General features: G+C 66.6%; 45 protein-coding genes and 4 tRNA genes (2 of these 49 cut by a window edge). 16 read left to right on the top strand and 33 right to left on the bottom strand.

All coding sequences use genetic code 11. The features are described 5' to 3' along the window. The 3 genes from murA to leuC form a co-directional block, all read right to left on the bottom strand. Window positions 1-95, bottom strand: the start of a protein-coding gene (gene murA / locus FDW83_RS13095; RefSeq protein WP_138138531.1) for a UDP-N-acetylglucosamine 1-carboxyvinyltransferase. 1,231 nt of this gene lie to the left of the window's left edge; 95 of the gene's 1,326 nt are visible here — the first part of the coding sequence; its start codon is at window positions 93-95; its stop codon lies beyond the left edge, outside the window. Between the two features lie 150 nt (window positions 96-245). Beyond that, the gene (leuD, locus tag FDW83_RS13090) at window positions 246-848 is read right to left on the bottom strand and encodes a 3-isopropylmalate dehydratase small subunit (RefSeq protein ID WP_138138530.1); all 603 of its coding nucleotides are present in this window, start codon (window positions 846-848) and stop codon (window positions 246-248) included. Between the two features lie 9 nt (window positions 849-857). Beyond that, entirely contained in the window at window positions 858-2,333 is a 1,476-nt protein-coding gene (gene leuC / locus FDW83_RS13085) for a 3-isopropylmalate dehydratase large subunit (RefSeq protein WP_138138529.1), read from the bottom strand. Window positions 2,334-2,445: 112 nt separating this feature from the next. Here leuC and FDW83_RS13080 point away from each other — a divergent pair, with 112 nt between their 5' ends. Beyond that, complete coding sequence (locus FDW83_RS13080) at window positions 2,446-3,165, top strand: IclR family transcriptional regulator (RefSeq protein ID WP_009356552.1); 720 nt, start codon at window positions 2,446-2,448, stop codon at window positions 3,163-3,165. A gap of 48 nt (window positions 3,166-3,213) precedes the next feature. Here FDW83_RS13080 and FDW83_RS13075 read toward each other — a convergent pair whose 3' ends face one another. From FDW83_RS13075 to ilvD, 18 genes are all read right to left on the bottom strand, one after another. After that, window positions 3,214-4,827, bottom strand: a complete 1,614-nt coding sequence (locus tag FDW83_RS13075; protein WP_138138528.1) for a GTPase — start codon at window positions 4,825-4,827, stop codon at window positions 3,214-3,216. Further along, the gene (locus FDW83_RS13070; RefSeq protein ID WP_138138527.1) at window positions 4,824-6,596 is read right to left on the bottom strand and encodes a dynamin family protein; all 1,773 of its coding nucleotides are present in this window, start codon (window positions 6,594-6,596) and stop codon (window positions 4,824-4,826) included. The genes FDW83_RS13075 and FDW83_RS13070 overlap by 4 nt, the downstream gene beginning before the upstream one ends. Before the next feature lie 92 nt (window positions 6,597-6,688). Further along, window positions 6,689-6,764 (bottom strand) — tRNA-Glu (locus tag FDW83_RS13065). Window positions 6,765-6,892: 128 nt separating this feature from the next. Continuing rightward, window positions 6,893-6,964, bottom strand: a tRNA-Gln gene (locus tag FDW83_RS13060). 67 nt (window positions 6,965-7,031) lie between these two features. After that, the gene (locus FDW83_RS13055; protein WP_138138526.1) at window positions 7,032-7,811 is read right to left on the bottom strand and encodes an HAD family hydrolase; all 780 of its coding nucleotides are present in this window, start codon (window positions 7,809-7,811) and stop codon (window positions 7,032-7,034) included. Continuing rightward, window positions 7,811-9,325 carry a glutamate--tRNA ligase gene (gene gltX / locus FDW83_RS13050; RefSeq protein WP_138138525.1) on the bottom strand — a complete coding sequence of 505 codons (1,515 nt, stop codon included), beginning with the start codon at window positions 9,323-9,325 and terminating at the stop codon, window positions 7,811-7,813. The genes FDW83_RS13055 and gltX overlap by 1 nt, the downstream gene beginning before the upstream one ends. Before the next feature lie 54 nt (window positions 9,326-9,379). After that, window positions 9,380-10,156 carry a fumarylacetoacetate hydrolase family protein gene (locus FDW83_RS13045; protein ID WP_138138524.1) on the bottom strand — a complete coding sequence of 259 codons (777 nt, stop codon included), beginning with the start codon at window positions 10,154-10,156 and terminating at the stop codon, window positions 9,380-9,382. Window positions 10,157-10,192: 36 nt separating this feature from the next. Then, window positions 10,193-10,924 (bottom strand): MBL fold metallo-hydrolase, encoded by a 732-nt coding sequence (locus tag FDW83_RS13040; RefSeq protein ID WP_171027556.1) that lies wholly within the window; start codon window positions 10,922-10,924, stop codon window positions 10,193-10,195. A gap of 77 nt (window positions 10,925-11,001) precedes the next feature. After that, a complete protein-coding gene (locus FDW83_RS13035; RefSeq protein WP_138138523.1) occupies window positions 11,002-12,114 on the bottom strand; it encodes a branched-chain amino acid aminotransferase in 1,113 nt (370 codons plus the stop codon). A 99-nt stretch (window positions 12,115-12,213) separates the two neighbouring features. After that, complete coding sequence (locus FDW83_RS13030) at window positions 12,214-13,266, bottom strand: 3-isopropylmalate dehydrogenase (RefSeq protein ID WP_138138522.1); 1,053 nt, start codon at window positions 13,264-13,266, stop codon at window positions 12,214-12,216. Between the two features lie 71 nt (window positions 13,267-13,337). After that, window positions 13,338-14,897 (bottom strand): methionine--tRNA ligase, encoded by a 1,560-nt coding sequence (metG, locus tag FDW83_RS13025; protein WP_138138521.1) that lies wholly within the window; start codon window positions 14,895-14,897, stop codon window positions 13,338-13,340. Window positions 14,898-14,931: 34 nt separating this feature from the next. Beyond that, the gene (locus FDW83_RS13020) at window positions 14,932-15,687 is read right to left on the bottom strand and encodes an ABC transporter ATP-binding protein (RefSeq protein WP_138138520.1); all 756 of its coding nucleotides are present in this window, start codon (window positions 15,685-15,687) and stop codon (window positions 14,932-14,934) included. Continuing rightward, window positions 15,684-18,479, bottom strand: a complete 2,796-nt coding sequence (locus FDW83_RS13015; RefSeq protein WP_138138519.1) for an ABC transporter permease — start codon at window positions 18,477-18,479, stop codon at window positions 15,684-15,686. Before FDW83_RS13015 ends, FDW83_RS13020 begins: the two co-directional genes overlap by 4 nt. Before the next feature lie 219 nt (window positions 18,480-18,698). After that, window positions 18,699-20,288 carry a phosphoglycerate dehydrogenase gene (gene serA, locus FDW83_RS13010; protein WP_138138518.1) on the bottom strand — a complete coding sequence of 530 codons (1,590 nt, stop codon included), beginning with the start codon at window positions 20,286-20,288 and terminating at the stop codon, window positions 18,699-18,701. Between the two features lie 127 nt (window positions 20,289-20,415). Then, window positions 20,416-21,441: a ketol-acid reductoisomerase gene (gene ilvC, locus FDW83_RS13005; protein ID WP_138138517.1), complete on the bottom strand. Its 1,026-nt coding sequence runs from the start codon at window positions 21,439-21,441 to the stop codon at window positions 20,416-20,418. An 83-nt stretch (window positions 21,442-21,524) separates the two neighbouring features. Then, window positions 21,525-22,037, bottom strand: coding sequence for an acetolactate synthase small subunit (gene ilvN / locus FDW83_RS13000; RefSeq protein WP_138138516.1), 513 nt, complete (start codon window positions 22,035-22,037; stop codon window positions 21,525-21,527). Between the two features lie 2 nt (window positions 22,038-22,039). Then, complete coding sequence (locus FDW83_RS12995) at window positions 22,040-23,947, bottom strand: acetolactate synthase large subunit (RefSeq protein WP_138138515.1); 1,908 nt, start codon at window positions 23,945-23,947, stop codon at window positions 22,040-22,042. Between the two features lie 385 nt (window positions 23,948-24,332). Next, window positions 24,333-26,051 carry a dihydroxy-acid dehydratase gene (gene ilvD, locus FDW83_RS12990; RefSeq protein ID WP_138138514.1) on the bottom strand — a complete coding sequence of 573 codons (1,719 nt, stop codon included), beginning with the start codon at window positions 26,049-26,051 and terminating at the stop codon, window positions 24,333-24,335. 261 nt (window positions 26,052-26,312) lie between these two features. On the opposite strand from ilvD, the gene FDW83_RS12985 reads away from it, so the two are divergent. Together FDW83_RS12985 and FDW83_RS12980 are read left to right on the top strand one after the other, a co-directional pair. Then, window positions 26,313-27,419 (top strand): hypothetical protein, encoded by a 1,107-nt coding sequence (locus tag FDW83_RS12985; protein ID WP_138138513.1) that lies wholly within the window; start codon window positions 26,313-26,315, stop codon window positions 27,417-27,419. 259 nt (window positions 27,420-27,678) lie between these two features. After that, window positions 27,679-27,754 (top strand) — tRNA-Lys (locus tag FDW83_RS12980). A gap of 190 nt (window positions 27,755-27,944) precedes the next feature. On the opposite strand, the gene FDW83_RS12975 is transcribed toward FDW83_RS12980, so the two are convergent. Then, on the bottom strand, window positions 27,945-28,400 hold the full coding sequence (locus FDW83_RS12975; protein ID WP_138138576.1) for a MarR family winged helix-turn-helix transcriptional regulator: 456 nt from the start codon (window positions 28,398-28,400) through the stop codon (window positions 27,945-27,947). A gap of 96 nt (window positions 28,401-28,496) precedes the next feature. On the opposite strand from FDW83_RS12975, the gene bcp reads away from it, so the two are divergent. From bcp to FDW83_RS12935, 8 genes are all read left to right on the top strand, one after another. Further along, complete coding sequence (gene bcp, locus FDW83_RS12970; protein ID WP_138138512.1) at window positions 28,497-28,970, top strand: thioredoxin-dependent thiol peroxidase; 474 nt, start codon at window positions 28,497-28,499, stop codon at window positions 28,968-28,970. Between the two features lie 98 nt (window positions 28,971-29,068). Then, window positions 29,069-29,150, top strand: a tRNA-Leu gene (locus tag FDW83_RS12965). Window positions 29,151-29,406: 256 nt separating this feature from the next. Then, window positions 29,407-30,087 carry a fasciclin domain-containing protein gene (locus FDW83_RS12960; RefSeq protein WP_138138511.1) on the top strand — a complete coding sequence of 227 codons (681 nt, stop codon included), beginning with the start codon at window positions 29,407-29,409 and terminating at the stop codon, window positions 30,085-30,087. Between the two features lie 171 nt (window positions 30,088-30,258). Continuing rightward, a complete protein-coding gene (locus FDW83_RS12955; protein ID WP_240720976.1) occupies window positions 30,259-31,929 on the top strand; it encodes an ABC transporter substrate-binding protein in 1,671 nt (556 codons plus the stop codon). A gap of 79 nt (window positions 31,930-32,008) precedes the next feature. Continuing rightward, window positions 32,009-33,511: a malate:quinone oxidoreductase gene (locus tag FDW83_RS12950; RefSeq protein ID WP_138138510.1), complete on the top strand. Its 1,503-nt coding sequence runs from the start codon at window positions 32,009-32,011 to the stop codon at window positions 33,509-33,511. 70 nt (window positions 33,512-33,581) lie between these two features. Next, window positions 33,582-36,815 (top strand): efflux RND transporter permease subunit, encoded by a 3,234-nt coding sequence (locus FDW83_RS12945; protein WP_138138509.1) that lies wholly within the window; start codon window positions 33,582-33,584, stop codon window positions 36,813-36,815. 113 nt (window positions 36,816-36,928) lie between these two features. Next, complete coding sequence (locus FDW83_RS12940; protein ID WP_138138508.1) at window positions 36,929-38,038, top strand: LLM class flavin-dependent oxidoreductase; 1,110 nt, start codon at window positions 36,929-36,931, stop codon at window positions 38,036-38,038. Next, window positions 38,038-38,499: a MarR family winged helix-turn-helix transcriptional regulator gene (locus FDW83_RS12935; protein WP_138138507.1), complete on the top strand. Its 462-nt coding sequence runs from the start codon at window positions 38,038-38,040 to the stop codon at window positions 38,497-38,499. Before FDW83_RS12940 ends, FDW83_RS12935 begins: the two co-directional genes overlap by 1 nt. A 17-nt stretch (window positions 38,500-38,516) precedes the next feature. Here the strand turns inward: FDW83_RS12935 and FDW83_RS12930 are convergent, their stop codons facing one another. After that, window positions 38,517-39,323 carry a transglutaminase family protein gene (locus FDW83_RS12930; protein WP_138138506.1) on the bottom strand — a complete coding sequence of 269 codons (807 nt, stop codon included), beginning with the start codon at window positions 39,321-39,323 and terminating at the stop codon, window positions 38,517-38,519. 69 nt (window positions 39,324-39,392) lie between these two features. After that, window positions 39,393-40,190 (bottom strand): hypothetical protein, encoded by a 798-nt coding sequence (locus FDW83_RS12925; RefSeq protein ID WP_138138505.1) that lies wholly within the window; start codon window positions 40,188-40,190, stop codon window positions 39,393-39,395. 143 nt (window positions 40,191-40,333) lie between these two features. On the opposite strand from FDW83_RS12925, the gene FDW83_RS12920 reads away from it, so the two are divergent. Then, on the top strand, window positions 40,334-40,993 hold the full coding sequence (locus FDW83_RS12920) for a DUF1684 domain-containing protein (RefSeq protein ID WP_138138504.1): 660 nt from the start codon (window positions 40,334-40,336) through the stop codon (window positions 40,991-40,993). Between the two features lie 41 nt (window positions 40,994-41,034). Here FDW83_RS12920 and FDW83_RS12915 read toward each other — a convergent pair whose 3' ends face one another. From FDW83_RS12915 to FDW83_RS12895, 5 genes are read right to left on the bottom strand one after another with little or no spacing between them, the layout of a single operon-like run. Then, the gene (locus tag FDW83_RS12915) at window positions 41,035-42,192 is read right to left on the bottom strand and encodes a cysteine desulfurase family protein (RefSeq protein WP_138138503.1); all 1,158 of its coding nucleotides are present in this window, start codon (window positions 42,190-42,192) and stop codon (window positions 41,035-41,037) included. Beyond that, window positions 42,179-43,117, bottom strand: a complete 939-nt coding sequence (gene nadC, locus FDW83_RS12910; RefSeq protein WP_138138502.1) for a carboxylating nicotinate-nucleotide diphosphorylase — start codon at window positions 43,115-43,117, stop codon at window positions 42,179-42,181. Before nadC ends, FDW83_RS12915 begins: the two co-directional genes overlap by 14 nt. Next, entirely contained in the window at window positions 43,110-44,948 is a 1,839-nt protein-coding gene (nadB, locus tag FDW83_RS12905; protein ID WP_138138501.1) for an L-aspartate oxidase, read from the bottom strand. The genes nadC and nadB overlap by 8 nt, the downstream gene beginning before the upstream one ends. Next, window positions 44,945-46,252: a quinolinate synthase NadA gene (gene nadA, locus FDW83_RS12900; protein ID WP_138138500.1), complete on the bottom strand. Its 1,308-nt coding sequence runs from the start codon at window positions 46,250-46,252 to the stop codon at window positions 44,945-44,947. Before nadA ends, nadB begins: the two co-directional genes overlap by 4 nt. Next, window positions 46,249-46,959 carry an NUDIX domain-containing protein gene (locus tag FDW83_RS12895; protein WP_138138499.1) on the bottom strand — a complete coding sequence of 237 codons (711 nt, stop codon included), beginning with the start codon at window positions 46,957-46,959 and terminating at the stop codon, window positions 46,249-46,251. The genes nadA and FDW83_RS12895 overlap by 4 nt, the downstream gene beginning before the upstream one ends. A gap of 221 nt (window positions 46,960-47,180) precedes the next feature. Here FDW83_RS12895 and FDW83_RS12890 point away from each other — a divergent pair, with 221 nt between their 5' ends. The 3 genes from FDW83_RS12890 (at window position 47,181) to FDW83_RS12880 (ending at window position 50,185) form a co-directional block, all read left to right on the top strand. After that, window positions 47,181-48,578 carry an amino acid permease gene (locus tag FDW83_RS12890; RefSeq protein ID WP_138138498.1) on the top strand — a complete coding sequence of 466 codons (1,398 nt, stop codon included), beginning with the start codon at window positions 47,181-47,183 and terminating at the stop codon, window positions 48,576-48,578. A 63-nt stretch (window positions 48,579-48,641) separates the two neighbouring features. Next, entirely contained in the window at window positions 48,642-49,469 is an 828-nt protein-coding gene (locus FDW83_RS12885) for an alpha/beta fold hydrolase (RefSeq protein ID WP_138138497.1), read from the top strand. Between the two features lie 68 nt (window positions 49,470-49,537). Next, window positions 49,538-50,185: a phosphoribosyltransferase gene (locus FDW83_RS12880; protein ID WP_138138496.1), complete on the top strand. Its 648-nt coding sequence runs from the start codon at window positions 49,538-49,540 to the stop codon at window positions 50,183-50,185. An 85-nt stretch (window positions 50,186-50,270) separates the two neighbouring features. Here the strand turns inward: FDW83_RS12880 and FDW83_RS12875 are convergent, their stop codons facing one another. Next, window positions 50,271-51,602, bottom strand: a complete 1,332-nt coding sequence (locus tag FDW83_RS12875) for an MFS transporter (RefSeq protein WP_138138495.1) — start codon at window positions 51,600-51,602, stop codon at window positions 50,271-50,273. 242 nt (window positions 51,603-51,844) lie between these two features. Between FDW83_RS12875 and FDW83_RS12870 the strand changes: the two genes are divergently transcribed. Beyond that, complete coding sequence (locus FDW83_RS12870; RefSeq protein WP_138138494.1) at window positions 51,845-52,579, top strand: IclR family transcriptional regulator; 735 nt, start codon at window positions 51,845-51,847, stop codon at window positions 52,577-52,579. Window positions 52,580-52,599: 20 nt separating this feature from the next. Here FDW83_RS12870 and FDW83_RS12865 read toward each other — a convergent pair whose 3' ends face one another. The 3 genes from FDW83_RS12865 to FDW83_RS12855 all read right to left on the bottom strand — a co-directional run. Then, window positions 52,600-53,949, bottom strand: a complete 1,350-nt coding sequence (locus FDW83_RS12865; protein WP_138138493.1) for an MFS transporter — start codon at window positions 53,947-53,949, stop codon at window positions 52,600-52,602. A gap of 114 nt (window positions 53,950-54,063) precedes the next feature. Beyond that, the gene (locus FDW83_RS12860) at window positions 54,064-57,120 is read right to left on the bottom strand and encodes an AAA family ATPase (protein WP_138138492.1); all 3,057 of its coding nucleotides are present in this window, start codon (window positions 57,118-57,120) and stop codon (window positions 54,064-54,066) included. Next, window positions 57,117-57,671: the 3' end of an exonuclease SbcCD subunit D gene (locus FDW83_RS12855; RefSeq protein WP_138138491.1), read on the bottom strand. It continues 621 nt past the right edge of the window; 555 of the gene's 1,176 nt are visible here — the last part of the coding sequence; the start codon falls outside the window, past its right edge; the stop codon is at window positions 57,117-57,119. The genes FDW83_RS12860 and FDW83_RS12855 overlap by 4 nt, the downstream gene beginning before the upstream one ends.

The following is a 57,671-nucleotide window of genomic DNA, read 5'->3' as shown; positions in this document are numbered from 1 at the left end:
GCCACCATCGCCTTGGGAACCAGATTCTTTGCCCCCCGGACGCTGACGCGGCCAGTAAGCGGGACTCCGCCGCGGATTGTCAGAACACTACTCATATACCGGTTTCCTCACGATTACTCGCCCCCATAATCCTTGCAAAGGCTCCAACCCAGCATAGGAGGTCGCGTTACCGAACCGAAATACGCGGGCCCCGCCAGCATGGTGTGGCGGCGCCCGCGTATCAGGGATTGCTGGCTGGGATTGGGCTAGGAAACCTTTGCCGGCAGGGTTTTCGGCTTGAAGGAGGGGCGGGTTGCCTCGTAGGCCGTGATGTCCGCCTCATGCTGCAGGGTGAGACCGATGTCGTCGAGTCCTTCCAGCAGGCGCCAGCGGGTGTAATCGTCGATGGCGAAGGGCGCAACGATGTTGCCGCACACCACGGTCTTGGATTCCAGGTCCACGGTAACCTCGGTGCCGGGGGCGTTCTCGAGTTCCTTCCAGATCAGTTCGATGTCGTCCTGCGCCACCTGGGCGGCCAGCAGTCCCTGCTTGCCGGAGTTGCCGCGGAAGATGTCGGCGAACCGGGAGGAGAGGACCGCCTTGAAGCCGTAGTCCTTGAGGGCCCAGACGGCGTGCTCCCTGGAGGAGCCGGTACCGAAGTCCGGGCCGGCCACAAGGACCGATCCTGCCCGGAAGGGCTCCTGGTTGAGGATGAAGGTAGGATCCTTCCGCCAGGCGGAGAACAGCGCGTCCTCGAAGCCGGTGCGGGTGATCCGCTTGAGGTAGACCGCCGGGATGATCTGGTCCGTGTCAACGTTGCTCTGGCGCAGCGGGACGCCAATGCCGGTGTGCTTGGTGAACTTTTCCATGGGTCTGTCCTAGGCTGCGTCGTTGGTGGGGATGGCGGTTCCGGCGGGTTCAGCCACCGGCTCGGGGGCGGGGCCGAGGTCCGACGGCGAGCTGAGCGTGCCGCGCACGGCCGTCGCTGCCGCCACTACCGGGGACACCAGGTGGGTGCGTCCGCCCTTGCCCTGGCGCCCTTCGAAGTTGCGGTTGGAGGTGGAGGCGCAGCGCTCCCCCGGCTCCAGCTGGTCCGGGTTCATACCCAGGCACATGGAGCAGCCGGCGAACCGCCATTCGGCGCCGAAGTCCTTGAACACCCGGTCCAGGCCCTCGGCCTCGGCCTCCAGGCGGACCCGCGCGGAGCCCGGCACCACCAGCATGCGGACTTTGGGGTCCTTTTCCCGGCCGCGGATGATGTCGGCGGCAGCGCGGAGGTCCTCGATCCGGGAGTTGGTGCAGGAACCCAGGAAGACGGTGTCCACGCGGATGCCCTTCATGGGGGTGCCGGCCTCGAGCCCCATGTACTGCAGGGCACGCTCGGCGGCTGCCTTGGCGTTCTCATCGCCGAAGTCCTCCGGGGACGGGACGGACTCGGACAGCGACACGCCCTGCCCGGGGTTTGTGCCCCAGGTGACGAACGGCTCCAGCGTGTCGGCATCCAGGTCCACCTGGGCATCGAAGGTGGCGTCGTCGTCGGTCTTCAGCGTGTTCCAGTACTCGACGGCGGCGTCCCAGTCCGCGCCTTCGGGGGCGTGCGGGCGGCCCAACATGTACGCGTACGTGGTCTCATCCGGTGCCACCATGCCGGCACGCGCACCGGCTTCGATGGACATGTTGCAGATGGTCATCCGGGCATCCATGGACAGGGCGCGGATCGCCGAACCGCGGTATTCCAGGACGTATCCCTGCCCGCCGCCGGTGCCGATCTTGGCGATGACGGCCAGGATGATGTCCTTGGCGGTCACGCCGGCGCGCAGGGTCCCTTCGACGTTGATGGCCATGGTCTTGAACGGCTTCAGGGACAGCGTCTGGGTGGCCATGACGTGTTCCACCTCGGAGGTTCCGATGCCCATCGCCAGCGCACCGAACGCCCCGTGGGTGGAGGTGTGCGAGTCGCCGCACACCACTGTCATGCCCGGCTGGGTAAGTCCAAGCTGCGGACCCACAACATGCACAATGCCCTGTTCGGCGTCGCCCAGGCTGTGCAGGCGGACGCCAAACTCGGCGCAGTTGTTGCGCAGGGTCTGGATCTGCGTGCGGCTGGTGAGGTCGGCGATAGGCTTGTCGATGTCCAGCGTCGGAGTGTTGTGGTCCTCCGTGGCAATCGTCAGGTCCGGCCGGCGGAGCTTGCGACCGGCAAGGCGCAGGCCTTCGAATGCCTGCGGGGACGTCACTTCGTGGACCAGGTGAAGGTCGATGTAGAGAAGGTCAGGCTGGGCATCGGCTCCGGCACCGTCGCCTTTGCGCACCACGTGCGCGTCCCAGACTTTCTCGGCCAACGTCTTACCCATGGCCATCTCCCTTCACTGCTGTTTGGCTGATGAATCCAACTGAATCAGGACGGCTTACACTGCGCCAGCCGAAAGATTTGCATCTCAGATACTGAGACGGCAATATCATTACATGGACAATTCTAGTGGAGTCGGTGTCATTGATAAAGCTGCCCAGGTGCTTGATGCACTCGAGGCCGGCCCCACGACCCTTGCGCAGCTGGTGGCGGCAACCGGGCTCGCGCGGCCCACTGTCCACCGCCTCGCGCTGGCCCTTGTCCACCACCGCCTGGTCAGCCGGGATATCCAGGGACGCTTTGTCCTGGGCAGCCGCCTCGTGGAGCTGGCATCGGCGGCCGGCGAGGACCGCCTTATTGCCTCCGCAGGGCCGGTCCTGATGCAGCTGCGCGATGCCACCGGTGAGAGCGCCCAGATCTTCCGCCGCCAGGGTGACTGGCGCGTCTGCGTGGCCTCGGCCGAGCGTCCCATCGGCCTGCGCGACACCATTCCAGTGGGCACGCAGCTCTCCATGAAAGCCGGTTCCGCGGCCCAGGTGCTCCTCGCGTGGGAGGACCACGACCGCCTGCTGGAGGGACTGCAGTCCGCCCGCTTCACACCCACCGTCCTGGCAGGCGTACGACGGCGGGGCTGGGGCCAGAGCCTCGGCGAACGCGAGCCGGGGGTCGCCTCCGTCTCTGCACCTGTGCGGGGGCCTTCCGGCCGCGTCATCGCCGCGGTGTCCATTTCCGGCCCTATCGAGCGGCTTACGCGGCAGCCGGGCAGGCTGCACGCGGAAGTGGTGTGCAACGCCGGCCGGATCCTCACCGAGGCGCTGCGCAAGAACAACGACTGACGCGTCCCTCCTTTCAGGCTGAAGGATGGCAGCCCGAAGCAGGCCTGGCTACCCCGCCGCTTTCCTGAGTGCCGTGTTGAAGGCGGCCAGCCTGCTGACTTCCACCTCCACGGGTTCGACGATGAGTTTCCCGGCCACGAAGGCGACAGCAGTGTGCAGGCGCTTGCGTGCCCGCCTGGCCCGTGCACCGGCCGCCCCGGCGGCAATGAAACGGCCTGTCAGTGCGAGGACGATACCCAGCACCACACCCAACAGGAGCATCAGCGTGGGCACCGGCCAGCCTTCCACGCGCGGCACCTCCGGCACCGGCATCTGGAAGTATCCCAGCCCCGCCAGCACGCCCAGCCAGCCCAGCCCTCCCAGCACCGTCAGCAGTGCCAGCCACTGCACCACATTGAACAGGCCCCACCACCACGACTTGCGGTTCGCACCCAGATCCGCCCCGGCAATGGCCTGGTCCAGGGCATCGGGCAGCCGTTCCCGGCCTTCCCGGGCAGCGCTCCTGATAGCAGCACGCCATGGTCCCGGCGCTCCCGCACTGGCGGCATCGGCAAAGGCACGCACGGCTGCGTCCGTCCGGGCCCGCTCGGGTGCACCGGCAACCGGCAGGGAGGTGCGGTTCAACTCCGCGGAAGCATCACTGCGAAGATTCAGGCGGCGCAGGGGGTCGGGGCGGAACCGGGCAAGCCACCGGGTGACGGGCCAGCCGGTGCGGCGCAGCGACTCGAGCCGGTAGGACCGGGACACGGCGCGGACCACCACGGGCACGTTCGCCGCCACTGCGAGTTCATCGGCCAGGCGGTCCTTTGTTGCCGGCCGGACCCCAGCAGCGTCCCCCTCCCCCGAAGCAGCGTGAAGATCCGCCGTGGCCTTGGTGATGTCCGCAGCCAGCCGCTGCGACTGCGCCTTTCGCTGCAGGGCAACCCGGCGTATGTCGGCCCGGAGCGCGTCGATACCGGCACCGGTCACCGCTGACGTGGCCAGCACGCGGACCTTGCCGAGGCCGTCGCGCGAGAGGATGTCCCGCAGGGATTCAAGGACCGGGGCAACGTCGCGTTCCGGGAGCCGGTCCGCCTGGTTGAGGACCACCAGTGTGACGGCCCCATGGGATGCCAGCGGGGCGAGGAATCCGTTGTGGACAGCAGCGTCCGCGTATTTCTGCGGATCCAGGACCCACACCATGACATCAACGAGGCCGACCATCCGCTGGACCACCTTGCGGTTGGCTTCCCTGGTGGAGTCGAAATCAGGCAGGTCCAGCAGGATCAGCCCGGTGTCCTCGTCGGCAAAGCCGTCCACGGGAGCGGCGTGGTGCCGGCTGCGCACGTCCAGCCAGTCGAGGAGGGGCTCACTGCCGTCCACTCCCCATACCCCTGCCAACGGTTCCGATGTTGTGGGACGGCGCGCTGCCGCCGTCGCAATCTCCGCTCCGCTGACGGCGTTGAAAAGCGACGACTTTCCGCTGCCGGTGGCGCCAAAGAAGCCCACCACTGTGTGGTCTGCGGACAGGGAACGGCGCGAGCTGGCGCGTTCAAGGACGCGCACAACGTCCTCGAGTGCCTCGTCCGGAAGGACGCCGTCCCCGAGTTCCCGGGCATCGTTGAGCGCCTGCAGCCGGCCGTCCAGCCGGGAGGACTCCCGGCTTCCGCTGTGCCGGCTCACGCGCTGCCCGCCAGCCGGGCAAGGGCATCGGCATGCGCGGTGAGGGCGCTGTCCGCGATGTCCTGCCTGTCCGGCAGCCGGGACAGGAACTTTTGCTGCTCTTCATCGAGCAGCCGCCGGCAGCGGACCGCGAGGTCTTCACGTGCTTTCTCAGCCATGCGCCGGACCGCATCCTCGCCGAAGACCGCTTCGAGCAGGCGCTGGCCGACGACGGCGGTCCCGCCGGCGACGCCGATCTCCAGGCCGGTCAGTCCCGCAGTCATCGAGAACACCACAATCATCAGCGCAGCTCCCAGGCCGTTGATGCCGAAGGAGAGCCAGCGCGCCTGCGTCCGCTTACCCTGGCCCTCAGTGCGGATGAGCTCCATGAGCGCCTCCTGCCAGGCCCGGATTTCCGCCGCCGCCCGGTCGGCGAAGCCGGCGGAAGCACCGGACAGGTCGTCTGTGCCCAGCAGCCGGCGGCCGGCGGGGTCGGCCCGCCAGCGCTGGTCCGTCTCCTCGGCGGCATTGGCGGCCTCGTCCAGGATCACGGCCTGCAAACCGGTTTCGATGGCCGCCTCCACGCGGACCGCGGGCGGCGGTTCACCCCGGAAGAAAGCCCCAAGCCGGTCCCGGAAGCGTCCCACGTTCTGTTCCAGGCTCCGGAAGAACTCGCCGGTGCCAACGAAGTCCTGCCAGCGCGCCAGCACTTCGCCGCGCAGGAGCGCTCCGTCCCGTGTAGCCTCCATGATGCGTCCGGCGGCATCCCCGTAGGCCGAGACGGCCCCGGCTTCAAGGCCGGCAGCTGCGCGCTGCTGTTCGCGGGCCGCCTGGGCGATCCGGGAGACCCGTTCTGCCAGGGCGCGGACGGCCCCGTTCAACGTCCGGCGGGCCACGTCCGAACGGCCGGCGGTATCGGCAGCGAGGTCCTCCAGCCACACCCGCAGCGGGCGGACCATCCCCTCTGGCAGCATGCCCATGGGATCCAGTGTCGTCTCGGGGATGATGAACAGTTGCGCGCCGCCCAGGCCTTCCCTGTTGAGGAGGGCCCGCAGGTCTTCGCTGACCTCCGCCTCCGCGCCCGGCGGCACCCGGTCCAGCACCACGGCCACCATGATGTCCCGGGCGGCGGCGTTCAGCAGCAGCTTCCAGGGGACTGCGTCGGCGTACCGGTTGGCCGTGGTGACGAAAATCCACAAGTCCGCGGCGGCCAGCAGCTGCCCGGCAAGCTTCCGGTTTTCATCGGAGATGGAGTCGACATCGGGCGCGTCGAGGAGGGCAACACCGCCCGGCACGGCGGGGTCCGCAAGCAGCACCAGCGAGGACATGGCGCCAACATCCGGTTCGGCACCGGCGCGGCTGGACGGGACATTGCCGCCGGCGAGGACGCCGCGGATCCGGCTGAGGCCGGGAAGGACGCGCTGGCCCTCGAACCACGCCGCTTCGGACGGGTTGTGCAGCAGGATGGGCTGGCGGGTGGTGGGGCGGATGGCGCCGGCACGGGTGACGGGATGGCCAACGAGCGCGTTGACGAGGGTGGACTTGCCGGCGCCGGTGGAACCTCCGACGACGGCGAGGAGCGGGGCGTCCAGGCTCCGGTACCTCGGCAGGATGTAGTCATCAAGCTGGCGCACTGCGCTGGCTGCCTCGAGCCGGGCATGCTCCGCATCCGGCAGTGCCAGCGGCAAGGTCACGTCCGCAAGACCGTCCCGCACACCCTCAAGCAGCGCCACGGCGCCCGCGGCAGGCTCCGGCCGGGCGTGGTCATCGTGCTCGTTGCGGGAGGTCACAGGAACATCATGCCAGTTGGGAAGTCCATTCGCCGGAACCGCCGGTCCCGGGAACACAAAATGGCCCCGGGCTGATGCCCGGGACCATTCCTTGGTGACCCCAGCGGGATTCGAACCCGCGTTACCGCCGTGAGAGGGCGGCGTACTAGGCCGCTATACGATGGGGCCGTGTACTTCCTGCCAGCGTTTCCGCTGGTCAAGCTCAGTGATTGTTTCACACACCGTGCTTTGGTTTCAAATCGGCGGACCGTTTGGAACCGTTCTGTCCTGCTGCCGTATTGACCTGCAGACCAGAGCTGGGATACCAGGACTCGAACCTAGAATGACGGTACCAGAAACCGTAGTGTTGCCAATTACACCATATCCCAATGGCACTTTCGGGCGGGTTTTCAGGGCCTTCACCCTGCTCCGTGCCCCTCAGCACGAGAAATTACTCTACCCGAGACTTTCTGCCCGCACAAATCGGCCGGGTGTGATCTGGGTGACCAGCTGGTCCAGGGAAGCGACCATGGCGCCGTCGTACCCCTGTGCGGGCTCCCCTGTGCGGTTGAGCCAAACGCCCAGCAGGCCTGCCGCCGTCGAACCTTCCGCGTCCAGCAGCCGGTTGTCCCCCACGTACAGCGTTTCGGCCGCAGGGGTACCCAGGAGCCGGACGCCCTCAAGGTAAATCGCGGGATTGGGCTTGGGCACCCCAAGGGTGTCCGTGCCCACCAGGTGCGTCACCCGGTCCAGGCCGGCGCCGTCCAGCTTTGCCCGCTGGTAGTCGTGGACGTTGTTGCTGACCGCTCCGTAGGGGATGCCGGCGCTGTCCAGGGCGTCGAGCAGGGGCAGCACGTCCGGGAAGGGCTTGACGTATGCCGGCTGCCTTTGGATGTAGGCGCTGAGCCACTGGTGCGATTCCTCGCCGTCAGCCAGTTCCACGCCAAAGTGCCCAAGAGCCGCGCGGCCGCGGAGCAGCCGTTGTTCGTTGAACGTCAGCTCACCGGCCAGGTACTGGTCGTAGTAATGCGTGGTCTCATGGGTGAAGATGCGGCCGAACCGCTCCCACCCGGCCTTGTCCAAACCGGGCAGGAGATGTTCGCTGACCTCGCGCAGGGCGGTGGTCATCGAGTACTCGAGGTCCACCAGGGTGTCGTCGATGTCGAAGAGGACGCCCCGTACGGTGCCGAAAGGAGTTTCCAGGACGCCGCCGTGCGCCTTGCCGGGGGCAGTCATCAGCCGCGGAAGGTCCGGAGCCGGCGCAGGGAGGACTCCTTGCCCAGGATCACCATGGATTCGAACAGCGGGGGCGAGATCCGGCGGCCGGAAACTGCCGTGCGGACCGGGCCAAAGGCGAGGCGCGGCTTGATGCCAAGGTCCTCCACCAGTGCCTGCTTCAGCGCGGTCTGGATGTTCTCCGCGGTCCAGTCGTCCACCGGTTCGAGCGCCGCGATGGCAGCATCCAGGACCTCTTCCAGGTTCTGCGGCAGGCCCTTGCGGGCATCATCAGCGATGTCGATGGCGTCGTCGGCCTTGAACAGGAAGGCCAGCATCTCCGGGGCCTCGCCCAGCAGGGTGATGCGCTCCTGGATCAGCGGAGCCGCCTCCGTAAGGATCTCCTCCTCGCGGTCCGTAAGGATTTCGCCCACCAGGTCCGCAGCGCGCAGGTAGGGCGCCAGCCGCTCCCGGAAGTCCTCCGGAGAGAGCATCCGAACGTGCGTTCCGTTGATGGCCTCGGCTTTCTTCAAATCGAAGCGCGCAGGGTTGCCCAGGACGTCATGGATATCGAAGTGCTCCACAAGCTGGTCCACGGTGAAGATGTCCTCGTCCGCGCTCAGGGACCAGCCCAGCAGGGACAGGTAGTTGAGCAGGCCCTCCCGGATGAAGCCCCGCTCACGGTGCAGGAAGAGGCTCGACTCGGGATCGCGCTTGGAAAGCTTCTTGTTGCCCTGTCCCATGACGTAGGGCAGATGCCCGAACTCGGGCATGTACTTAGCCACGCCAACCGCGTGGAGCGCGCGGTACAGCGCAATCTGCCGCGGGGTGGAGCTGAGCAGGTCCTCGCCGCGGAGGACGTGCGTAATCTCCATCAGCGCGTCGTCCACCGGGTTCACCAGGGTGTAAAGCGGTGCACCGTTGGCGCGCACCACGGCAAAGTCGGGGACCGACCCGGCGCGGAAAGTGATTTCGCCGCGTACCAGGTCGTTGAAAGTGATGTCCTCGTCCGGCATGCGGAGGCGGAGTACTGCCTCGCGGCCCTCGGCCTTGTACTGGGCGAGCTGTTCCTCGGTCAGGTGCCGGTCGAAGCCGTCATAGCCGAGCTTGGGGTCCCGCCCGGCCGCGCGGTGGCGGGTTTCGATCTCTTCCGGGGTGGAGTAGGACTCGTAGATGTACCCGCCGTCGCGCAGCCGCTTGATGACGTCCTGGTAGATGTCGCTCCGCTGTGACTGCCGGTATGGTTCGTGCGGCCCGCCGACCTCGACGCCCTCGTCCCAGTCGATGCCCAGCCACTTCAGTGCCTCCAGCAGCTGGTGGTAGCTCTCCTCGCTGTCCCGCGCCGCGTCGGTGTCCTCGATCCGGAACACCAGGGTGCCCTTGGTGTGCCGGGCGTACGCCCAGTTGAACAGGGCTGTCCTGACCAGCCCCACATGCGGGGTGCCGGTGGGCGAGGGGCAGAAGCGGACCCGGACCGGGGTATCGGCGGTCACGGGCGGGATGGCGGCAGCAGGCGGTACAGAAGCGGTAGTCATAGTGGCTTCAACTTTACCGCCTGCCCTGCCCCCTTCCCGGCCCGGTGGACCGGCTTAGCGGCGCACGACGGGGTTGGACAGCCGTCCGATCCCTTCGATCTCCACCTCGATGCGGTCGCCCGGGCTGACCAGGCCAACACCGGCGGGTGTTCCGGTCATGATCACGTCACCGGGGAGCAGGGTGAACGCCTGGGAGACCACGGACACGAGTTCCCGGACTCCCCTGATCATCTGGCTGGTGCTGCCGTCCTGCCGCAGTTCGCCATTCAGGCGGGCCTGGATCTGCAGGTCCTCGGGGTCAAGGTCCGTCTCGATCCACGGCCCCAGCGGAGCGGAGGTGTCAAAGCCCTTGGCGCGGGTCCACTGCAGGTCGGACTTCTGGACGTCCCGCGCGGTGAAATCGTTGCCGCAGGTGTAGCCGAAGATGACGTCATCCACACGGTCCTCCGGTACGTCCTTGCAGATCCGGCCGATTACCACGCACAGTTCCGCCTCGAAAGAGATCTCCTCGGAGAATTCCGGCAGGATCACCGGGTCACCGGGGCCCACGACGGCGGTATTGGGCTTCAGGAACAGGAGCGGCTGCGCGGGCACCTCGTTGCCCAGCTCGTGTGCGTGTTCCACGAAGTTGCGTCCCACGCCTACAACCTTGCTGCGGGGGATGATGGGCGCCAGCAACCGGACATCCTCCAGCTTGTGGCGGACGGAGGTGCGCTCCACTCCATTGAAGAAGGGGTCGCCGTGGATGACAGTGATTTCCTCACTGCCGGGCTCTCCTTCAACAACGCCGTACAGGGGATCAGAATCGACAACAAACCTGGCAATACGCATGGCCCCTACCCTACCGTTCCGCGCAGTGGCGGCCTGTCACCGGCCGGATGCCTGCCCGGCTTCCTTGCGCAGGTAATGGAGCTGGGCGGCGACGGACTGTTCGGCTGCCCGCCGGACGGAAGGTACGACGTCGGAATAGACGGCGTCTGCCACCTCACCGGCGGTTGCGTCCCGGCCCAGCCGGTCGAGAGCAGCACGGATCTGGTCCAGGCGGTCCTGCCGGTGCAGGCGGTAGTCCCTGGCGACGGCCTCGAGCGACGGCAGGACCGGACCGTGCGCGGGCAGGACTGTGGCCGGCCCCAACGCTTGGAGCCTTTCCAGTGTGGCGAGGTAGCTTCCCAGGGTGCCGTCGGGAAAGTCCAGCATGGTGGTGCCCCTGCCCAGGATGGTGTCCCCCGTCAGCACGGAGCCGTAAACGCCGTCACCGGGCAGGTGGAAGCACACGGAATCGGACGTGTGGCCCGGGCTTGCCAGCACAGTGATTTCCACTCCGGCAGCATGGATCACCTCGCCGTCCCGGAGCGGCTGCCCGCCGCCGTGGCAGTGGGCAGGGTCCGCCGCACGGACCGGCGCTCCCGTCAGTTCCTGCAGCCGGGCGGACCCCGCGGTGTGGTCGGCGTGGCGGTGGGTGACGAGGATCAGTTCAACGTCTCCGGAGTCCGCCAGTGCCCGCAGGTGGGGTTCCTCGAGCGGGCCGGGGTCCACCACCGCCACCGAGGGAGTCCCGGGGGCCTGCAGCACGTAGGAGTTGGTCCCGTCCAGGCTCATGGGCCCGGGGTTGGGGGCAAGGATGAACCGGGTCAGGCCGGAACTGCGCTGGAGCAAGGGTGCGGGCGGTATGGCACTCAGGCCAGGCGGGTCAGCCAGCCGTGGGTGTCCGGCACCGTTCCGGTCTGGATGCCCAGCAGCTTCTCGCGGATGGCCATGGTGGTCTCCCCTGCTTTGGCGTCCTCGGAGCCGATGAATTCGGTGGCGTCCTTCAGCACCCCGATGGGGGTGATGACCGCGGCGGTGCCGCAGGCGAAGACTTCGGTGATTTCGCCGGAGGCCACGCCCTCGCGCCACTCGTCAAGGGTGATCTTGCGCTCGGCCACCTCCCGGCCCATGTCCTTGGCCACCTGGATGACGGACATCCGGGTGATGCCTTCCAGGATGGTCCCGGTCAGCGCGGGGGTGACGAGCGAACCGTCCTTCATCACGAAGAACACGTTCATGCCGCCGAGTTCTTCCACAGCATCGTCATTGAAGTGGTCCAGGAACAGCACCTGCTTGCAGCCGTTGGCCTCGGCCTCCTGCTGCGCGATGAGCGAAGCGGCGTAGTTTCCGCCGCACTTGGCGTCACCGGTACCGCCACGGCCTGCCCGAGCGTATTGCCGGGAAATCCAAATGGAAACCGGCTTGAGTTCGCCGCCGAAATAGTTGCCCGCCGGCGAGGCGATCACGCGGAACGAGACCTCGCGGGCGGCACGGACGCCCAGGAAGGCCTCCGTGGCGATCATGAACGGCCGCAGGTAGAGGGCCTCGCCGTCCCCGGACGGCACCCATTCCCTGTCGGCTGCAACGAGCTCGCGGATGGCTCCCAGGAAGTATTCGGCCGGGAGCTCCGGCAGGGCCAGCCTGCGTGCGGATTTGTTGAGGCGGGCGGCGTTGGCTTCGGGACGGAAGGTCCACACCGAACCGTCAGCGTGCCGGTATGCCTTGAGCCCTTCGAAAATTTCCTGGCCGTAGTGGAACACTGCCGCGGAGGGGTCCAGGGTGATCGGGCCATAGGCCTCAATCCGGGGATTGTGCCAGCCGCCGTTGCCGTCCGCATCAACGCTGTAGTCCACGATGGCGGTGTGGTCGGTGAAGTGGTTGCCGAATCCCGGGTTCGCCAGGATGGCTGCACGCTCTTCAGCAGATTTCGGGTTGGCCGAAAGGTGCTGGTTGAATTCGACGCCGTGGGCAGTCTGGGTCATGGTTCCTCCACGATCGGCCACCCCGGGTTCAGCGCTGAACGGCAGGGCAGCATTTGGTAATTCGAGACAAGCTTACGCCCGATGCCGGCAGGCCCGGCGCTACAGGCCTGCTGCGATGGCGTCGCCGACGGCACTGGTGCTGCGTGCGCCGCCGTCGCGCTTTTCCACGTCGGCCACCACTGCCGCTTCAATCCGATTGGCCGCCCGGGTGTAGCCCAAGTGGTCCAGCAGCAGCGCCGCGGAGAGGATGGCTGCCGTGGGGTCTGCCTTGCCCTGGCCGGCGATGTCCGGGGCGGAGCCATGGACCGGTTCGAACATTGATGGCGCGGTCCGGTCCATGTTGATGTTTCCGGACGCCGCCAGGCCGATGCCGCCGGTGACTGCCGCGGCGAGGTCGGTCAGGATGTCGCCGAAGAGGTTGTCCGTGACGATCACGTCGAAGCGGGACGGATCGGTGACCATGAAGATGGTGGCCGCGTCCACGTGCAGGTAGTCGTGGGTGACCTCGGGGAATTCCTTGGCAACGGCTTCGACCGTGCGCTTCCACAAATGGCCGGCGTAGACCAGGACGTTGTGCTTGTGGACCAGGGTCACGTGCTTGCGTTCGCGTGTGCTGGCACGGCGGAAGGCATCGCGCACCACACGCTCCACACCGTGGGCGGTGTTCAGCGAGACTTCCGTGGCCACCTCGTGCGGAGTGCCGGCACGGAGGCTGCCGCCGTTGCCCACATAGGGTCCTTCGGTTCCTTCCCGCACCACAATGAAGTCGATGCTGCCCGGATTGGCCAGCGGGCTGCCCACCGTCCCGTAAAGCCGGGACGGCCGCAAATTTACGTAGTGGTCCAGGCTGAACCGCAGTTTCAGGAGCATTTCGCGCTCGATGATCCCGGACGGGATACGGGTGTCACCCGGCGCCGCGCCCACCGCACCGAAGAGGATGGCATCGCGGGTGCGCAGGTCCGCCAGGACTTCGTCCGGGAGGGTTTCACCGGTTTCGAGCCAGTGCTCGGCTCCGAGCTTGTAGTGCGTCTGCTTGAGCTCCACGCCTTCAGCGGCCACGGCCTTTTCCAGTACTTTGACTGCCTCGGCGATGACCTCAGGGCCAATGCCGTCGCCGGGAATTACTGCAAGATCGATGGAGGATGCGCTCATGCTTTCAGGGTAGCCAAGTCATCCATATGGCGGTCAACGCGTCTCAAATCTTGAACAAGAGCGCCCTGCGCCTACACCTCTGCCGGCTCCTCATACCTGGGGAAGACAGGGGTGGGTGCGGGCAGGGCCGTACCGGCGGCGATCGGCGTCGCGATGGCCTGGAACTGCCGCGCATCCCCCTCGGCCTGGCCCAGCGCCTCCAGCAGCCTGGCCGCGGCATTGGGCATGACCGGCTGGGCGAGGATGGTGACGATCCGCAGCACTTCCAGCGTCACGTAGAGCACGGTGTTCATGCGTTCGACGTCGGTCTTCCGCAGGACCCACGGGGCCTGCTCGGCAAAGTAGGCGTTGGTGTCACCCAGGACGCCCCAGATGGCTTCGAGGGCACGGCTGAATTCCTGCTTGTCGAAGGCCGCCCGGGCGGCTTCGAGGAGTCCCCTGGCCTGCTCAAGGATTGCGGTGTCCGCGGCAGTGAATTCGCCCGGGACGGGAACGGCGCCGGCGCAGTTCTTGGCAACCATCGAGAGGGAGCGCTGGGCCAGGTTCCCAAAGTTGTTGGCGAGGTCGGAGTTCATCCGCCCCACGATCGCCTCATGGTTGTAGCTTCCGTCGGCACCGAAGGGAACCTCACGGAGGAAGAAGAACCTCACCTGGTCCAGGCCGTACTGTTCAACGAAGTCGGCCGGAGCCACCACGTTGCCCAGCGACTTGGACATCTTGACGCCGTTGTTGTGCAGGAAGCCGTGGATCATGACCCGCTTGGGCAGTTCCAGTCCGGCACTCATCAGGAACGCCGGCCAGTAGATGGCGTGGAACCTCGAGATGTCCTTGCCGATGATATGCACGTCGGCGGGCCAGAACTTCCGGAACTTCTCCGAATCGATGTCCGGGTACCCAACACCGGTCAGGTAGTTGGTCAGCGCGTCCACCCACACGTACATCACGTGCTTGTCGTTGCCGGGAACGGGCACTCCCCAGTCGAAGGTGGTGCGGCTGATCGAAAGGTCCTCCAGCCCGCGCCGGACAAAGCTGATGACCTCGTTGAACCGTGACTGCGGTGCCCCGAACTCGGGCTGCGCCTCGTAAAGGGCCAGCAGCTTGTCCTGGTAGGCGGACAGCCTGAAGAAGTAGCTCTCCTCGGCCGTCCAGGTCACTTCGGTGTCCGTCTCTTTCGAGTACCGCACGCCGTCGTCCTTGACCACGGTGTCGTCCTCGCCGTAGAAAGCCTCGTCCCGGACGGAGTACCAGCCCTCGTACTTGGACAGGTAGATGTCGCCGTTCGCTTCCATCTTCTTCCAGATGGCCTGCGATGCCGCGTAATGGTCCGCGTCCGTGGTCCGGATGAAGCGGTCGTAGCTGATCCCCAGGGCCGCGTGCGTCGCCTTGTAGATCTCCGCATTCCGGTCCACCAGTTCCTTGGGGCTGATGCCCTCCTTCTCAGCCGTCTGGGCGATCTTCATCCCGTGCTCATCGGTGCCGGTCAGGAACATCACGTCATAGCCGTCCAGGCGCTTGAAGCGGGCCATGGCATCGGTGGCAATGTACTCGTAGGCGTGGCCGATGTGCGGTACGCCGTTGGGGTAGGTGATGGCCGTGGTGAGGTAGAACGGCGTTTTCTCTGAAGCAGTCACGGGCGGACGGTTACCTTCGGTGCGGAGGGACAGGCTAGATCAGTTCAGTCAGGGTATCGCTGAGCCGGACCAGTTCGTGGTCGTGTGACGCCACCAGGACGGCAATGCCATCGTTCGTGGTGTCCTTCAGGATGCTGATGATGCGGTTGGCGGAGGCACGGTCAAGGCTTGCGGTGGGTTCGTCAACCACCAGGACCCTGGTGCCCAGGATGAGGGCCCGGGCGATCGCGACGCGCTGGCGTTCGCCGCCGGACAGCTGCGCGGGACGGTGCCGCATCCGGCGGCCCAGGCCCACCAGGTCCAGGAGGTCCTTGGCCATGTCCCGGCGCTGCTCCACTTCGCCGTCGGGTACGGCAGGCAGCAGGACGTTTTCGAGGGCGCTCATGCCGTCGATCAGCGCGCCGCCCTGGTCAACGTAGCCAATAAGGGCCCGACGGCGGTCGGCGATTTCGTCATCGCCCATGCTTTCGAGGGAATCGCCTTCCCAGAAGACGCGGCCCGACGTCGGCAGCGTCAGTCCCGCGCCGACGGTCAGGATGCTGGTCTTGCCGGAGCCGCTCCGGCCGGCGACGCAGTGCATTTCGCCGGCGTGCAGCGTCAGGTCGAAGCCCTCCACGACGCTGACCGGCTCGGCGCCGCCCTTGCCTCCGCCGTAGCGGATAGTGATGTCGCTCAGTTCCAGCGGGGTGGCGTGGTCCGCCGCCTTGACGATGGTGTTGGCGCGGGTCTGCAGGGGAACCTCGCCGGAGCCGCTCCTGCGGCTCCGCTGGACATGGGTCGGGTTTGTCATTGGACCACTTTCGTTGAAATCGGTATCCAGCAGAGAACAGCGATGAGGCCTGCTACGCCTGCCCACAGGGCGGCGTAGGGGGCCAGGAGCAGGCCGATGCCGAGGGCGCCCAGCACGCCCAGCGGCAGTGCCACGGTTCCCACCAGGGCATTTTCGAACAATCGGACCTGGCGGAGCATATCCGGGTTCCAGCCCATCGCCTCCAGGATGCCGAGGTACTGGCGCTTGGCCTGCAGCTCGAACCGGCCCGTCACCAGGGTCAGGACCAGGCCGACCACCACGCCGGCGAGGGCCAGCAGGATGCTTGGCAGTGCCACGGCCGCGGCCGCGAGACCGCTGAGTGCGCTGGCTCCGGCGGCGCGGGGGATGTCGATCAGCAGGGCCACCAGTCCGCCAACAGCGGCGCCGAAGACGCCGACGGCGATGGCCAGCGCGAGGGTGTTGAACTTGTTGGTCCCCAACTGCCTGTTGGCGAACGTCAGCGGCGAGTCCACCGGAATCAAACGTTCGTCATGCTGCGGCTCCTGGTCGATGACGTCGCGGTGGCGCAACTGCCGGGCAGCGAAGAGGGCGGCACCCGCGTACAGGACCAGCACTGCAACGCAGACCAGCGCCGTGGAAACGCTCCAGCTGACCAGGCTCAGCACCAGGCCGGCGGCGGCCAGCAGCACGGCTCCGACGCCGAACTCCTCGAGGACCCAGCTGCGGATCCGCCGCTGCGTCCAGCCCATGGCACGGAGGGTGCCCGCTTCGCTCCGGCGCTTGCGGATGTAGCTCACGGTGGACGCGCCGGTGAGCAGGGCGGCACCGCACAGCGTCAGGAACAACAGGGTGACATTGGTGCCGGACAGCGAACCGGTAACGGCTTCCGCAGCGTTCTGCCGGACCCAGGACTGCTGGACGGTGCCCAGGGGGGATTCCTTGCCGGCGTCGTCCTTGGAGTAGCCGGGGACAAAAATGCTGGCATCCTCGCGGGCAGAGCCGGCAACGACAGTGGCTTCCAGCCCCATGGCCCGGATATCGCCGGCGAGCTTCTCAACCTCGGGCTGGGCTTCCTTCCAGCTGCCCGGCGCCTTGGCGCGGACCCGCACGGCGTCGATGACGTCCGCGTTTTCCGTGTAGCCCCGGGCCGCCGCGAGGCCGTAATAGTCGGTGATGGCGCCGGCGGACTGGCTGGCCAGGCCGGTGGCGCTGAGCGACGGCTCGAGCTCCTTGGGATCAACGTCCTTGCCTTCGGCGTCCTCCACCAGCGTGAAGGGGGTGGGGTCGTACCCGCCCAGGGGCAGCTTGTTGACGTCGCCGGCCGCCTCTGCAACCGCCGCCGGGTCGAAGGTTCCGTAGACCATGGGAAGCGGCGCCGCGGCCTGCTCCCCCGCCGCCAGGTTCTCGCGGTAGGAGCGCTCGTCCACGGGTTCGCGCTGGGTCTGGTCCACCGGCGCACCGTTGGCACTCTTCTCCGGCAGGCGGTTGACCGTAACCCACTCGCCGGGAACTGCCGTCTTGCCCACCGCGCCGTTGGCAGCGGCCTCGCCGTCGGTGTACTTCGGCGCCGCGGCAAAGTCCGTGCTCCACTTTGCCGGGGTGTACAGGCCCTGGTTGAAGTTTCCGCCGGCACCCAGGAGGGATGAATGGTCCGTGGAGCCCGGCCAGGACAGCACGAAGGGCTCCTTCGAAACGAACGGCAGGTAATCCTTGCCCAGCGAGCGGGAAACGGTGCCGACGTCCTTGACTACCTTGCCGGCGTCGTTAATTTCCTCGATCTTGACGTTGTACGTCAGGTCCAGCGACGTGCCGGAACGGACGATCAGCGGAATGGCCTGGGAGTCCGCAGTCAGCTGGCCGCTGCGCCTTGCCTGCTGGTACTGGGTCATCATGGGCGCCCAGTACTTGAGCTTCACGCCCAGGAAGTCGGGGCCCTCGTCCAGCTGGTCCAGGCTGATACCGGTGGTGAAGAGGCCCTCGAAGTAGCGTCCAATGGCACCGGCGTCGCGGGCGTCCGCGGGCGGCGCCTTTTCCAGCGGTGCCAGGAAGTCGCCCGCGGAACCCAGCAGGGCCCGTTCGGCGGCGGGGTCCACTGCCACCACGGATTCCGTGACTTCCGGCGCAAGCGGCAGGGACACCGACAGGTTGAAGAGGTTGTGCTCGGAGCCACCCGCAGGCGCCGGGAACTTGATGCCCGTTTCACCCTCGGGAGCAGCGATGCGGATACTGCTGCCGCCGGCCGCCCGCTCCTCAACGAGCTTTGCCTTGCCCAGGCTTCCTTCGGCGGTGGACTTGAACAGCGTCTGCTCGGAAACGCCGTCGGAGCTCACGGCGCTTGCGGTGAGGCGGTATTTCTTTGGCTCGTCGCTGAGTACCGACTCGGCGGCAGGCCACTGCTCCGGGGCGGTGGCACCCGCTGCCTGGTCGGCAGTGGCGGTCCCGGCAAGCCCGGCGTTGTAGCCCAGGTAGTCCATGGCGTCCAGGCGCGGGGACTCCAGGTTCTGCGTCACGCGCGAGACCAGGCTGATGGGTGCGGCCACGGACGTGCCGGAAAGCTTCCTGATCGACTCCAGCTGCTCAAAGCTGATACCGCCGGTGCCCGTGGCGATCTCGGGCTGCAGCAGTGCCCCGGCAGGCGCCTTGGCCTGGACCAGGACGTCGTACAGTCCCCGTGAATTTTCATCCACTGTCCGGTTGAGTGCAGCCTGCGACTGGCTTTGGACGAGGACCGACAAGCACATTGCTGCGATCAAGATGGCCGCGGTCAACAGCAGCACTTTGCTTCTGATGAACCTCTGGACGGCGTTCATGGAACTCCCTGAAACCTGGATTGCGTGCGCACAAACGTGTCCGTTCGCGGCGGGCATGGACGACTACGGACGGATGTGCAAAAAATATTGGCCGGCCTGCCGGCCCGGTCCTGAAACAGGACCAAGCCATTGTAAGCAGACCGGCCAACCATCTGCGGCTGCCGCCGGGACACGCCGGGCGGCAGCCGCGGGTACGGCGTTTCCCTGGAACCCGGGAGGCTAGTCCTCCAGGTCCACTTCGCGGACCATCTCGGCACCGATGCCTGCCTTGATGGCGTCCAGGACCTGCTGGGGCACGGAGCTGTCCACGGTAAGCAGCGCGAGCACCTGGCCGCCCTGGTCGTGGCGGGCCACCTGCATGCCCGCAATGTTGATGTTGTTCATGCCCAGAATGTGGCCGATGGTGCCGATGACACCAGGACGGTCGGTGTAGCCGACCACCACGACGTGCTCGCTGATGGGGATCTCGACCTCGAAGCCGTTGATGCCCACCAGCTTCTGGATCTGCTTGGGGCCGGTCAGGGTGCCGGCCACGGAGATCTGGCTGCCGTCGCTGAGGGCGCCGCGCAGGGTCAGGACGTTGCGGTACGACTCGGTTTCCGGGGTGGTGATCAAGCGGACGTTGATGCCGCGCTGTTCAGCGATCACCGGTGCGTTGACGTACGAGACCTGCTCGGTCACCACATCGGCGAAAATGCCCTTCAGCGCTGCGAGTTCCAGGACCTTGACGTCGAGCGAGGAGATTTCGCCGGCCACCTCGACGTCGAACTGGGTCAGCGAATCGTGGGTCAGGGCGGTAAAGATGCGGCCCAGCTTCTCGATCAGCGGGATGCCCGGGCGGACGTCGGGGGCGATGACGCCACCGGCCACGTTGACGGCATCCGGAACCAGCTCGCCGGCGAGGGCCAGACGGACGGACTTGGCCACGGAGACGCCTGCTTTTTCCTGGGCTTCGTCCGTGGAGGCACCCAGGTGGGGCGTCACGACCACGTTGTCCAGCTTGAAGAACGGAAGGTCGGTGCTGGGCTCCTTGGCGAAGACGTCCACGCCGGCACCGGCAATCTCGCCGTCCTGCAGGGCCGTGAAGAGCGCGTCCTCGTCCACCAGGCCGCCGCGGGCAACGTTGACAACGTAGGCGGTGTTCTTCATCTTCTTGAAGGCGTCGGCGCCCAGCATGCCCACGGTTTCAGGGGTTTTGGGCATGTGGATCGTGATGAAGTCGGACTGGGCCAGGAGCTCGTCCAGGGTGACCAGCTGAACGCCGAGCTGCGCGGCGCGGGCGGAGGTGATGTAGGGATCGTAGGCAAGGATTTTGGTGTCGAAGCCCTTCAGGCGGGCTGCCACCAGGGCACCGATCCGGCCCAGGCCGATGATGCCGATCTTCTTTTCGAACAGTTCAATGCCCGTGTACTTGGAGCGCTTCCATTCGCCGTCCTTGAGGGCGGCGCTGGCCTGCGGGATGTGGCGGGCAAGGCTGAGGATGTGGCCCACGGTGAGTTCCGCGGCGGAGACGATGTTGGAGGTGGGCGCGTTGACAACCATGACGCCGGCCTGGGTGGCGGCCTTGATGTCCACGTTGTCCAGTCCCACGCCGGCGCGGGCGATGACCTTGAGGTTCTTCGCGGCGGCGATGGCCTCGGCGTCCACCTGGGTTGCGGAGCGGACCAGGATGGCGTCAACGTCGCTGATCGCCGTGAGCAGCTGGGACCGGTCCGCGCCGTCGGTCTGTCGGATTTCAAAGTCCGGGCCAAGGGCCTCGACGGTGGCGGGGGAAAGTTCTTCGGCGAGCAGTACTACGGGTTTTGACACGGCTGATCCTCTGCGTTGCAGTCCTGGGGATGGAAACAAGTCTAGGCCGACGGAAAGGCCGGGCTCACATTGTTAAGAGTGAGCCCGGCCTCACCTGGGCATTGAAGGGGTACGTCCCCGGCAGCAATTAGCGCGCTGCGGAGCCTTCAACGTAGTCCACGTCCTGCTGCTGCCAGGAGAACAGGGCGCGCAGCTCGCGGCCGACGGCCTCGATCGGGTGCTGCTCGGCCTTGGCGCGCAGTTCCTTGAACTCGATGCCGCCGTTGTCCTGGTCCTCGATGAACCGCTTGGCGAAGGCACCGGACTGGATGTCGGCCAGGACGGCCTTCATGTTTTCCTTCACCTCGGGGGTGATGACTCGCGGGCCGGAAACGTAGTCGCCGTACTCGGCGGTGTCGGAAACGCTCCAGCGCTGCTTGGCGATGCCGCCTTCCCACATAAGGTCAACGATGAGCTTGAGCTCGTGCAGGACCTCGAAGTACGCGATCTGCGGCTGGTAGCCGGCTTCGGTCAGGGTCTCGAAGCCGTACTGGACCAGCTGGGACACGCCGCCGCACAGGACTGCCTGCTCGCCGAAGAGGTCCGTTTCCGTCTCTTCGGTGAAGGTGGTCTTGATGACGCCGGCGCGGGTGCCGCCGATGGCCTTGGCGTAGGACTTGGCCAGCTCCCAGGCGGAACCTGAGGCGTCCTGCTCGACGGCGATGATGTCCGGGATGCCGCGGCCGGCTTCGAACTCGCGGCGGACGGTGTGGCCCGGTGCCTTCGGGGCGACGAGGATGACGTCGACGCCCTCCGGTGCCTGGATGTAGCCGAAGCGGATGTTGAACCCGTGCGCGAAGGCCAGGGCCTTGCCCGGGGCGAGGTTGTCCTTGATGGACTCGTTGTAGATCGAGCGCTGGTGCTGGTCCGGCGCAAGGATCATGATGACGTCGGCCCATGCGGCGGCGTCGGCGACGTTCTTGACGGTGAAGCCGGTGTCCTCGGCCTTTGCCTTGGACCGGGAACCTTCCTGCAGGGCGATCACGACGTCGACGCCGGAATCGCGCAGGTTCAGCGCGTGGGCGTGGCCCTGGGAGCCGTAGCCGACGATGGCAACCTTGCGGCCCTGGATGATCGACAGGTCGGCGTCGTCGTCGTAGAACATTTCAGTCACTTGCGTAACTCCTCTTGAGTGGTTTTGTAGATACGTACTGGTGGTGCTGCGGTTACGGGCGGCGGTCCGCCCCAGGCAGTCGCCTAGGCGGAGCGCAGCGCCCGGTCACTCATGGAGCGGGATCCCCGTCCAACGGCCAGGGTGCCGGACTGCACGATTTCGCGGATGCCGAAGGGCTCCAGCACCGAGAGCAGTGCCGTGAGCTTATCGGGATGGCCAGTGGCCTCAATGACAACGGAATCGGTGGAAACGTCTACCACTGAGGCGCGGAACAGGTCTGCAGCCTGGGTGACCTGCAGGCGTGTTGCGGCATCCGCACGTACTTTGACCAGGATGTGGTCGCGTTGTACGGAAGATTCGGAGGTCAGCTCAACGATCTTGATGACATTGATCAGCTTGTTGAGCTGCTTGGTGACCTGTTCGATCAGGTCGCCTTCTGCGTCGACCACCACCGTCATGCGGGAGATACCCGGCACTTCGGTGGGGCCCACGGCGAGGGAGTTGATGTTGAAGGCGCGGCGGGCGAAGAGGCTCGCCACGCGGGTCAGGACGCCGGGCTTGTCTTCAACCAGGACGGAAAGTGTGTGGCGGCTCATGGTCAGTCCTCTTCTTCCCATTCCGGGGTCATGTTGCGGGCAACCTGGATCTGGTCATTGCTCACGCCGGCGGGCACCATCGGCCACACCATGGAGTTGGGGCTCACCACGAAGTCGATGACCACGGGGCGGTCGTTGATCTCGAGTGCCTTCTGGATGGTGGCGTCGATGTCCTCATCGCGTTCACACCGGAACGAGGCGCAGCCGTAGGCCTCCCCCAGCTTGACGAAGTCCGGGATGCGGACGGTGTCATGGCCGGTGTTGAGGTCCGTGTTGGAGTAGCGGCCCTCGTAGAAGAGGGTCTGCCACTGTCGCACCATTCCCAGGGAGGAGTTGTTGATGACAGCAACCTTGATGGGGATGTTGTTGATGGCGCAGGTGGCAAGTTCCTGGTTGGTCATCTGGAAGCAGCCGTCACCGTCGATGGCCCAGACCACGCGGTCCGGCTCCCCCACCTTGGCGCCCATTGCCGCTGGAACGGCATAACCCATGGTTCCGGCGCCGCCCGAGTTCAGCCAGGCACGCGGGCGTTCGTACTTGATGAACTGCGCGGCCCACATCTGGTGCTGGCCGACGCCGGCCACGTACACGCCTTCGGGGCCGGTGAGGGCGCCGATGCGCTCGATGACCTTCTGCGGTGCGGTGAGTCCGTCGTCCGGTTCCGTCCAGCCAAGCGGGTAGGTTTCCTTGAGGTTGTTCAGGAACGCCCACCACGTGGTGAGGTCCGGAGTGCCGGAGGCATCGAACTGCGCACGTACGGCGTCGGTCAGCTCCGGGATGATCTCCTTGACCGATCCGACGATGGGCACGTCGGCGGTGCGGTTCTTGGAGATTTCCGCGGGGTCGATGTCGGCATGGATGACCTTGGCGTTCGGGGCGAAGGTCTTGAGCACGCCGGTGACACGGTCGTCGAACCGTGCACCCAGGGTGATGAGGAGGTCGGCCTGCTGAAGGGCGGTGACGGCGGAGACGCTGCCGTGCATGCCGGGCATGCCCACGTGCTGCGGGTGCGAATCGGGGAAAACGCCCTTGGCCATCAGGGTGGTGACCACGGGGGCGCCGGTGGCCTCCGCAAGGGCCAGCAGTTCGGCGCTGGCGTGGGCCTTGACCACACCGCCGCCCACGTACAGGACAGGCTTGGTCGACGCGGCGATCAGCTTGGCGGCCTCGCGGACCTGCTTGTTGTGCCCGCGGGTGACGGGTCGGTAGCCGGGCAGGTCGATTTTCGGCGGCCAGGAAAAGGTCATCTGTCCCACCTGGGCGTCCTTGGCCACGTCCACGAGGACGGGACCGGGACGGCCGGTGGAGGCCAGGTGGAAAGCCTCGGCCATGACATGCGGAATGTCGTTGGGGTCCGTGACCAGGAATGAATGCTTGGTGATGGGCATGGTGATGCCCACGATGTCGGCTTCCTGGAAGGCGTCGGTGCCGATCACGCCGCTGGACACCTGGCCGGTGATGGCCACCAGCGGCACGGAGTCCATGTGCGCATCCATGATGGCGGTAACGAGGTTGGTGGCACCGGGTCCGGAGGTGGCGATGCACACGCCGACCCGTCCGGTTACCATGGCGTAGCCTTGCGCGGCGTGGCCGGCTCCCTGTTCGTGACGGACCAGCACGTGATTCATGGTGGAGGCCATCAAGGGGTCGTAGGTGGGCAGGATCGCGCCACCAGGCAAACCGAAAATATCGTCGACGCCGAGTTCTTCGAGCGAGCGGACAATAGCTTGCGAGCCGGTCATCACCGTTGGGGGTACAACGGTGTTCGGCCCAAGGACAGGAGAGACGGCAGCAAGGTCGGCGACGACGGCGGCATGGTCAGCCGTACGGTCGGCGCGTTCCGGAGCCTTGGCGGCTCCAGCGGACTTGGTAGCCAACAGCGAGGGGCTGATCGGCGATCCTTTGCTCATCGGACTCTTCCTTGTGGATCATCTGTGGTTTGGAAACAGCGGGAAATAAAAAAACCCCTCAGCCTTGGCGGCTCTTTGAGGGGTTTGCGCGTGACGGTTCGTTACCAGTGGAGGCTAATATGCCACGCGCTTGGTAAGGACGACGACGGTGCCGACGGTAACGAAAGTCATGCGTTCAGTTTTCCCTCTGGTGGGATGGGTGTCAACGAGGCCTCCACCAATCTCACCATGTGGACAACATTGTCCACCTTTTGGCGCGTCTTCCCAACTGGGTAGCACTGACTGTCGTCTTGGACGTCCATTACGACAGTTGGCGCTACCCAGTTGGATCGCCCGGGCCCGCCCTGCTCAACCATCCCGGTGGTTTAGCCCGGCGACGCCTGCCCTAGCCGCAATAGGCGCCGGTGCTGGCGCTGTGCACCAGCTTGGCGTACTTGGCCAGGACACCCTTGGTGTACCGCGCCGGCAGGGGCTGCCAGCCCACCTTGCGGGCTTCGAGCTCTGCTTCGTCCACCAGCAGGTCGAAGCTGCGGGCGGCGATGTCCACGCGGATCCGGTCGCCGTCCTTCACAAAGGCGATAGGGCCGCCGTCCACCGCTTCCGGGGCAACGTGCCCGATGCACAGGCCGGTGGTGCCGCCGGAGAACCGGCCGTCGGTGAGGAGCAGGACGTCCTTGCCCAGGCCCGCGCCCTTGATGGCGCCGGTGATTGCGAGCATTTCGCGCATGCCCGGGCCGCCCTTGGGGCCTTCGTAGCGGATGACGACGACGTCGCCCTTCTGGATCTGCCCGTTGTCCAGCGCGTCCAGCGCACCCTGTTCGCGTTCGAACACGCGGGCGGTGCCTTCGAAGACGTCGGCGTCGAAGCCGGCGCTCTTGACGACGGCGCCTTCCGGGGCCAGCGAGCCGTGCAGGATGGTGATGCCGCCGGTCTTGTGGATGGGGTTGTCCAGCGCGCGCAGGATCTTGCCGTCCACATCAGGCGGGTTGATCGCGGCGAGGTTCTCGGCAACGGTCTTGCCGGTAACGGTGAGGCAGTCGCCGTGCAGCAGGCCGGCGTCGAGCAGCGCCTTCATGATGACGGGCACGCCGCCGATCTTGTCGACGTCGGTCATGACGTAGCGGCCGAAGGGCTTCAGGTCGCCGAGGTGAGGGATCTTGTCGCCAATGCGGTTGAAGTCGTCCAGGGTGAGTTCAACCTCGGCCTCACGGGCAATGGCCAGCAGGTGCAGGACCGCGTTCGTGGAGCCGCCGAAGGCCATGGTGACGGCGATGGCGTTCTCGAAGGCCTTCTTGGTCATGATGTCGCGCGCGGTGATGCCCAGGCGGAGCAGGTTGACCACCGCTTCGCCGGACTTGCGGGCAAATTCATCACGACGGCGGTCTGCCGAGGGCGGGGCCGCGGAACCGGGCAGGGACATGCCGAGGGCTTCACCGATGCAGGCCATGGTGTTGGCGGTGTACATACCGCCGCACGCACCTTCGCCGGGGCAGATGGCCTTTTCAATGCGAGTGAGGTCCTCCATGCTCATCTTGCCCGCGGCGCAGGCGCCGACGGCCTCGAAAGCGTCGATGAGGGTGACTTCCTTTTCGGAGCCGTCCTCGAGCTTGACCCAGCCGGGCATGATGGAACCGGCGTAGAGGAAGACGCTGGACAGGTCCAGGCGGGCGGCGGCCATGAGCATGCCCGGAAGGGACTTGTCACAGCCGGCCAGCAGCACGGAACCGTCGATGCGCTCGGCCTGCATCACGGTTTCAACGGAGTCGGCGATGACTTCGCGGGAAACCAGGGAGAAGTGCATGCCTTCGTGGCCCATCGAGATGCCGTCCGAGACGGAAATGGTGCCGAACTGCATGGGAAAGCCGCCGCCGGCGTGGACGCCTTCCTTGGCGCCCTGTGCCAGCCGGTTCAGGGACAGGTTGCAGGGAGTAATTTCATTCCACGAGCTCGCGACACCAACCTGGGGCTTCGCGAAGTCGTCGTCCCCCATGCCGACCGCCCGAAACATGCCGCGCGCCGGCGCAGCGTGGATACCGTCGGTTACGACCCGGCTCCGGGGTTTGATGTCAGGCTTGTTCTCGGTTTCGATCTGGGTGTCGCTCATAGGGGAAAGTCTATTGCTCCGCGCGGGCGGGAAAGACCGCTGGCGCCCGGATGCGGGCAAAAACGGCGAATATTTTCTTCACATAGTGGACTTTCATCTCGAATATTGAGACGCCGCGTCCGGCGGCGGCTCTGCAACGTGCCGCGCGCCAATCGCGCTGCCGGGTTAGTCCACCCTTTGGGACAAAGTCTGGACAGCTTAAGGCGCCCCACGTAGCGTCGGGGTCAGGACGCCTTGCCATCCTGACTGAAAGGGTTTGCCGTGGACACAGTTTTCTGGGTCATTCTGATCATCGTCGTTGTAGGAATTATTTGGTGGCTGTTGAACCGGAGCAGTTCTTCGGGAGCGCGGCCGGAGACGAAGCCTGCGGATGCAACGCGCGCTGACGGAGCGCTGTCCTCGGGCGGCGCCGCTGCCTCTGCCGATGCAGCGGCAACCGCGGGCAATGCCGGCGCCGCCGGTTTTGGCCGCCCGGCGGAGCCGTCGGCACCCTCCACGGCTGGGGAACCGACGCAGGCTTCCGCTCCTGCCGGCGCCTCCACCCAGGAGCGGAAGGGTTCAGGCGCCACGGCAGTGGCCGGGACGGCCGGCCAGGCTGCCGGGGGCACCAGGGACACGGCAGGGGAAGGTTCACGCGACGAGCGCCGGCGGCAGGACCAGGCCGAATGGGAAACCCAGTGGTCCGAGGCGAGCGGCGGAGCACCCGCCGGGACAACGAGTCCCGCGCCGGCAACAACCGTTGCGCCTGAAGCAGCGGCCAAGGCTGAACCGGGACAGCAACCGCAGGGCGGCGAAACCCGGCCGGCCCACCATCCCGAGTACACCGGGCCGCACGCACCTACCCTGCCGGGCGCCGAGACCGCAGCGCTGGAAGATGCGAACGACGACGGCACTCCCATTGCCGCTCAGGGAACATCCGTGGCCGGCCGCTCCGCTTCAGGGGCGTCGGTTGGGGAAGATTCACCGTCCGGGGCTGCCGCCTCCGCAGGCACCGCCGGCGGCCAGGCAGTTCCGGCCGGCGCTGCCGCCGCGGAACTGCACGACCGCACCCAGTCCTCTGCACTGGTGGAGGAAGGCGCCGACCATACAGCGCAGGACCGGGCAGGGGGTGCATCGGGGGCGGGTGGACTGGCGCCGGAACCTGCCAGCCATCTTGCCGCGCAGGAGCCGTATGGCGAGGGCTCGGCCCCGCCGGCTGCGGACGGCAGCGGCCCTGCCAACTACGGCGTGAAGGGCGATGCGGGCGCGATGGTGTACTACGAGGAAGGACACCCGGACTACGGGCAGACGCGCGCCGATGTCTGGTTCGAATCGGCGGCCCATGCCGAAGCTGCCGGCTTCCGCGCCCCGCGGCGGAGGCGCCTCTAGCCGGCACCCCGGTCCTGTGCCCCAATTCACATTGTCGTGCAGCCTGCCCCGGGGCCCCCGGTCCGACCCTGCAGCCGGGGTCCCGACGGCGGACAGGGCCTGAAAAACCTTGATTTTCCGCTGTTTCTGCCATGGGGAAGGCGAGCCACCCCGCCCTGGAGCGCCCGATTTCACATGCACCAGAAGTTCGTGTAGAGTTTCATGTCGTTGCGGAGGTCAACGGGGAAAGAAAAGCCCTGATGACTGAAACAGAAAAGATGCACCTCTAGCTCAATTGGCAGAGCAATTGACTCTTAATCAATGGGTTCCGGGTTCAAGTCCCGGGGGGTGCACCACTGGAAAACAGCCTCCGGTTCGTGGAAACACGAACCGGAGGCTGTTTTTGTTTTAATCGCATAAATGCACTCCGCCTGAATAGGCCCTGGTCCGCGTGGAACGGGATGATCAAAGGGCAAGAAAAAGGCGTGACCGCAACTGGAAAAGTTGCAGCCACGCCAGGGCGCATCCGGATTAACGAAGCAGGAGCTAAGGGGAATTTTTTACCAAAGCTGCAGCCTCGCCGGGCGTCGTGGCGAACTGGCTCGCGAGCTCCCGCACCACTGCCTTGAGTTCCTGCCGCAGGACCTCGGGGTCAATGGAAGCGGAGGCCAGGACGGAACGCTCCATCTCCACGGCGGCGGCGACGGCTTCCTTCCCCCGTTCGGTCAGGGACACCACATGGCTCCTGCGGTCCGAGGTACTGCGCACGCGCGCGATGTGCCCGTGCGCCTCAAGCCGGCTGAGGGTTTTGCCCATTGTCTGGGCCTGCACGCGCACGTACTGGGCAAGCTGTGCCTGGGTCATCGGACCCTGTGCGTCGAGGACCTCGATGGCGATCACGCCGGCGTGGGTCAGACCGATGGCGCCAAGTTTTTCGTTCCATGAGTGTTCGACGAGGCGCGCCGCTGTGGACAAAAGGCGCCCCGTGGGCCAGTGCTCCATATCAGGCATAGCAGCAAGTATAGCCAAGTGCCGATTAGCACTGCTTCTTCACCCTTACTAGGCTGTTGTGTCCCGCCTGCGACAAGGAGAAAAACATTGGCCGACAGACTCGTTACCGGTGACACAGCGCCCGCGTTCACGCTCAAGGACCCAACTGGCCAGGACATCAGCCTCTCCCCCGGAAATGGCCGCCACACCATCGTCTATTTCTATCCCGCCGCCTCCACCCCCGGCTGCACCAAGCAGGCCTGCGACTTCCGGGACAACCTCGCTTCCCTGCAGTCCGCCGGTTATGACGTGGTTGGAATTTCCCCTGATCCTGTTGCAAAACTCGCTAAGTTCGCCGAAAAGGAAAGCCTGAGCTTTCCCCTCCTGTCTGATGAAGACCATGCGGTTGCGGAGGCGTACGGCGCGTGGGGCGAAAAGAAGAACTACGGCAAGACCTATGAAGGCCTCATCCGTTCCACCGTCGTAGTGGACCCGGACGGCAAGGTGTCGCTGGCCCAGTACAACGTCCGCGCCACCGGACACGTGGCCAAATTGCGCCGCGATTTGAAGCTGGACGCCTGACGCTCCGCGTCCCGGCGCGGCCGCTCCGGCGGCGACGCTACAATGGGACTGGCGTCCGCCGTCGTACTCTTTGATGCGTTACTGCGGCAGGAAGCCACGCGCGAGTGGTGAAATTGGCAGACACGCAGGATTTAGGTTCCTGTGCCTTCGGGCGTGGGGGTTCAAGTCCCCCCTTGCGCACAATCACGTTGATCCCCCGGTCTTGTACCGGGGGATCTTCGTGTTTCGGCTTCCTTTGGCCGCAGCACGTTGCCACGAAACCGCAATGAATTCGTCCTCCTGTAAAAAATGCCGCGCTTCCACCCATCCGGCTTCGCGCACCACACGAATAGCAAGTGAGACACCGGCCACAGGCAGGTGCCCGTCGGAAAAATCCGCAAGCACCGCAGACAACAGTCAGCGGCAGGCATACCGCCATAATTCAAGGAGAATTCAGATGCAGACAATCAAGCGCACAACTTTTACCGTCGCAGGCGTTGCAGCTGCCGCTCTGCTCAGCCTGACCGCCTGTGGCGGATCCGGGACTACGTCAGGCGCATCCGCCCCGGCTGACTCGCCCTCGGCGGCAGCCTCGAGCATGGCACCGTCCCCGTCGGCCACAACGTCCGCCGCCACGATGGACCCGGCAGCGAACCTGGTGGGCCCCGGTTGTACCGCTTACGCCGAGCAGGTTCCCACCGGCGCAGGATCCGTTGAGGGCATGGCCCTCGATCCCGTGGCCGTTGCCGCCTCCAACAACCCGATCCTGACCACCCTTACATCTGCTGTTTCCGGCAAACTCAACCCCAAGGTTGACCTCGTGGACACGCTCAACGGCGGCGAGTTCACCGTCTTCGCCCCAGTGGATGACGCCTTCGCCAAGATCGACGCCGCCACCATCGAGACCCTGAAGACGGATGACGCCCTCCTGAGCAAGATCCTGACCTACCACGTCGTTCCCGGCCAGGTCACCCCCGACAACATCGCCGGGACGCACGAAACCGTCCAAGGCGGCTCGGTGACCGTCACCGGCAGCGGGGACGCACTTAAGGTGAACGACGCCAACGTGATTTGCGGCGGCGTCCAGACCAAGAATGCCACTGTCTACCTGATCGACTCTGTGCTGATGCCGATGTAGCAGCACCTGCAGGCCGTCTGTTCCTGCCGGTAAGCCGGGGGTGGTTCCACAGGAACGCCCCCGGCTTTGCTGTGTGGACACGTTCATTCGCCGGACCGTTCAGGGGTGTCCATTAGACTGGGTCCCGGCCCGCAAGCGGCGGAGCCGGCAACATCCAGAGGTGATCCACGAGTGCCCAGCAGTCCATCGCGGCGGACGGTCCTGACGGCCGGCGCTGTTTTCCTGGCGCTGGGGGCAACCTCGTGCACGGCCGCACCATCGCCCGCGCCCTCCCCTGATTCGCCGAGCGCCACCACTCCCGCTGAGCCCACTGCCACCTTCAATTTCGGCACTGCCGCCCAGCCGCTGGGGCTGGACCCGGCGCTGTCCAGTGATGTGGAGTCGCAGCGCATCACCCGCCAGATCCTCGAAGGACTGGTCGGCGTCGACCAGACCACCGGCAAGCCCACCCCGCTGCTGGCCACCGAGTGGAGCGAGTCCAATGAAGGCCGCTCGTATACGTTCAAGCTCCGCACCGGCGTCACGTTCCAGGACGGCACGCCGTTCAACGCCGACGCCGTCTGCGTCAACTTCAACCGCTGGTTCGCTTTTTCACCCGACCTTCGCAGGCAGGCTCCGGGCAGCTCGTTCAAGGGCGTCTTCAAGGCACATTCCGATGAACCGGAACTGTCCATTTTCAAGAGCTGCACCGCGGTTTCCGCAGACACCGTACGGATCGACCTGACTCAGCGGTTCACGGCGTTCCTCCAGGCCCTGACCCTGCCCGCCTTCGCCATCGCCTCGCCGGCGGCCCTGGCAGCCGGGACCGCGGACGTCCTCGACCAGACCCGCGGCGGGCCCCCCTTGTCCGTCTTCGGCACCAACCCGGTGGGCACCGGACCCTACCGTCTCGCTTCGTGGGACGCGGAAAGCGTCACCCTGGCCAGCAACCCGGCCTACTGGGGCGACCGCGGCCAGATCGCCACCATCAATTTCCTGGCGTACAACCATCCGCAGACCCGGCTCCAGGCCCTGCTCGACGGCAAAATCGACGGCTACGACGCCGTGACCGTAGGCAATTTTGACCAGCTCGTAAAGCGCGGAAAGCAGATTGTCCAGCGGGATCCGTTCTCCGTGATGTACGTGGGCATCAACCAGGACATTCCGGTACTGCAGAACCTCAAAGTCCGGCAGGCCCTGGAGTCGGCCATCGACAAGGAAACCCTGATCCGGAAGTTCTTCATCGACAACACTGCAAGGGCCACGCAGTTTGTCCCGCCGAAGATCAGCGGCTTCAACAATGACGCCCCGGAACTGGGCCACGACCTTGGGAGGGCGAAGGAATACCTCAAAGAGGGCGGTTACGCAGGCGAGGAACTGAAGTTCTACTATCCGCTGAACGTCACCCGTCCCTACCTGCCGACTCCCGAGAAGGTCTACGCCGAGATCAGCCGCCAATTAACTGCCGCCGGGTTCAATATCCGGCCGGTGCCCGTGGAGTGGTCCGAGGGATACCTCCAAAAGGTCCAGTCGCCGGGCGACCACGCCCTCCACCTGCTCGGCTGGAACGGCTCGTACTCCGACGCGGACAACTTTGTAGGGCCCCTCTTCGGCGAGAAGAACGGCGAGTTCGGGTACCAGGATCCGCAGATTTTTTCCAAGATCAACCGCGCCCGCGGGCTGCCGGAAGGCCAGGAGCGCGATGAGCAATATCACACCATCAACGCACAGATTGCGGCCACCATCCCGGCCGTTCCCATCGCCTTTCCCATCTCCGCCCTGGCGTTGTCGGACCGGGTGCTCAGCTACCCCGCGTCGCCGGTCTTAAATGAAGTTTTTACGAAGGTGCAACTAAAGCCTTGACGGGCTGGTCCAATTTCAGTATGCGGGCCGCGCGGGGATATTCTGTGACAGCCAGAGCCGCTGCAATCGGAGACTGATCGTGACCTTCATTTCCAAGACCCCACATGCCGACGTTGTCCTGATTGGCGGCGGCATCATGAGCGCCACGCTGGGGGCATTTCTCAAGCAGCTGGAGCCGGACTGGACGATCTCCCTGTTCGAGCGGCTGGACCAGCCCGGCCTGGAAAGCTCCGATCCCTGGAACAACGCCGGCACCGGGCACGCCGCGCTCTGCGAACTCAACTACTCCCCTGCAGCCAAAGACGGCTCGGTGAACCCCGCCAAGGCGCTGCTCATCAACGAACAGTTCCAGCTTTCCCGGCAGTTCTGGGCCCACCTGGTGGACCGGAACCTGATCGGTTCGCCCAAGGGCTTCATCAACACGGTGCCCCACATGAGCTTTGTGATTGGCGAGGACCACACGCGCTTCCTGAAGACACGGTACGAGGCGCTGAAGCAGCACACCCTGTTCCGCAGCATGGAATACTCCGAGGACCACGGCCAGATCGCCAAGTGGGCTCCGCTGATCGTCAAGGGCCGGGACCCGCAGCAGCGCGTCGCAGCCACCCGCGCTGCCGAGGGCACCGACGTGGACTTCGGCGCACTTACCCGCGAACTGACCAGGTATTTGGGGAACAACGGCGTCGAAATCAACTACGGCCACCAGGTCACCGGCATCTCCCGCGCGTCCGGCGGCGGCTGGGACCTTTCGCTGAAGTACCCCAAGTCGGGGGAACACGGCAAGATCCATGCCAAGTTCGTCTTTGTCGGCGCCGGCGGCGGCGCGCTCCACCTGCTGCAGGCCTCCGGGATCCCGGAAAGCAAGGGCTACGGCGGTTTCCCGGTCTCCGGCCAGTTCTTCCGCTGCACGGACGAAAACATCGCCGCCCAGCACAGCGCGAAGGTCTACGGGCAGGCGTCCGTGGGTGCCCCGCCCATGTCCGTGCCGCACCTTGACACCCGGTACGTCAACGGCAAGCGTTCGCTGCTGTTTGGCCCCTACGCCGGTTTCTCCACCAACTTCCTCAAAAACGGCTCCTACCTGGACCTGCCGCTGTCCATCCGCCCGGGCAACATCATCCCCATGCTTGCCGTGGCCAAGGACAACATGGACCTCACCGCCTACCTCGTTAAAGAGGTGGTCAAGAAGCACGACCAGAAGGTCGAGGCCCTGCGTGAGTACTACCCGGAGGCCAAGGGCGGGGACTGGGAACTGATTACCGCCGGCCAGCGTGTACAGATCATCAAGAAAGATCCGCAGAAGCGCGGCATCCTGCAGTTCGGAACTGAAGTGATTGCCGGCCGTGACGGCTCCATCGGTGCGCTTCTTGGGGCATCACCCGGAGCTTCAACCGCTGTCCCCATCATGATCGAATTGCTGCAGAAGACGTTCCCCAAGAACTTCAAGGGCTGGCAGTCGAAGCTCAAGGACATGATGCCCGGCTACGGCGTGAAGCTGGATGAAAATCCGGACCTCGCCGTGGAGATCGAGCAGGCAACTGCCAGGTCCCTCCAGCTGGAGACCGTTTCCGCCACCCGCTGACGCCGCCCGGGGTTGGCAGCCGGCACCCCACGGGACCCCACCGGTTCCCCAACCTCCAGGAGCTCATGCGATGTCCCGGCTGGCCCACCTGTCACTGGCAAACCGGGCACTGATCGCGCTGATCACCGTCTTCGCTTCGGTGTTCGGCGTGATCACCATGTCATCGCTGAAGCAGGAACTCATTCCCTCAATCGAGTTTCCCCGGATCACGGTGCTGACCGCCATGCCCGGGGCCTCTCCGGAGGTGGTGGACAAGCAGGTGAGCGGCCCCCTGGAGACGGCGCTCAACGGCGTGGAGGGGCTGGAATCCACCTCTGCCACGTCCCGCAGCGGAGTTTCCCAGATCACCATGGTGTTCACCTACGGTTCGAACCTGGACCGGGCGCGGGCCCAGATTGACCGTGCCATCTCTAACGCCAAGCGGACCCTGCCCGAGGACGTCCAGCCGCAGGCCATCGCAGGCAGCATCAGCGATTTCCCCATCGTGTTCCTGGCAGTGTCCTCGGACAAGCCGCTGAGCGGGCTCAATGCCGACCTCCAGCGGCTCACTGTTCCGCGGCTGCAGAAGATCGATGGCGTCCGGGGCGCCGACGTCACCGGTGGTGCAACCCAGCACATCGAAATCCTTCCCCGCGCGGATGCCATGGCCGCGGCAGGTGCCACCATCCCCTCCATCCGGGACGCACTGGCCAACAACGGCGCACTGGTGCCGGCCGGAACGCTGGAGGACCAGGGCAGGACGCTGTCACTGCAAATCGGCAGCCCGGTGGATTCGCTCGACGCCATCAAGGCCCTGCCGCTCTCCGGCGCCAGGAATGCCGCGACCATCGGGTCGGTGGCGGACGTGTCCATCCAGGACGATGAACGCACGTCGATCACGCGCACCAACGGAGCGGAAACGCTGGCCGTTTCCGTCACCAAGAAGCCGGAAGGCGACACGGTGGCCATTTCCCACGCCGTGCGGGACATGCTGGACGACCTGGAGGCCGAACTTGGCTCCAACGCCACGTTCACGCCGGTCTTCGACCAGGCTCCCTTCATCGAGAAATCCATCAAGGACCTCACAACCGAGGGCCTGCTGGGGCTCGGCTTCGCCGTCGCCGTCATCCTGGTCTTCCTGATGTCCGCCCGGTCCACCCTGGTAACCGCCGTCTCCATCCCGCTGTCCCTGCTGGTCACCTTCATCGGGCTGTCCGCCACCGGCTATTCCTTGAACATCCTGACCCTGGGCGCGCTGACCATCGCCATCGGCCGGGTGGTGGACGACTCGATCGTGGTCATCGAGAACATCAAGCGGCACCTCACCTACGGCGAGGAGAAAGTCACAGCCATCCTGACGGCCATCCGGGAAGTGGCCGGTGCCATCACGGCGTCGACACTGACCACGGTCGCCGTATTCCTTCCCATCGCGTTCGTCGGCGAATTAGCCGGAGAACTGTTCCGGCCCTTCGCCCTTACGGTGACCATGGCGCTGCTGGCCTCGCTGCTCGTTTCCCTGACCATCGTTCCGGTCCTCGCCTACTGGTTCCTGCGCACTCCCGGCGGCGCGGCGGAAGGACTGCGGGCGGAGTCGCCGGCAGCGCGTGCCTTCGCTGCGGAATCACGCGCGAAGGCGCAGGAGGCCGAACAGCGCAGCAGGCTGCAACGCGGTTACCTCCCTATCCTCACCAAAACCCAGAAACACCCTGTCATCACGCTGGTGGCCGCGGTGCTGGTGCTCGGCGCCACGGCAGCCATGGCACCGCTCCTGGCCACGAACCTGCTGGGCAACTCAGGGCAAAACAGCCTGACTGTCCGCCAGGTGCTGCCGGCAGGAACGTCGCTGGCCGACACGAGCGCCGCGGCGGTCCGCCTGGAGGAGGTGCTCCGCGGCATCGACGGCATCCGGGACGTCCAGGTGACGTCCGGAAACGCCCAGGCCGGTTTCGCCGCATTGGTGTCCACCGGGTCCTCGAACTCGACCTTCACCGTGGTGACGGACGACAAGGCGGACCAGGTGCAGCTGCAGGACACGGTCCGGTCCGAACTGGCCAAGGTACCGGATTCCGGCAAGATCTCCGTCGGCACTCAGCAGGGCGGTTTCGGGACGTCCTCCACGGTAGACATCACCCTCAAGGCGGCTACCACGGCCGACCTTCAGGCAGCGAGTGACACCATGGTGGAAGCCATGACCGGGGTGCCCGGCAGCAGCGAGGTGGAAACCAACCTGGCAGCAACCCAGCCGGTGGTGCAGGTGAAGGTGGACAGGGCCAAGGCCGCGGCAGCCGGCCTCAACGAGGATCAAGTTGCCGGCGTCCTGGCCTCCACCATCAGCCCGATCCCCGCCGGCGAAGTCCGGATCGATACTGACGATTTCCCGGTGCAGATCGGCGAGGGAAGGAAGTTCACCAGCATCGATGCCGTCCGGAACCTCCCGCTGCCCGCAGCCGCCGGCCCTGTGACGCTGGCGGGAATCGCGACCGTCGAGCAGGTGGACGTGCCCGTCTCCATCACCGCCAGCAACGGCCAGCGCACCGCCAGGGTGTCCGTGACGCCGTCGGGCTCCAACCTCGGTGCCGTCAGCGCAGAGGTGCAGAAGCGGCTCGCCGGCGTGCAGCTGCCGCCCGGAGTGACCGCGGAAATTGGCGGCGCCACCACCCAGCAGGCGGAGTCCTTCCGCCAGCTTGGCCTGGCGCTGCTGGCGGCCATCGCCATTGTCTACGTCATCATGGTGGCCACCTTCAAATCCCTGGTCCAGCCGCTCATCCTGCTGGTGTCCGTTCCCTTTGCGGCCACGGGCGCCGTCGCACTCCTGCTGGTGACCGGTGTCCCGCTGGGGCTGCCGTCCCTGATCGGCATGCTCATGCTGGTGGGAATCGTGGTCACCAACGCGATTGTGCTCATCGACCTCATCAACCAGTACCGGCAACCGCGCGGCGGCCGTCCCGGCATGAACGTCGAGGATGCCATCACGCACGGGGCGAGGCAACGCCTGCGGCCCATCCTGATGACGGCGCTGGCCACGGTCTTTGCGCTGACCCCCATGGCCCTGGGGCTCACCGGCGGCGGGGGCTTCATCTCGCAGCCGCTGGCAGTGGTGGTGATCGGCGGACTGGTCTCCTCCACCGCCCTCACCCTGGTCCTGGTTCCCGTGCTCTACCGGCTGGTGGAGGGCCGGCGGGAAAAGAAGGCGCTGCTCCGGGAACTTCAGGAACGCCCCGAATTCGGCGCCGGCGCGGACGTGGATGAAGAGTTCCACGACTGGACCACCGGCATGGTTCCGAAGGTCAGCGGCAGGCGCGCCGCCCCGGGAAGCCCGGAGTAGCAGCAACGGAATAATTCCGGCCGTGCCGCGTTGCACCCGGCGATAGATGCAAATGCATCTAAATTGGTTTACACTTAAACCGGCCAGCAAGTCCAGCAACGGAAGGGCACATCATGCAGATCGGTGTTTTTAGCGTCAGCGACATCACCGCGGACCCCACCACGGGCCGCACCCCCACTGAAAACGAGCGCATCAAGGCCTCCGTGGCCATTGCCAAAAAGGTCGAAGAGATCGGGATGGACGTCTACGCTTTGGGCGAGCACCACAACCGGCCCTTCTTCTCCTCCTCCCCCACTACAACCCTCGCCTACATCGCCGCCCAGACCGAGCGGATTATCCTCTCCACCGCCACCACGCTGATCACCACGAACGATCCCGTGAAGATCGCGGAGGACTTCGCCATGCTTCAGCACCTCGCGGACGGCCGTGTGGACCTGGTGCTGGGCCGCGGCAACACTGCCCCCGTCTACCCGTGGTTCGGCAAGAACATCCAGGACGGCGTTGAACTGGCCATCGAGAACTACAGCCTGCTGCGCCGGCTGTGGGACGAGGACACCGTGAACTGGTCAGGCAAGTTCCGCACGCCGCTGCAGAACTTCACCTCCACGCCGCGGCCGCTCGACGGCGTCGCCCCCTTCGTCTGGCACGGCTCCATCCGCACTCCCCAGATCGCGGAGGTGGCCGCGTACTACGGCGACGGCTTCTTCGCCAACAACATCTTCTGGCCCAAGGAGCACTACCAGCAGCTCATCGGCCTCTACCGTGAACGCTACGAGCACTACGGGCACGGCAAGGCGGACCAGGCGATCGTGGGCCTGGGCGGACAGTTCTTCATGCGGAAGAACTCCCAGGACGCCGTCAGGGAGTTCCGGCCCTACTTCGACAACGCCCCCGTGTACGGACACGGGCCGTCGCTGGAGGACTTCACCGCGCAGACACCGCTGACCGTCGGCAGCCCCCAGGAAGTTATTGAGAAGACCCTCACGTTCCGTGAGCACTTCGGCGACTACCAGCGCCAGCTGTTCCTGATCGACCATGCCGGGCTGCCGCTGAAGACTGTGCTGGAACAGCTGGACCTCTTCGGCGAGGAGGTCCTGCCCGTCCTGCGCAAGGAGTACGCTGCCCGCAAGCCCGCGCACGTCCCGGAACCGCCGACGCACGCCGCCCGCGTGGCCGCACAGCTCGCTGCGCAGGACGCCGAGAAGACCACTGCGGAGGCGTGATGGCTTCCGGAGGATCCGAATCCCCCGTCCGCCTCGCGGCGGAGACCTGGGAGTCGCTGTTCCGGGCCCAGGTGGCGGTAATGCGCAAGCTGCAGTCCGCCCCGGCATTCCGGAAGCTCGCGGTCAACGAGTACGACGTCCTGTTCACGCTGTCCCGCTGTCCCTCCGGCTGGCTCCGGCTCAACGAGCTGAACGACAACGTCCTCCTGAGCCAGTCCAGCCTCAGCCGGCTGGTGGAGCGGCTGGAGAAACGCGGCCTGGTGGCCCGCATGCCGGCCCCGGAGGACGGCCGCGGAATCCTGCTCAAGCTCACCGACGAAGGCCGCGAACTGCAAAAAGAGATCGGCCGCGAGCATGTCCGGGACATCTCCGCGGTGGTGGGACCGGCGCTGACACCCGCTGAGCAAAAGGAGCTGCGGCGGCTGACTGACAAGCTGCGCAACTCGCTGGGCAAGCGCTAGCCGGGCAGGACCGGCTGTCAGCCCAGTTGCACCAGCCGGCCGGAGTCCTCGTCCGGGAGTTCGCCGTCCACCACGGCGGTGACCCGCAGCTGGTTCAGGACCAGGCTTCCGCCCACGGTGGAGAGGAAGGCGGTATCCGACGAATCCCGGCCTGCGGTGATCCGCAGCATCGACTCCCGCGGGGCCAGCCCTGTGGGGTCGATGACGTGCCAGGCGCCGTCCACGTAGGCTTCGGCCACCGCATGGAAGTCCATGGGTTTCAGGCCGGGGGCGTAGACGGCCGCAAGGCGCGCCGGAATGTCTTTTGACCGGAGCAGGGCGATGGCGAGGTGGGCGAAGTCCCGGCACACACCGCGCCGGCTGAGGAGTGTCTCCACTGCACCGTCCGTGCCGCGGGAGGACCCGCTCAGGTAGCGCAGTTCATTATTGACCCAGTCCCTGACCGCGTGCAGCAGCCCGGCAGCCGAAACGGTGTCAAACTCGGCATAGGCCGTGGGCAGCAGCCGGTCCGATTCCGCGTAGCGGCTGGGACGGACGTAGCGGATGCGGTCCGCCAGGCTGGCCTCTTCCGGTTCGCCCCGGCCTGCCACGGTGGCCGTGTACTCCACGTCCACCTCGGCGGGTTCCGCAAACTCCATGTAGTGGAACCGGCCGCCGTGGTGGTCGGAGATTTCGGTCAGCGGGATCTCCTCCCCTCCAGACGTGACGGAGAGGGTTTCCGCAAAGGAGGAGTAGCCGCTGTTCCTCGCCACCGCGATGGCCATGGCCACCTTGGTGTTGGCTACGGTGCGAAAGGCCAGGCGTGCGGAAACAGAGCGTTCCATGGATCTCCGGGGGTGTGGGTACGGGGAAGCCTCCGCCGGCTCCGGCACCTGTGGGTGCCGGGAACGGGGCTAGTTTTTGATCTCCAGTGACATTAGCATCCGCTGGACATTGGCGAATTCCGGGCTTTGGCGGACGTATTCCGCGGCCTGGCCCAGGGTGTCGAACGCCTTGGCGGGAGCCACCTTTTCCTCCGGCGCGAATGCTTTCAGCGAGACCACATCGCCGAAGGACCAGTCCCCCTTCCCGGCGGGCCCGCGCACGATGTTCCGGAGCTCGCAGGCCTGGTTGTCCGCACCGCCCACGACGTTCGTGATGCCGTACGAGCCGAAGTACTTGTAGCCCTGGATGACCCGGAACACCATCCGTGGCGGAATGGTGCCCTCCCCGCCCACGGCAGACACTTCCACCGGCAGGCTGCTGATCACCGTATAGGGCCGCCGCGAGCCGTCAGGGCAGTCGGCGGACGACGGCGGCAGGCCCGTACGCAGGGCAGCCACGAAAGTGCCGTCAGGCTTTTTCACCTCGACCTTCAAAGCGCCCGGCAACGTGCCTTCGTCCGGCACGAGCGACTGGGCGATCCAGTCCTGCGGCAGCTCGAAGCTCACTGTCTTTGCCGGGTCAGAGTACGTTTTCCAGGCGGCGGCGGTTGCCTGCCCCCGGGTTCCCGGAGGGGTGGCAGCAGGGGTGGCAGAGGCGCCGCTTGGGGCCGGCGACGCCGTGTTCCGGCCGGAACCAGCGGTTGGGGTGGTGTCCGGCCCCGCCGTCCAGACCGGGCCGCCGGCCTGCTGGGAGGAACACCCTGCCAGCATGGCAGCCGCCAGCAGCACCACACTGGTTCCCAACGGTCCCTTCGCCTTGCTCCGCATGGATCCAGCCTAATGGCGGGCACCTTCCAGCAGCCGGTACCCGCCTGGCGTTTCACGCCCGGCCGCCCTGACAGCGACACGGGGCACCCGCTGCCGTCCCTCCGTCGTACCGGCAACCCCGGGTGGGGGCTAGGCTGGGGGATATGGCGGATCAGCACAGTACGGCCGAAGAAAACCCCGCGGACATTTCCGCTGTTGACATCGCCGACTGGCGGCTGCGCACCTTTGCGCTGTACCAGAATGTCCGGAAGATTGCCGCTGAAAGTCCTGCGGAAGCTCACTCCCACTGGCGGCACCAGCGGGACCTGATGTTCGCCACCCACCCCGCCTCCGCACTGACCAGTGAAGGCAAGGCGCTCTTTTCCGGGCTGAAAACCGCAGACTACGATCCCATCTACCGTTTCCACGTGCCGATCACCGGCGAGGGCGCCGGCCGTGAGATGTCGGTAGAGACAGGGACGGACGGCGTGGTCCGTTTCGTCCGGCTTGGCACCTTCGACCTGCCGGAGATGGGGCAGCTGGCAGTCTGGAAGCTGCGCGGCTACGGCGGTGGCATCTTCGTGCCGTTCCGTGATGCCACCTCGGGCCAGCCCGGCGGATCGTACGGCGCCGGCCGCTACCTGCTGGACACCATCAAGGGTGCGTTCCATGGCGTGCAGGGCAGCGGACCGGACGCCACGTTCGTGCTGGACTTCAACTTCGCCTACAACCCGTCGTGCGCCTACAACGAGGCATGGGCCTGTCCCCTTCCGGGTCCGTCAAATCGGCTGGCCGTGGACATCCCGGTGGGCGAGCTGTACTAAGCACACCGTTTCTCCCCGGGGGGCTGTCAGAGGGCAGCCTGTCAGCCGGCGCCCAGGGAACTCACGCTGGTGACAGCGGAACGGACTGCCGCAGCTGCGGTTTCCAGGTCGTCTGCGGTGACCGACGCGTCAAAGCTGAAGCGGACCGCCGTCTGCGCCACATCGGCCGGGAGCCCCAGGGCGGTCAGCACGGGCGAGGGCGCATCCGACCCGGCGGCACATGCCGAACCGCTGGAACACACCACACCCTGGCGTTCCAGTTCCAGGAGCACTGACTCGCCGCTCGTCCCGGGGAAACAGAACGACGCAACGGAGGGCAGCCGTTCGGTGGCGTGGCCGGTGAGGATCGCGCCGGGCACGCCGGACAGCACGGCATGGATAAACCGGTCCCGTAGCGCGGTAACCCTGTCCTGCCGGTCCTGCCGGCCGGCCTGCGAGAGCGTCAGCGCCGTTGCCAGGCCAACGGCCCCGGCAACATTTTCGGTTCCGGACCGCCGGCCCCGTTCCTGGCCGCCGCCGTGGAGTACCGGCTCCACCCGGGTACGGCTCCGGACGTAGAGGACTCCACAGCCCTTGGGCGCGCCGATCTTGTGCCCGGAGATGCTTAGCGCATCAACGCCAAGCGCCCTGGTGTCCAGCGGCAGCCACCCCGCCGCCTGGACGGCATCTGTGTGGAAGGAGATACCGTGTTCCCGGGCGAGGGAGGCGAGCTCCGCGACGGGCTGCACCGTGCCCACCTCGTTGTTGGCGTACATGATGCTGGCGACCGCAGTTTCCGGGCGGAGGGCTGCCGTGAAGGCTTCCGGGGCGACCCGCCCTGCGGTGTCGACGGGGACCACGTCCACGGTAAACCCGTGGAAGCGCTCCAGGTACCGGGCGGATTCCTCCACCGCGGGATGTTCCACGGCGCTGATCACCACGCGGTTCAACGCAGGATCGGCCGCCTGCCGGGCCAGGGCAATACCCTTTACGGCCAGGTTGTCCGCTTCCGTCCCGCCGGAGGTGAACGTCACCTCCCCCGGCCGGCAGCCCAGCACGTTGGCCACGGAGGCACGGGCGCCTGCGAGCGCCCGGGCTGCCTGCTCCCCCAACTGGTGGTGGCTGGAAGGATTGCCGAATTCCCCGGTCAGGTACGGCCGCATGGCTTCAAGCACCTCGCGGCGGACGGGGGTGGTGGCGGCGGCGTCAAGGAAGATCATGGCGTGCCCACCCGGCTGTCAGCTCAATATCCAGGCCGAGGTCCAGTGCGGCCACCGTGTGCGTCAGGGCGCCGACCGAGATGACGTCCACGCCCGTGGCGGCGATGTCCGCCACAGTCTGCAGGCTGACGTTTCCGCTTGCCTCCACGCGTGCCCGGCCCGCCACCAGGGCTACCCCGGCCTTGAGCTCTTCCACCGTGAAGTTGTCGAGCATGATGGTGTCCACCCCGGCTGCCAGGACCGGTTCGATCTGGTCCATCCGGTCCACTTCCACCTCGAAGTGGGTGGTGTGTCCCAGCTGTGCCTTGGCTGCGAGCAGGAGGCCGGTGAGTTTGGCCGGGTCCCCGCCGGCCATGACCGCCAGGTGGTTGTCCTTGGCCAGGACGGCGTCCGAGAGGCTGTAGCGGTGGTTTGCGCCGCCGCCGCAGCGCACGGCGAACCGTTCCAGGACGCGCAGGCCCGGGGTGGTCTTGCGGGTGTCGGTGATCCGGGCCTTCGTGCCTTCTGTGAGCTGGACGAACGCGGCGGTTTTGGTGGCGATTGCGGACATCCGCTGGACCAGGTTGAGCGCAACGCGTTCGGCCAGGAGGACGGAGCGTGCCGCCCCGCTGACCCTGGCGAGGTGCGTGCCGGCGTCGAACCTTTCACCGTCGGCCGCCAGCAGGTCCACGGTGGTTGCGGGGTCCACCAGCTGCATGGCGTCCCGGAACACAGTGGCACCGCTCAGGACCCCGGGCACGCGGGCGTTCAGGACGGCGGTGGCGCGGGCATCGGCGGGAATGAGCAGTTGTGAGGTGATGTCGCCGGCAGGGGCGTCCTCCGCGAAGGCGCGCTTCAGGATGTCCCGGACGGGCCCCGGGGGGAGGGTAAGGTCCGGCGCAGTGCGGACGCCCGCAGCCGGATCGAGTACCGAGTGTTCAGTCATGGAGGATGCTCGCTTTCGGGCGGAGTGGAATGGTCGCGGAGGTTTTTGCGGGTTCGTCTGCGCGGTAGTGGGCGCCGAGCGGGTCGCGGCGCCGGAGTGCAGCGGACACCAGCAGCTGCGCAGCAAGCAGCAAGTTACGGTCCTCGTGCACGGAAGGGTCGCGTTCCAGCGGCACAGAGTTATCAGGAAGCACGACGGCGGCCCACCGGTTCAAGGTTTCAGCAGCCTCCGCCAGCAGCTCCCCCGACCGCAACACCCCGGCATGCGAAGTCATAAGCCGCCGAAGAGCATCCCGGGAGAACGGCTCCACATACTCACCCCCACCGAAGCTGGCCTGCGGGCTCCCGTGGAAAGAATCAACCCCCGCCGCTGTTTGATTTCCCATGGCGGCACCCAAGGCGGACCCGCGCTCGGCGACTGACGGCGCCCCGGAAGCATGCGTCAAAGGGAGGCCGCCCGCGGCCGAGCTAGCATGCGGAGGGGCGCTGTCAGGCGCCACCCAGCCAAGCGACCACAGAGCAGAGGAGCCAGAAAGAAAATCTTCAACAGCGCGCCGGCCAAAGACGAGTCCTTCGAGGAGGGAGTTGCTGGCCAGCCGGTTTGCCCCCTGGACCCCCGTGCACGCAACTTCGCCGGCAGCATAAAGGCCGGGAACGGTGGTGCGCGCGGAGAGGTCGGTGGTGATTCCCCCCATCCAGTAGTGTGCGGCCGGGGCGACGGGTACGGGTTCGCGGGTCCAGTCGATGCCGGCGTCGCGGGTTTTCCGGGTGAGGGTGGGGAACCGGCGTTCGAGGAAGCCGGCTCCGCGGGCTTCCCCGATCGGGCGGGCGTCGAGGTAGACGTGGCCGTTGGGGTCGCCGAGCTTGGCCAGGTGCAGGGCGATGCTGCGGGACACAACGTCACGCGGGGCGAGTTCGGCGTCGGGGTGGTAGGCGCGCATGAAGCGCCGGCCGCCGGCGTCGACCAGGATTGCCCCTTCGCCGCGGACCGCCTCCGAAATCAGGAGCGGGCCGGAGAGGGCCGCGCGGCTCCCTGCAGCGGTGTCCACGAAGCAGGTTGGGTGGAACTGGAAGAATTCGAGGTCTGCCACGGCCGCGCCGGCGCGGACGGCGAGCGCCAGGCCGTCCGCGGTGGCCACCGCGGGGTTGGTTGTCTGGGCGAAGAGTTGTCCCGCTCCGCCGGTGGCGAGCAGGACGGCGTCGCCGCCGATGCGTTCGGCGCGCCCGCCGCGAAGGTACTCCACGCCGGTGACCCGGCCGCGCTCCCGGACCAGGGCAGTGGCGTGGGAGTTGGTCAGTACCGTCAGTTTTCCTTCCGCCTGTGCTGCGAGCACGGAGCGGATCAGCGCTTCGGCCACCCTTGCGCCGGTGGCGTCGCCGCCGGCGTGCAGAATGCGGGGCGCGCTGTGGGCTGCCTCCAGACCAAGGGCGGGACCGCCGTCGTGCCCTGCATCAAAAACCACGCCGAAACGCCGCAGCCCCGCAATGTCCTGCCGGGCTTCCGCGCACATCAGCGTGACGGCCGCACTGTTGCAGTGCCCGGCCCCGGCCCGCAGGGTGTCTGCGATGTGCGCGGCGACGGTGTCTCCCGGGGCGGGGGCGGGGAGCACCGCCGAAATGCCCCCCTGCGCGTACCAGGTGTTGCTTTCTTCCAGCCCGCCTTTGGACACCAGGACTGCCTCAGCACCGGCATCGGCCGCCAGCAGCGCGGCGTAAAGGCCGGCGATGCCGCTTCCGACGACGACCAGCCGTCGTCCCGCGGCCGTACCGGCGGCATCCCTGGCACCTGGGAACGCAGCGGGTTGCGGCGCCGCTGGCAGGTTCCGTGTCATGACGGCCTGGCTGCGAGCATGCGCTCGAGGGCCGTCCGGGCATTGGCCTGCACGGCCTCGTCGACGGTGATGCGGTTGACCACGCGTCCGGCCACCAGTTCCTCAAGCACCCAGGCGAGGTAACCGGGGTGGATGCGGTACATGGTGGAGCAGGGGCAGATCACCGGGTCGAGGCAGAAGATGGTGTGCTGCGGGTATTCGGCGGCCAGCCGGTTGACCATGTTGATCTCGGTGCCGATGGCGAACGTGGTGGGTTCGGTGGCCGCGGCGATGGCCTTCCTGATGAAGTCGGTGGACCCGGCGGAGTCGGCGGCGTCCACCACCTCCATGGGGCACTCGGGGTGGACTATCACGTTGACGCCCGGGAAGTCCCGGCGCGCCTGCTCGATCTGGCCCACGGTGAACCGCTTATGCACGGAGCAGAATCCGTGCCACAGGATGACCCGGGAATCCAGCAACGCCTGCTCGTCGTTGCCGCCCAGGTCCTTGCGCGGGTTCCACATGGGCATCTGCTCCAGCGGCACCCCCAGGGCCTTGGCGGTGTTGCGGCCCAGGTGCTGGTCCGGGAAGAAGAGCACCCGCTGAGCCCGCTGGAAGGCCCACTCCAGGACGGTCTTCGCGTTGGAGGAGGTGCACACGATGCCGCCGTTTTCACCGCAGAAGGCTTTCAAGGCGGCGGAAGAGTTCATGTAGGTGACCGGGATGACGGGAACCCGGCCGTCGGCGTCGGGCTCGGTGCCGAAAACATCCTCCAGCTGCTCCCAGCATTCGGCCACCGAGTCCGCGTCGGCCATGTCCGCCATGGAGCAGCCGGCGGCGAGGTTGGGCAGGATTACAGCCTGCTCCGGCTTCGAGAGGATGTCCGCGGTTTCGGCCATGAAGTGCACGCCGCAGAATATGATCGCCTCTGCCTCGGGCCTGGTCAACGCCGCGTTGGCGAGCTGGAAGGAGTCGCCCACGAAGTCCGCATACTGGACCACCTCGTCGCGCTGATAGAAGTGGCCGAGGATGACGGCCCGGTCCCCCAAAGCGGCTTTCGCTGCGACGATGCGTTTGGAAAGTTCGGCATCACTGGCACGCTTGTATTCCTCCGGCAGCTGGCCCTGGCGCGGCGTCGTTATCGGGGCAACATCGGCGCTGGATGCTCCAGGGCCGTAGGCCGGCACCCCGGCGAGCGCCTCGGCGAGATCGTAATCCCACGGACCCTTGGCGAGGGCGGGGCTGCAGGTGCTGCCCCTTGCGGCGGCGCCCTTTTCGGCCTGCTCGCGCGTGATCAGCTGGATGGCCGTGTTGACGCTGCTCATGGTGTGCTCCTGTTGTCTGGGTCGAGGCCGGGCCGGCCGGTAAAGCGGTAAAGGCGGGGCGGGCGGTGCTTGCCGCCCTGGAGGAATTCGTCTGTCTCTTCGATTTCGGGGGTGGACTTGAGCTGGCGGCGGAAGTTGGCCGGGTCCAGCTCGCGGTCCAGCACGGCCTCGTAGACTTCGCGGACCTGGGCCAACGTGAAATATTCGCCCAGCAGGTGGTAGGCCACCGAGCCGTAGGCCAGCTTGTTGCGCAGGCGCCAGAGCGCGTAGTCCACAATGGCGTTGTGGTCGAAGGCGAGTTCCCCCAGGCGGTCGGCCCGGAACCACTTCACGTTCTCGGAGACATCAGCGAGCGCCGCTTCCGTCGGCTGGACCAGGGCCCAGTAGACGATGGAGACCACCCGCTGGGTGGGCGAACGGTGCAGGCCGCCGAAAGCGTACAGCTGCTCCAGGTAGCGGGGCGCCAGCCCGGTGGTCTCCCGCAGGCTCCTGGACGCGGCGTCCTGCAGGGACTCGTCGTGGCTGAGGGGCCCTCCCGGCAGTGCCCACAATCCCTTGAAGGGCTCCCTGATGCGGCGCACCAGGGGCAGCCAGAGTGTGGGACGGCCGGACGATTCGCTGGGCCGCAGCGCGAAGATCACCGTGGAGATGGCAAGCGACGGCGGCGCGGCCTGGCGCTCCGACACGTTGGCTGAGCCGTAGTACATTGCCATCCTCCTTACGGCTGCCTTGGCGGGCTAGTTATGGTCACTTTGACCATAACTGATTGTAGGGCCGGTGGCAGCGAATCCGAAATGCTTCCCGTCACACTCCCGGCAGGCGCCTGCCGCGCGACCATCACTCCGGGTTCGGCTGCGGCGCCGTCAGGCGGTAAATTCGAGTGGTCCCAAGAGGACCTCCACCGAGACCCCAAGAAGGTTTACTCCGCATGACAACGAAGTACGCCCCCGCTCCGGCCCACGACCACCTCGGCCACAGCATGAAGCCCCGCCAACTCACCATGATGGGCCTGGGAAGCGCCATCGGAGCCGGCCTCTTCCTGGGTTCCGGCGCCGGCGTCCAGGCTGCCGGCCCTGCCGTACTCATCTCCTATCTGGTGGCGGGCACCCTCATCATCCTGGTGATGTGGGCCCTGGGCGAGATGGCGGCCGCCAACCCCGACAGCGGCGCCTTCTCCGTGTACGCGGAAAGGGCACTGGGCAGGACCGCAGGAGCAACCATCGGCTGGCTCTGGTGGCTGCAGCTGGTGGTCGTGATCGCTGCCGAAGCACTGGGCGCTGCCGGACTGCTCTTCTCGGTGTGGCCGGTGGTTCCGGTCTGGGCGCTCGCATTGGCGTTCATGGTCGTCTTTACAGGCATCAACCTGGCCGGGGTGCGGAACTTCGGTGAGTTCGAGTTCTGGTTCGCCATCCTGAAGGTCGCCGCCATCGTCCTCTTCCTGGCGGTGGGCGCGGCCCTGCTCCTGGGACTGCTGCCGGATGCCGCGTCGCCGGGCCTTGCCAACATCGTTGGCGATTTTGCTCCCCAGGGCCTCGGCGGCATCGCCGCCGCACTGTTCGTGGTGATCTTCGCGTTCGGCGGGACTGAAATTGTTTCGGTGGCCGCGGCCGAAACCGAGGACCCGGAACATAGCGTGGGCAAGGCCATCCGAACCGTGGTGTGGCGCATCCTGGTTTTCTACATCGGCTCCGTGTTTGTCATCGCCGCGGTGCTTCCCGCCACGTCCGAAGGCCTGGCCTCACCCTTCGCGGGCGTCCTTGACACCGCCGGAATCCCCGGCGCCGCCACCGCCATCACCCTGGTTGCCGTCGTCGCGCTCCTGTCCGCCCTGAACGCAAACCTGTACGGCGCGTCCCGCATGGTCTACTCGCTTGCCGGGCGCGGCGAGGCACCGCGCTTCCTCACCCGGCTCAGCGGGGCGAGCGTGCCCATGCTGGCGGTAGGAGTGTCGGTGGCCTTTGGCTTCATCGCAACGGTGCTGGAGCTGCTTTTTCCGGAGAAGATCCTTCCGGCGCTTTTCCAGCTGGTGGGCTCCACATGCCTGGTCGTCTGGGGCAGCGCGCTGGTGTCACAGCTGGTCCTCCGCCGCCGGGCGGACCGTGACGGCAATCCCCTGCCCCTGCGGATGAAGGGTTTCCCGGTACTCACTTTTGTTGGCCTGGCCCTGCTCGGATTGATTTTTGCCGTTGGCTTCAGCGCCGAGAGCAGCCGCGTTCAGCTCTTCGGCACCTTCGCGCTGATCGCGGGCATAGCCGCCGCATGTGCTGTCGCCGCCCGGGTTGCCCGGCGCGTGCCCGGTCCGGCCGGGAACCGCACCGGCAGGTAGAGTGATGCCAGGCACCCAAGCGCCGGGTCCGCCCGGGCGCCGTACTTGATGAGGACACACAGCATGAGCGGCAGGCACACCGGCCAACAGCAGACGCACACCGTGGAGGGTACCGACCCGCAGCTGTACGTGGCGGTCCACGAACCCGGGTCCGATGCCGGCCTGCGCCCGGTCCTGCTGCTGCACGGCTTTTCCTCCTCCTCGAAGCTCAACTGGGAGGACACCGGCTGGATCCAGTCCCTGCTCCAGGCAGGGCGCCGGGTCATCACCGTGGACCTGCCGGGGCACGGCCGCAGCGGCGCGCCCGAGGACCGTGACTCCTACTCCCCCAGCAGGATCCGCGCGGACCTGCTGCAGGCAGCGTTCGACGCCGGCGTGCGCCCCTTGCAGGAGAATGAGCCTGCCAGCGGACTTGACGTTGTGGGATATTCCCTGGGCTCCCGGCTCGCCTGGGAGTTCGGCGCCACCCAGCCGGAGATCGTGCACCGGCTGGTCCTGGGCGGGCCCAACGTCGCAGACCCGCTGGCCGAATTCGACCTCATCGCCGCCCAGGACTACCTGGCCGACGGGACGCCGATTGCCGACGAATCCACCGCACGGCTGCTGAAGATGGCCCTGCTGCTCCCCAGCAACAACATCTTCGCCCTGCTGTCCCTCGTGGAGGCCATCAAGGCCGAACCGTATGACCCCGCCGAAGCCGTCCCGCACGTACCAATGCTCCTGGTGGCCGGTGACCAGGACGAACGCATCGGCAGCCTTCCCAAGCTCGCCGAGCTGGCAGCGGGAGCCGGAGCAACTGCCAAGCAGCTCGTCCTGCCGGGCCGCAACCACACCAATGCCGTGACCAGCAGGGCCTTCAAGCAGGCAGCAATCGACTTCCTCGCGGCCTAGCGCCGAATCTGGCACGGCCCTCGTGGCGGTAGGCTGAAACCAGGTGCACAGGAAGCCTGGAGGATCAGATGGTTACCCGTTTCGAGGACCGCACGGAGGCCGGCGAACGCCTGGCCGCGGTGCTTCCGCAGTTCCGTGAGCGGCCTGACACCCTGGTCCTTGGCCTGGCGCGGGGCGGGATTCCGGTTGCCGCTGCCGCCGCCAAGGCCCTCTACCTGCCCCTGGGAACCGTACTGGTGCGCAAACTGGGCATCCCGGGCCATGAAGAGACGGCGTACGGTGCGCTGGCGTGGGCCCGGGGCCGGACAGTCCGGCTGATCAACAAGCCCCTGCTGGACAGGGTGCTGGAGCACGGTGTCCGCAGCGAATGGCTCGATGAAGTGGAGCAGCGCGAGCGCGCCGAACTACTCCGCCGGGTGGACCTGTACCCCGGAACGGACCATGATCTTGCCGGCAAAACCGTCCTGCTGGTCGACGACGGCCTGGCCACCGGAGCCACCATGAGGGCCGCCATCGAGGCGGTCCGCGAAGAGGGCGCGGCCACAGTGGTTGCTGCGGCACCGGTAGGATCCATCGACGCCGAGGCTTCGGTGGAGCGGGCCTGTGACGCAGTCCTGTGCCTGCACCTGCCCGGCAAGTTCCGCGCCGTCGGCAGCTTCTACCGCCACTTTGAGCAACTGACCGACCATGACGCGATCAGCTTCCTGAAGCAGTAGGAATCCACTGGATTAAACGCCTGACGGCGGGCGGGACCCACGTTGGTCCGGCCCGCCGTCAGGCTTCACCTCATAGAAACGCTGATCAATGATGGCTGACGCCCAGCGGGCGGCCCTTGGTTTCCTTGGCCAGCAGCACGCCGATGACGGAAATGACGCACAGGACCATGATGTAGATGCCGATGGAGCCCGCCCACCTGGTGGCCTGGAGGAGCGACTCGGCGATGGTGGCAGCGAACGCGCCGCCGAGGATTGCGCCGAAGGCATACCCGATGGAGATTCCCGAGTAGCGGACGTTGGCGGGGAACATCTCGGCGTACATGGCGGACATCGGGCCGTAGGAGAGACCGAGGCCCACGGTGAGGACGAACAGTGCCACGCCGTAAAGCCAGATGTCCTTCGTGTCGATCAGGGCGAACATGGGGATCATCCAGGCGAAGACGATGGCGTACCCCGCGAGGAACGTCTTCACGCGGCCAATGCGGTCGGAAAGCCAGCCGCCCACCAAAGTGAAGATCAGCCAGCCGAAGGATGCCAGGGTGGTCGCCAGGAGGACCGGCGGAGCAGGCATCTGCAGCGTCCTGGTGGCGTACGCGATGAAGAAGGCGATGAGCAGGTAGCCGGCTGCGTTGTTGGCGATGAAGATCATGGTGGAGTACAGGACCGGCTTCTTATGGCTGCGAACCAACTCACCGAGAGGTGCCTTGCTCTCCGCCTTGCGGGCGGCCATCTCCTGGAACACCGGGCTCTCGGCCACCGCGCGGCGGATCAGGTAACCCACCACGATCAGCACGATGGACAGCAGGAACGGAACCCGCCAGCCCCAGGCGGCGAATTCCTCCCGCGGCATGCTGCTGTTGAGGAAGAACAGCAGGCCCGTGGCCAGGATCATGCCCACCGGAACCCCGATTTGCGGGCAGGCGCCGAACAGGCCGCGCTTGTTCAGGGGCGCGTGCTCCACCGCCATGAGCGCTGCCCCACCCCATTCACCGCCGGCCGAGAAGCCCTGCACGATTCGCAGGAGGATCAGCAGGATGGGTGCCCAGGCACCGATCTGGGCGTAGGTGGGAAGCATGCCGATCAGGGCGGTGGCGGCGCCCATCATCACCAGCGTGAAAACGAGCATTGCCTTGCGGCCCAGCCGGTCACCCAAGTGTCCCGCAATCACGGCGCCCAGGGGCCGGAACAGGAAGCTGATACCGATCAGGGCAAAGGACAGGATCTGGGCAAGGCCGGGGTTGGACTCATTCAGCGGGGCCAGGAACAGCGGCGACAGCAGCGTTGCGGTCAGCTGGGCGAAGATGAAGAAGTCATACCACTCGATGGTGGTACCAACGAGGGTACCGGCAAGGACTTTGCGCTCCTCCCGGCGGGTGCTGGGGCCGGCAAGGGTGTCCACCTTGGAAGGTGTAGTCATTGAAACTCCATTGTTCATAGGCAGCTGTGCCGCCGGGACGCCTTCAAGATTACCGACAGAACGGTCAGTTAGTTAGTAGGGTACTACGAAAGTGTGAGCCGGGACACGACGAATGTAAATCTTTTACCGGTGGACGTTCCGGCGGCGCAGTTCTATATTTGAACCTGCAGTTCTGTTATAGAAACGCTCCCGTTGTATGGCTCCGCGGCCTGTACTCCGGCAAGCTACCCAGGATGGAGACCATGATTCCCACCGCTGCAGCCCCGGCCGGAGCAGCCCCGGCGCAGGCGTCTCCGTCCCAGACCCTCTCACGGGGAATCCGGGCCCTCGAGATCCTCGCGGCGGCGCCCGCCCCGCTGAGCATCGCGGAACTCGCAGACGCCATGGGCGTGCACCGGTCGGTGGCTTACCGGATCCTGCGGACCCTTGAAGACCACTCGCTCCTGGTGCGGGATGACGCCGGGAAAGTCCAACCCGGGCCGGGGCTTGCCGTCCTGGCCCGTGGTGTTTCCCGGAATCTCCAAACGGCTGCCCTTCCGGAACTGACCCATCTGGCGAACACGCTGGACATGACGGCCTTTGTTGCGGTGTGGGACCACCACGACTGCATCACTTTGGTCACGGTGGAGCCTCGCCATTCGGGGGCCACTGTGGCGCAGCGCCCCGGGACGCGGCATCCGATCAATGCCGGCGCACCGGGCATCGCCATCCAGTCTGCCCTGACCGAGGCGGAGTGGGCCAGGCTGGGCACCGGTGTGACCTACCGTCCGGAGGCCATTGAAGCACGGCGCCAGGGATATGCCGCCAGCCACGACGAAGTGATTGCCGGGGTCTCCTCCCTGGCAGCCCCTGTCCGGGTGCCGGGCGGGCGGCCGGCAGCGCTCGCCGTCGTCTATATCCGCTCCCCGCACGGTCCGGAGACAGTAGGGGCCGCGCTCGCCGGGAGCGCCGCGCGCATCGAACAGCAGCTGGCCTAGCTGGAGGCACGGCCTCCGACTTACCGTTCCTGTCCGCGGCGGAGCACAGCGGCGGCCCAGGCTCCGAGCAGCGCCAGCATCAAGGCTGCGCCCACAGGCACCAGGAAAGCTGCATGATAGCCTCCGGATTCCGCAAGCTGGCCGCCGAGGGAGGAACCCAGGGCGGTGCCGGCCACGATGCCGCTGGCCAGCGCCGTCATAACGGTGCCCAGCCGGCCGGCGGGGGCCAGCACCCCGCCGGCGGCAAAGACAGTGACCATCACCGGTCCAACGGGAAGCCCCAGGACCAGCAGCACCGCCACCATGCCGGCCAGCGATGACGGCACCAGCAACAGCACTGCCAGCGCTGCCATCAGTACGGCCGAAAGGACCCAGCGCCAGCAGAGGCTGAACCGGCGCGGCCAGTAGGCGACCGACAGCGCGGCAGCAGCGGAACTCAGCCCCATCACCGCGTACAGCAGCCCGGCGAGTTCCGAACCCGAGAGACCGGCGGAGAACGAGCTGAGGCCGGCCTGCGTCGCACCGAAGAACGTTCCCATGCAGACCATGGTAAGCACGGGCAAGGCCGCCGCCCGCGGAATCCTGTCGCGGCCCCGGCTTCCGCCGGCCGCGCGGGCCGCCTTGCCAAGCGGCCGTACCGCGTGCCGGGTGGGGTGGTTGGCGAAGGCGGGCACCAGGATGATGGTCATGGCGGCTGCCAGTGCCAGCGGCAGCCAGGGAGCAAGAAGGCTGGCCAGGATCCCCACCAGGGCGGGCCCCAGGACAAACGTCACTTCATCGGCGGTGCTTTCGTAGGAAAGCGCTGTGTCCAGGTCGCGCTTACTGCCGGGCGCCGGCACTTCCGACGTCAGGGCCATCCAACGTACCCGTGCAAGCGGACCCACCTGGGGGCTGCTGGCACCGGCAGCGAACGAGGCGGCAAGGACGCCTGCATAAAATGTGCCGGCAGCATCCAGGCCGGCTGTCGCAAGGACAAGAGCAATCACCGCAACGGTATTGAGAACGGCGGAGGCCAGCAGGACGGGCCGCTGTCCTTGCCTGTCGGCCAGGGCACCCAGAAGCGGTGCACCCATCGCCGAGCCGATGCCGACGGCACCGGCAGCAGTGCCGCCCAAGGCATAGGACCCGCTGACTGAGGTGACCATCGTGAGGGTGCCCACCGTGAGCATGGCAAGCGGCAGCCGGGCGAAGAGTCCAAGGGGAATGAAGCTGCGGCCGGCCAGGTGGGAAAGCCGGGCGAACCTGCCCGCCGGTGCGGTCTTTGCTGTTGCGTCGGCATCATGAGCGCCGCCAGGTGCCGCGGTGTGGGGGGTGCTGGTGGAAGGGTTTGCTGGTGAAGTCAAGGTCCGGGCTCGTTCGATCGTGCGCATCGTCCCTCCTCCCGATGCGCGCAACCCGGTAACTAAAAAATTATAGCGCGCCGGTGCAGCACCGCCTGCACGGGCAAACCCAACGCACGTGAGGCGAGCGGAGGGCAGGCCAGGTCAGGGCAGGGCGTCGAGGGTCTCGGAAATCCGGAGCGTGGACCCGTTTCGCCCCTTCAGCACCTGGAGCTGGGTGCCGATGCGCTGCTTCATCTCGCCGACATGGCTGACGAGTCCCACCACCCGCCCGCCGTCGCGCAGCCCCTCCAGGGCATCCATGACCTGTTCCAGCGACTGCTCGTCCAGGCTTCCGAAACCTTCGTCCACGAACAGCGTCTCGATTTCCACACCGCCCGATTCCTGCTGCACCACATCCGCCAGGCCCAGGGCCAGGGACAAGGAAGCCATAAAGGATTCGCCGCCGGACAGGGTTGAGGTGTCGCGGCGGTAACCCGTCCACTGGTCCACCACTTCAAGGCCCAGCCCCGACTTGGCGCCCCGGGCGGCCCTGGCATCCGTATGCTGCAGCAGGTAGCGGCCGTCGCTCATCGCCACCAGCCGTTCGGACGCCGCCAGGGCCACCTGTTCCAGCCGTGCGGCGAGGACGTAACTGTTCAGGCTCATCCTGTACGTGTTGTCTCCCCGGCCGGCCGCGGCGTCAGCAAGACCCGCCAGCATGGCTGCACGTTCCGCCGGCCCAAGGGCAGCCCCCGCCATGGCTTCATACTCCGCCTTGATGGCGGCCAGGGACTCCAGGCGCCGGCCTGCCAGGCCGGCGGCAAGGCGTGCCTCGCGTGCCTTGTGTCCGGCATCAGCCGCCCCGGTTTGCAGGACGGCAAAGTGTTCCTCGTCCACGGTGTAGCCATCGGACTGTTCCCCGAGTGCCCGCACAATGTCCTCCGATTCAAAGAGTTCGGAGACCCGCACGGCTTCATCCTGCCCCGCACGCAATTCGCGCTCAAGCGCAGCTGCGTTGTCGGCGCCAAGCAACTGGTTCCGGGCTTCGTCAGCCGTGGTGAATCCTGCTTTGGGCAATGCCAGCTCCAGCTGTTCCCGGGCCTCCATGGCCTGGTCCTGCGCCTGGTCCAGCTGCGCCTGTGCTTCCACCGCCTTGCCGAGCACCGCCACCGCAGCCTCGAGCGAACGCAGCCGACGGGACAGGCTGCGGTGGCCGCTGCGCAGTCCGGCCAGGGCCGTGTCCAGCGCGCCGACCTCCTCAGCCAGGCCGTCCTGGGCGGCCGCAACCTGGGCAAGCTCCGCTTCCTTGCCGGCCTTCAAAACAACCGTCTCTGCGATGCCCTCATCCAGGGCATCCAGCCGGGTGCGGACGGAGGTCAGCTCCGTAACGGCGGACTCAGCATCGGCTGCCGCAGCGCGTGCTTCCCCGGCCGCGGTGACGGCTTCCTTTTCCGGCGTATCCCCGCCCTGGCCGGCGAGGACCGCCACCTGCTGGTTGGCCTCTGCCAACTCTGCACCGAGGGCGGTGCAGGCGGTGTCGGCCGCCTCATAAAGCGCGTGGGCGTCCTCTTCCTCCTGGGCAAGTGAGGGACCGCCGGTGCCGGCAGGAGCTGGTGCAGGGTGTTCCACGCTGCCGCACACCGGGCAGGGGCCGTCATGTTCGAGCTGGGCAGCAAGTTCCGCGGCGGCGTTAGCCAGCCGTTCCTCCCGGAGGTCCAGCCAGCGGCGTTTTGCCTCTAGCTGGTGTTCCCGTGCGGCGTCAAACTTCAGCTTGAGCGCGTCGCGGGCGGAGGCTGCGCCGGCGTGGCGGCGGACCACATCCAGGAGCTCGGCCGCCGCTGCCGCCTCCTTCGCACGCAGTGCAGCGGTACCGGCGCGTACCTCCAACGGTTCCACGTCCCGTGCCAGGGTGTTCCGTTGGTCTTCGAGGATTGCCACGCGGTTTGCGAGTTTATCGATTCCCTCAGCCAGGTCCTGCCGCTTTCCTGACAGTGCACTATGCCGTGTCCGCAGTCCCTGCAGCCTGTCCTCGTCCGGCAGCCTTGCCTCAACGACGGCGAGCAGCGAACGCAGGCGCCCCAGCTCCTCCCCGGCAACCCCGGTCAACCCTTGTGCGGAGTCTTCGGCGGAGGCCAGGCGGACTCCTGCCAGTTCGGGTTCCTCAGCGGCTGCGAGGCGCAGCAGGGTAACCGCCGATTCCGCCGCGTTGGCCGCCCTTCGAACTTTGGCCCCGGCGGCATCAACACTGGCCAGATGGCCCGCAAGGACCTCCGCCTGCCGGTGCCGGACAATCCTGGCTGCAAGACTTTCCAGCTGTGGCGCCGCGGACTGCACTGCTGCCCGACGGATTACCGCAGCTTCAAGCCGGCGCCGCCGCTCCCGCCGTCCGCTTTCCTCTTCCACCGCCAGGGCCCGCTCCCTGGCACCGGTTTCGGCGGCCACTGCCAGGTCCGTCAGCTCCCGATGGTGTCTCCCGACGGCAGCCACCAACCATTCCAGCCGTGCCGCCGGGTTGTCGGCAGGCGGAGCTTCCTCATCAAGTTCAAGGGCGCCAGCCTCCGATTCCGCCCGGGCAATGAGAAGCTCGAGCCGGCCGGTCAGTTCGGCAACGTTGTCCCGGGCCTCTGCGGCCTGCCGGGCAAGTTCATTTTCCAGCGCTTCGAAACGCTGCGTGCCGAAGAGCTTTTGCAGGAGTTCCAGCCGGTCGGCGGCCTTGGACCGCAGGAAGGCAGCAAAATCCCCCTGGGGCAGCATCACCACCCGGGTGAACTGTTCACGGTCCATGCCCAGCAGCGCCAGTATTTCGGCGCCGGCTTCGTCGTTCCGCGCCGATTTTTCCACCCATTCGCCGTCCACCAGCTCCCGGAGGAGCGTCTTAACCTGCTGGGTGGTGAAGCCGTTCTTCCCGCGTGCACTTGGCCTGTCCCACGCCGGTGAGCGCGTCACTTCGAAGCGGCGCCCCTGCGCCGAAAACTCACAGGTGACTGCCGGCTCCTGGGCTGGCTCGGCGTGGTCGCTGCGCAAGCGTTTCCCGTCCTGCCGGGCACCCGGAACCGAGCCGTACAAGGCGAAACAGATGGCGTCCAGGACGCTGGTCTTCCCGGCGCCGGTGGGACCGTTCAAGAGGAAGAGACCATGGCCGCTCAACCGGTCGAAGTCGATGTCCTCGGTGCCCGGAAAGGGACCGAACCCGGAAATGCGCAGGTGGTGGATCCTCATTGCGAGGCCTCCAGGAGACGGACGTTCTCGAGGGCGGCGGTCAAAGCTGCCTTTTCGGCGTCGTCCGGGACGCGGCCCCTCACGTGTTCGAGGAATCCGCAGCACACCGAAATGTCATCCGGCGCCTGGGCGAGCCTGCTGCTGTAGGTTGCAGCCGTGGCGGCAGTTCCGCCCTGGGGATCGAAGCCAAGCACCAGGGTGTGCGGGAAGCGTGCGCGCAACCGGTCCATGGCTCGGGCCGGACGCTGGGCGTCCGTCAGGGTGACCTGGCAGTAGGCGGCTTCGGCCCACTCGTGGTCCGGCGACTCCAGGAGTTCAGGGAGCGTGCCCCGAAGGACGGCAAGGGCATGGGGTGCCTCCCACAGGATCTCTTCCACGCCTCTTACCCCGCCGGCATCGATGTCCACCAGCCAGGCGCCTTTGCGGTGCCCGGCCTCGGAGAAGGAGTATGCCAGCGGTGATCCGGAATACCTGACCTCCGGCGACAGGGACTGCCGGCCGTGCAGGTGCCCGAGCGCCGTGTAGCTGAAGCCGTCGAACAGGTCCAAAGG

Origin of the sequence: Pseudarthrobacter sp. NamE2 (assembly GCF_005796205.1) — a bacterium.
GTDB lineage: Bacteria > Actinomycetota > Actinomycetes > Actinomycetales > Micrococcaceae > Arthrobacter.
This window is presented reverse-complemented; position numbering and strand designations above follow the sequence as displayed.

Excerpts from the sequence above, each read along its gene's own strand:
- FDW83_RS12890 (WP_138138498.1), top strand. The coding sequence starts at position 47,181 with ATGACAACGAAGTACGCCCCCGCTCCGGCCCACGACCACCTCGGCCAC.
- nadA (WP_138138500.1), bottom strand. The coding sequence starts at position 46,252 with ATGAGCAGCGTCAACACGGCCATCCAGCTGATCACGCGCGAGCAGGCC.
- FDW83_RS12935 (WP_138138507.1), top strand. The coding sequence starts at position 38,038 with ATGGCTTCCGGAGGATCCGAATCCCCCGTCCGCCTCGCGGCGGAGACC.
- leuD (WP_138138530.1), bottom strand. The coding sequence starts at position 848 with ATGGAAAAGTTCACCAAGCACACCGGCATTGGCGTCCCGCTGCGCCAG.
- FDW83_RS12945 (WP_138138509.1), top strand. The coding sequence starts at position 33,582 with ATGTCCCGGCTGGCCCACCTGTCACTGGCAAACCGGGCACTGATCGCG.
- FDW83_RS12995 (WP_138138515.1), bottom strand. The coding sequence starts at position 23,947 with ATGAGCAAAGGATCGCCGATCAGCCCCTCGCTGTTGGCTACCAAGTCC.
- FDW83_RS12875 (WP_138138495.1), bottom strand. The coding sequence starts at position 51,602 with ATGACTACACCTTCCAAGGTGGACACCCTTGCCGGCCCCAGCACCCGC.
- FDW83_RS12925 (WP_138138505.1), bottom strand. The coding sequence starts at position 40,190 with ATGCGGAGCAAGGCGAAGGGACCGTTGGGAACCAGTGTGGTGCTGCTG.
- leuC (WP_138138529.1), bottom strand. The coding sequence starts at position 2,333 with ATGGGTAAGACGTTGGCCGAGAAAGTCTGGGACGCGCACGTGGTGCGC.
- FDW83_RS12870 (WP_138138494.1), top strand. The coding sequence starts at position 51,845 with ATGATTCCCACCGCTGCAGCCCCGGCCGGAGCAGCCCCGGCGCAGGCG.
- FDW83_RS12940 (WP_138138508.1), top strand. The coding sequence starts at position 36,929 with ATGCAGATCGGTGTTTTTAGCGTCAGCGACATCACCGCGGACCCCACC.
- FDW83_RS12915 (WP_138138503.1), bottom strand. The coding sequence starts at position 42,192 with ATGATCTTCCTTGACGCCGCCGCCACCACCCCCGTCCGCCGCGAGGTG.
- FDW83_RS12920 (WP_138138504.1), top strand. The coding sequence starts at position 40,334 with ATGGCGGATCAGCACAGTACGGCCGAAGAAAACCCCGCGGACATTTCC.
- ilvN (WP_138138516.1), bottom strand. The coding sequence starts at position 22,037 with ATGAGCCGCCACACACTTTCCGTCCTGGTTGAAGACAAGCCCGGCGTC.
- FDW83_RS13030 (WP_138138522.1), bottom strand. The coding sequence starts at position 13,266 with ATGAGCGCATCCTCCATCGATCTTGCAGTAATTCCCGGCGACGGCATT.
- FDW83_RS12960 (WP_138138511.1), top strand. The coding sequence starts at position 29,407 with ATGCAGACAATCAAGCGCACAACTTTTACCGTCGCAGGCGTTGCAGCT.
- FDW83_RS13045 (WP_138138524.1), bottom strand. The coding sequence starts at position 10,156 with ATGCGTATTGCCAGGTTTGTTGTCGATTCTGATCCCCTGTACGGCGTT.
- FDW83_RS12895 (WP_138138499.1), bottom strand. The coding sequence starts at position 46,959 with ATGTACTACGGCTCAGCCAACGTGTCGGAGCGCCAGGCCGCGCCGCCG.
- FDW83_RS13015 (WP_138138519.1), bottom strand. The coding sequence starts at position 18,479 with ATGAACGCCGTCCAGAGGTTCATCAGAAGCAAAGTGCTGCTGTTGACC.
- FDW83_RS12975 (WP_138138576.1), bottom strand. The coding sequence starts at position 28,400 with ATGGAGCACTGGCCCACGGGGCGCCTTTTGTCCACAGCGGCGCGCCTC.
- FDW83_RS12865 (WP_138138493.1), bottom strand. The coding sequence starts at position 53,949 with ATGCGCACGATCGAACGAGCCCGGACCTTGACTTCACCAGCAAACCCT.
- FDW83_RS13055 (WP_138138526.1), bottom strand. The coding sequence starts at position 7,811 with ATGACTGCCCCCGGCAAGGCGCACGGCGGCGTCCTGGAAACTCCTTTC.
- FDW83_RS12880 (WP_138138496.1), top strand. The coding sequence starts at position 49,538 with ATGGTTACCCGTTTCGAGGACCGCACGGAGGCCGGCGAACGCCTGGCC.
- nadC (WP_138138502.1), bottom strand. The coding sequence starts at position 43,117 with ATGACTGAACACTCGGTACTCGATCCGGCTGCGGGCGTCCGCACTGCG.
- FDW83_RS13020 (WP_138138520.1), bottom strand. The coding sequence starts at position 15,687 with ATGACAAACCCGACCCATGTCCAGCGGAGCCGCAGGAGCGGCTCCGGC.
- FDW83_RS12930 (WP_138138506.1), bottom strand. The coding sequence starts at position 39,323 with ATGGAACGCTCTGTTTCCGCACGCCTGGCCTTTCGCACCGTAGCCAAC.
- FDW83_RS13035 (WP_138138523.1), bottom strand. The coding sequence starts at position 12,114 with ATGACCCAGACTGCCCACGGCGTCGAATTCAACCAGCACCTTTCGGCC.
- FDW83_RS12885 (WP_138138497.1), top strand. The coding sequence starts at position 48,642 with ATGAGCGGCAGGCACACCGGCCAACAGCAGACGCACACCGTGGAGGGT.
- nadB (WP_138138501.1), bottom strand. The coding sequence starts at position 44,948 with ATGACACGGAACCTGCCAGCGGCGCCGCAACCCGCTGCGTTCCCAGGT.
- FDW83_RS12860 (WP_138138492.1), bottom strand. The coding sequence starts at position 57,120 with ATGAGGATCCACCACCTGCGCATTTCCGGGTTCGGTCCCTTTCCGGGC.
- FDW83_RS13040 (WP_171027556.1), bottom strand. The coding sequence starts at position 10,924 with ATGAGCCTGGACGGGACCAACTCCTACGTGCTGCAGGCCCCCGGGACT.
- ilvD (WP_138138514.1), bottom strand. The coding sequence starts at position 26,051 with ATGAGCGACACCCAGATCGAAACCGAGAACAAGCCTGACATCAAACCC.
- gltX (WP_138138525.1), bottom strand. The coding sequence starts at position 9,325 with ATGACTACCGCTTCTGTACCGCCTGCTGCCGCCATCCCGCCCGTGACC.
- FDW83_RS13080 (WP_009356552.1), top strand. The coding sequence starts at position 2,446 with ATGGACAATTCTAGTGGAGTCGGTGTCATTGATAAAGCTGCCCAGGTG.